This is a genomic window from Hyalangium sp., from assembly GCF_045802625.1.
GTDB lineage: Bacteria > Myxococcota > Myxococcia > Myxococcales > Myxococcaceae > Hyalangium.
Window position 1 is genome coordinate 112,377 of sequence record NZ_JBJMQP010000039.1, and the last position, 56,516, is coordinate 168,892.

Sequence of the window (56,516 nt, forward strand, 5' to 3'; positions counted from 1 at the left end):
GCAGAGCCTGGATCGGATGAGGCAGCGCAACGGAGGCGTGATTCCCGGCGCGGGCGGCGGTGGCTCGCGCGGCGGCGGCGGCAGGTGACGCGGCCATGCTGATCCTCGAGATCCTCTGGGTCGCGCTCGACGCCATCGTCGCCAACAAGCTGCGCTCGCTGCTCACCATGCTGGGCGTGGTGATTGGCATCGCGGCCGTCATCACCATGGTGGCGCTGGGCGCGGGGGCGCAGGCTCAGGTGGAGGCCCGGCTGAAGACGCTGGGCGCCAACGTGCTCACCGTGCGCCCCGGCCAGTCCTTCGCGGGCGGAGTGGGCCGTGGGCAGGCGCTGCTCTCCGTGGACGACGCGGAGGCGCTCCGAGCCAACCCGCAGGACATCCTGGCCGTGGCGCCGGAGATGGAGACCCGCATCCAGGTCGAGTACGGCCCGAGCAACGCCAACATGTCCGTGGTGGGCACGTGGCCCTCGTACTTCGGCATCAACAACTACCAGATCGCCGCCGGGCGGCTCTTCACGGACGCGGAGGACCGGGGGCGGCGCCGGATCGCCGTGCTGGGCGCGCTGGTGGGCGGGCAGCTCGGAAACGCCAAGGCCGAGGCGCTGGTGGGGCAGACGCTCCGCATCGGCGGCGTGCCCTTCGAGGTGATCGGCGTGCTCGCGGAGAAGGGAGCCCAGGGCTTCTCGAACCCGGACGAGAGCATCTACGTCCCGCTGGCCACCGCGCAGTTCCGCATCATGGGCACGGATCGCGTGCGCTCCATCGGAGTGCAGGCCGTGAGCCAGGAGAAGATGGATGACGCCATGGTGGAGATCAACCAGATCCTCCGCCGCGAGCACCGGCTGCGCCCCGGCCAGGAGGCGGACTTCAACATCCGCGATCAGGCCTCGCTGCTGAGCACCGTGCAGGAGACCACGCAGACGTTCACCCTGCTGCTGGCGGGCATCGCGGCGATCTCCCTGGTGGTGGGCGGCATCGGCATCATGAACATCATGCTGGTGTCGGTGACGGAGCGCACGCGGGAGATCGGCCTGCGCAAGGCGCTGGGCGCGCGGCCGAGCGACATCATGATGCAGTTCCTGATCGAGTCGCTGGTGCTGTGTCTGGTCGGCGGAGCGCTGGGGCTGCTGCTGGGGGTGGGGGGCTCGTTCGCGCTCCAGCAGTTCGCGGGGTGGAACACGGACGTGGCGCCCCAGTCCATCCTGGTGGCCTTCGCCTTCTCCGGAGGCGTGGGCGTGTTCTTCGGCATCTGGCCCGCCCGCCGCGCCGCGAGCCTCACACCCATCGAGTCCCTCCGCTACGAGTAGCCGCCGGGCTCCCCGCTACGCCCGCTTGCGGCTCCGGGGGCCCGCGCCGCCGCCCGCCTTCTTCTGGCTCCGGGGGCCTTTCTTCGCGTGGGTCACCTTCTGCTTCGTCCCCTTCTTGGCCTTCTTGGCCGCCTTCTTCCGGGCGCGGGCGGGAGGCTTGGGCGGGGCGAGGATGGTGCCCCGGCAGTTCTTCGCGCCGCAGCGACAGACGTAGAGCTGCTCGGACTCGTCGTCCATGCCCTCGGCGCGCTCGTAGGCGTAGTCGTAGACGAGCTCCTCCCCCGGCTCGATGTCCTTGAGCGCGTAGATGAAGATCTTCTTGCCCTCGATGAGCGCCTGGCAGTTGGGATCGCAGCTGTGGTTGATGAAGCGCGCCTCGTTGCCGTCCACGGCGGCGTCGATCACCGTGTTCTTGTCCAGGGTGAAGAGGAAGGTGTGGTGGCGCGACATGGACTCGTCGTCGTAGCGCTCGTCCGCCTCGTCCTGGGTGATGCGCTCTCCGGTGTACTCGATGATGCGCGAGTCCTTGCGGATGCGGCGCGTGGCGAAGGCGCCCATTCCCTGGATGGAGGATTCGCGCAGCTCGAACGGCAGCGAGCTGTCAGCGCTGGAGGAAGAGGAGGAGGTTCGCTTCTTCGAGGTGGAGTCGGTCATCGAGAGCCAAGGCACAGTCGCGAGGGAGACACCGGGGCGAGACGCCTCGCCCGAGCCGGTGTACCTTGCCGCACTCGGACCTCTGATGAAAGGCGCTCGACGATGCGGCTATGGATTGTGCTGGGCGCGGTGAACGCTTTCCTCTCGGTGGCGGCGGGCGCCTTTGGAGCCCATGCGTTGAAGGCCCGGCTCCCGGAGGACCTGCTGACCATCTTCGAGACGGGCGCGCGCTATCACATGTACCACTCGCTGGGGCTCATCGCGATCGGGCTGGTGGCGCAGCTTCGGCCCTCGCCGCTGCTGTCCGGAGCGGGCTGGGCCATGACGGCGGGCATTGTCCTCTTCTCCGGCAGCCTCTACGCGCTGGCGCTCACGGGCGTGCGGATCCTGGGCGCCATCACCCCGCTGGGGGGCGTGGGCTTCCTGGCCGGCTGGGCGATGCTGGCCGCGGCCGTCTGGCGCCAGGGCGCCTGAGCCTCACTTCACCACCGGGGGGACCGGGTACATCAGGTCCACCTCGGAGTGATCGAACAGGCCCATGGCCTCGCGCTGCACCACGAGGCACCAGCGCTGGTACTCCGCGTCCGAGCGGATCTGCTGGTAGAGGGCGATGCGCTTCTCACGCGGAGGGCCGGTGAGCGTGCGCAGCTCGCGCTCGAGCCCCTTCAGCTCGGCGAGCATGGTCTCCAGTTTTTCCCCCACGCGCCGCAGCGCTCCGACCATCTCCTGGCGGAAGGCCACCTCGACGGCCAGAGGGGAATCGATGGACATGCGGGTCGTCGCCATGGCTGAAAACTAACGGCCTCCCTTGGTGCTGTCGACCGGCCGGGGTTCAGCCGGGGGCGCTGGCTCTTGCGTCCCATCGGACGGACTTATCGCTGCCACCGGCCGAGGGAGCGAGGGCGAGGCTGGCCCCCCGAGCAGGAGCGCAGTCACAACGGGATCCTTCTGCTGCTTGCGCAGCTCCACGTAGTCGTCGATCGCCTTCTGCAGGCCCACATCCTTCTTGGCGCGCTCGGACAGGAACCACTTGTGTTCCAGCACCTGACAGTACAGCTCCGACAGGTCCGCGCCGCCCTTCACCGGATGGAGCTTCTGGATGGTGGGGTTGAAGCGCTCCTCCAGCCACCGGAACGCCGCGGTGCTCAAGGGGGTGCTGCGGTTGAGCTCGCGCGCCAGCGTGGCCTTGAGCTCCTGGATCTCGTTGAGCAGCAGCGTGGCCTGCTTCTCCTCGGCGACGATGCCCGTGAGGTTGTGGAGCTGGTGACGGTGGTAGTTGCGATCCGTGACGATGGTCCGCATGCGCAGGTGATCGCTCTCGCCGCTGGCCACCAGGTCCACCTCTCCCACCGAGAAGCCGAGATCATTCAGGGCGCGGATGCGCTCGTGGATGCGGTAGCTCTCCTGCGGGGCGACGGGGATCTCCTTGTTGATCTCCTCCCAGAGCCGCGCGTAGCGCCTGCGGATGTTGGGGCCCGTCTCGAAGACGTCCTTCAACTCGGGAGGCAGCGGCACCATCGCCGCCAGGTCCGCCAGGCCGCCGGCGATGTTCTCCTCCATGATGTCCAGATCGTGCAGGCGCTTGCCCTCGGAGAGCTTGTCGTGGAGCTCGGACGTCTCCGCGTCCACCGCGTAGGCCTGCAGCTCGCCCGCATCCCGGCGGAACAGCGTGTTGGAGAGGGAGCAGTCCCCCCAGTAGAAACCTCCCAGGTGCAGGCGCACCAGCAGGCTCGCCATGGCGTCCAGGAGCCGCTCGCGGTAGCGCTCCAGGCCCTGGTTCATGAAGAGGGTGCGGTAGGGCAGCGAGCCCTCCAGGAATCGGGTGATGAGGATGCTGCTCTCCTCGCCGCCGGCGGACTCGGCGCCGGTGCGGGCCCTTACCAGCCCCACGGCCACCACCGCGGGCAGCCCGCGCTCCTCCAAGCCGCGCAGCACCTCGTACTCGCGCTGGCCCACGCGCGGCGGCAGCTCCTTGAGCGCATAGATGACCTTGCCGTAGCTGACGAAGAGCACCTCGTGCCGCGACAGGCCCCGAGGCACCTGGACCAGCCGGGGACTCTTGCCCTCCCACTCCGCGAGCGAAAGCTGCCAGGGCAGATCCAGGAAGTCCGGGTGCCCCTGACGGATCTGGATGGCGGTGAGTCCGGTGGGCGGCATGGCGTCTCTTCCCAGAGCACGAGTCGAGCCTCAAGCATATTCTCCCCGGGCTCTATGCGCGCCCTCCTCCCCTCCCTTGCTCTCCTGCTCTGTCTCGTGCCCACGCTCACTCCCGCCCAGCCCCCCGCTTTCCCTGCCGCTCCCGCCACCACGACGCTGCTGCGTCCCGCCCGGGTCTTCGATGGAGTCACCGCGCAGCCACACGAGGGCTGGGTGGTGCTCGTGCGCGGGGACCGCATCGCCGCCGTGGGGCCCGCCGCGAAGGTGACGCCGCCAGAGGGTGCGGAGGTCATCGAGCTGCCGGGCACCACGCTCCTGCCCGGGCTCATCGAGGGCCACTCGCACCTGCTCCTGCACCCGTATGACGAGGCGACGTGGAACGATCAGGTGCTCAAGGAGTCCCTCACGGTGCGGGTGGCCAGGGCGACCAACCACGCACGCGCCACGCTGATGGCCGGCTTCACCACGGTGAGGGATCTCGGCACGGAGGGGGCCGGCGACGCGGACGTGGGGCTCAAGCAGGCGATCGACCAGGGCATCATCCCCGGGCCGCGGATGAAGGTGGTGACGCGCGCCCTGGTGGCCACGGGCAGCTACGGCCCCAAGGGCTTCGCCGCCGAGTGGGACGTGCCCCAGGGCGCGGAGGAGGCGGATGGAGTGGACGGCCTCATCCGCGCTGTGCGAGGGCAGATCGGCAAGGGGGCGGACTGGATCAAGGTCTACGGCGACTACCGCTGGGGCCCCCACGGGGAGGCCCGGCCCACGTACTCGGAGGAGGAGCTGCGGCTGATCGTCGAGACGGCCCGCAGCAGCGGGCGCCCGGTGGTGGTGCACGCGTCCACGGCCGAGGGCATGCGGCGCGCGGTGATGGCGGGCGTGGAGACCATCGAGCACGGGGACGAGGCAACGCCGGAGGTGCTCAAGCTCATGGCGCAGAAGGGCGTGGCGCTCTGCCCCACCCTCGCCGCGAGGGACGCGCTCCTGCGCTACAGCGGCTGGAAGAAGGGCACCAGCCCCGAGCCCGAGTCCCTGCGCAAGAAGCGCGAGTCCTTCCACGCCGCGCTGGCCGCGGGGGTGACGATCTGCAACGGGAGCGACGTGGGCGTCTTCACGCACGGGGACAACGCGCGCGAGTTGGAGCTGATGGTGGAGTACGGCATGGCGCCCGCCCAGGCGCTCCGGGCGGCCACCTCCGTCAACGCGCGCATGCTGCACATGGAGGATCAGCTCGGCCAGGTGAAGGAGGGGCTACTGGCGGATCTCGTCGCGGTGCGGGGCGACCCGACGCACGACATCTCCGCGCTGCGGCAGGTGCGGCTGGTGATGAAGGGCGGCAAGGTGTACCGCCGGGAGCCCTGAGCGGGGCGGGCTGTGGTCGAGGTGCTCCGACGCGCTCTGCGCCGCGCTCCGATGTTGCGTCGTGAGCGAGATGAGGCCGTCCCCGGCTGGCACGAGCCCAACTCATAAGGTAGGGTACCGTGTTCGTAACTGGCTGGGAGGGGTTCATGATCAACAGCGGCCTGGCGCATGCGCAGCCGCATGCCGAGCTGGCGCCAGGCGTCATCATCGGCCCGTGGATGATCCGCGAGCGATGGGACAAGGGCAGCTTCGGTCTGGTGTTCAAGGTGACGCGCGCTGGCCACCCCGAGGCTGGCCTCTTCGCGCTGAAGATCGCTCTTCACGTCGACGACCCCCGCTTCCCCCGCGAGGTATGGCTGCTCCAGCGCACCACCCACCCCAGCATCCCTCGCTTCGAGGACAGGGGCTGGTGGAAGAGCAGCAGCGGGTGGGACTTTCCATACTTCGTGATGGAGTGGGTGGAGGGCCTGCCCCTGTACGAGTGGGCTCAGCAGCAGAAGCCCACGTCCGCCCAGGTGCTCCAGGTCCTCGCGCAGCTCGTCGGCGCCCTGGCTGCCGCGCACGCTGCGGGCGGAGTCCACCGGGACGTGAAGGGAGACAACGTGCTGGTGACGCCCAATCAGCGCGCCATCCTGCTCGACTGGGGGGCGGGAATGTACGAGGGGGCGAAGGGCATCACCGACACGGTGCTGCCTCCGGGCACCTCGTGCTACCGGGCCCCCGAGGCCGTGCGCTGGGCTTGGGCGCATCGGAAGAACGGTAAGTCCTACGAGGCAGGCCCGGCCGATGACGTGTACGCGCTGGGGGCCATGGCATATCGCCTGTGTACGGGAACCTACCCACCCGCGCCCGAGGAAGGTTCCCTGCCCCAGCGCCGGCTCTTCCCACCGCGTGAGCTTGCCACGGTGAGCATGGACCTGGAGAGGCTCATGCTGGCCTGCCTCAGCCAGGAACGGCGAGCGCGCCCGTCCGCCGCAAGTCTGGCCGTCGCCCTCGCTGCCGCTGCAGGTGAGCGAGATGCAGCGGCGCCTATAGCCCCGACACCCGCCGCAGCGGACACGGCCTCGACACCAGGCCCGCGGTTCCGCTGGCACTGGCCGGCGTGGGCCTCAACAGCGGTCGCGGCCCTGGGGGGCGGGCTAATAGCCAGCGCGCTGCTACTCATCGCCATCCATGGCGGCTCCGAGGGGCCCGTTCCGACTCCTGCTCCTGCGAGGGAGCCAGATGTGGCGCTTGAGCAACCTGCTCCCGAGGTTCCGGATGGGGGGGTTGCCGCCGAAGTGCTGGCTTCAGCTGCAAGGATCCCGCGCGACGTGTCCCCCTACACCACCATCAGCGCAACGATGCCCAAGCAGCCATTTCCCGGGCAGAAGAAGCCCCCTTGCGAACCACGCGCGGAGAGGGAAGTGCTTGGGGCCTGCTGGTCGATCTTGAAGATGACGCCCCCATGCGCCGCTGCAGGTTTCGATTACAACGGCGAATGCTTGCGGGCTGTCATGGTCGAGCCCCGCCAGCCCGCCTCGGAGGATCCCCGATGACCCCCAACCGCGCAGCTCGTTGGTGCTAGCGTCCAGCCCTCCCCTCGCGATGGAGACGCCCCGGTGGACCCCTTGGAGAAAGCACTCAAGAGTCTGGAGGCCCGAACCCTCGAGGAGCTGCTCACGCGGCTGGCCGAGATCCAGGCCCTGCGCGCCAAGGGCGAGCCGGTGCGGCTGCCGCAGGTGACGCTCCACATGCGCAGCGGGCGGGAGCTGCAGGGCTTCCTCCTGGAGCAGCGCGATGACCACCGCAGCGGCAAGCTCGTGGTGCTCCACGCGTTGAGCACCGACGCGCGGCGCACCGAGCCAGATGCCATCTTCGTCCGCTCCGAGAGCATCGAATCCCTCACCGTGCATGACCTGCCCTCGCTGGCGAACCCGTCTCGCGGAGGGCCTCCGGCGCCGACCCGGCTCGAGCTGAAGCGCAAGCTGGCCGAGCGTCAGGCCTCGCTGGCCTCCACGCTGGGCACTCCGCTGGAGCTGGAGGTGGACTGGGAGCGGATCTCCCAGGAGCCCGAGGGCCTCGCGGCGCTCGAGACGCTGAGCACCCGGGCCTTCAGTGTGCTGGAGGCGCTGGCGCGGGATGTGATGGGGCTGGAGGCGCTGCGCACGAACGTGCGCAAGCTGCGCCTGGAGGTGGGCTCGTCCGCGCAGGTGCGCCGGGAGGAGCAGACGCTGGTGCTGGCGACGACGGTGTCGGTGATGGGCTGGATGTCCAAGGAGGACCTGCAGACCGCCATCGAGAAGGTGCTCTGAGCGCTTCGACGGTCAGTGGTGGTGGGGGGACGTCTTGGCGAAGTTGCCCGGCCGGTTGCCCCGCGCCTCCGACGCGGGCCGCAGCTCCACCTCCATCTCGACGCTCTTGCCCCCCGGGACCTGGGCGACGAACTGGTTCACTCGCGTCTTGCTGTGGTCGATGCGAATGGCATGGCTGCCGGCGGCAATCGTCACCGCCAGCGGGGTGTTCCCACGCCACACGCCGTCGACTTCCACGGGTGCCGAGACAGCGTGCCCCTGAAACGTCGCGACGAGCTGGAGATTGACGACACCCTTGCCTGCCGACTTCCCGGTGTACGTGCGGACGAGCTTCTTGGGCGCGAGGCCCGGATCGCTCCTGCGCAGCTTGGGGAGCTGTTTCTGCGCCTGCTCATCCTTCTCCGCCGTTCGGATGGCCGCCTCGCGCGCCAGAAGATCCTCTGGAGGCGCCTTGGCCCGTTCGGCAGCAGGGCTTACCAGTGGCGCAGGCGGAGGGGCTCCGCTCGCCAGCTCGGGAAGGTGCACCGGCTCGGGAGGCTGAGGCCCCAGCGACCGATCCGGCCACAGTGCCGCGAGCAGCAGCACCAGTCCGGCGCCCCCCAGGCAGAGCCCCCACACCCACCTAGGAGTGCGCGCGCTCCCTCTGGGATTCACCTGGGCCTCCTCGTCCTGCGGGTTCACTGCCCAGGCTCCTCGGCAGCTGCGCCTGTACCGCCAGAGGGTGGCGTGGAGGAGCGAGGGCCCAGCACGTCCTGCAGCTTCACCACGACCACCACGACCTCTCCGTCCTCGGATGGCTGGGTGGTGACTCGGAGCACGTCCACCCCGCGCTTGAAGACGCCCGGATCCACCTCCCGATAGCCCGCGCTGCCCAGGGTCTGGGCATGGAACTTCAGGACCGCCTCGCGGCTCGCCTTGACCGAGTACTGGAGGACCGACGAGCCCTCGGTGTGCGTCTGCAGCACGGCGCGCGCGCCCGGCATCACCGGAGCGAAGGCGTCTTTTTGCCCGCGGTTCCGCTCCGCCAGGAAGGCCTCCGTGAGGATGACGGTGGTGGTGCCATCGGGGTTCGGCTGGAAGAACACCGTGTAGGCGATATAGGTGTCAGGATCGAGCCCGGTCACCTGGGCCTCGCTCGTCAGCGGCACCACGTGGCCCGGTGGAGGGAGGTACAGGCCCGCCTCCTGGAACTGACGGCGGAAGTGGCTCTCCAGCGCCTCCACCTTCTCCGCCGAGCGGACGGCGTGGATGGACACCGGCAGCCCCAGCGCCTCTGTCCGGCCAGGGACGTCCACGACCTCGAGCGGCTTCGGCACCGCCCACACCCGCGACGTGGGGCGAGCGGGAGGCTCGGCGGCGGCCACCCCGATGGCCGTGAAGAGGCCAAGCACGAGCAGCGCCCTCATCACCAGGCTTCCTTCTCGAAGAAGGACTGGTCGCAGGGAGCCCCCAGGAAGCACTCTCCCCGGCGCTGGTACGCATCCTTATAGGCGTCCGCGTACGGCGTCGTCGCCCACCCGAAGTCGAAGGCCTGGGTGGTGTTCTGCTCGCGCGTCTTGAAGGCAAACGGCTCTTTCCTGCCGTTGATCTCCGAGCCCGCCTCTCCCACGAAGACCATGCGGAAGGCGCGCTCGTCCACGGGCACGTTGGCCAGCTCGGGCACCGCGGGATCCTGCGTGAAGAGGCTTCGGATGAAGAAGGGGATGCTGAAGTCCTGCGTCTCGTAGGTGTTGTACTCGTCGTAGAGCCGCTTCACCGTCAGCCGGTAGGCTTGGTTCCCCTTGCCCTCGAACTGGCAGTCTTCCCGGCACTCCGCCAGTTCCTCTCCGTAGTCCTTGTCGCTGCCGGACAGCCCCCAGTCGTCCAGGGCAATGGACACCGAGCCCAGGCAGCGGCCGCCCCTGGCCCGGCCAAAGGCGCACACCTTGAGCCGTGGCTGCAGGACGTGGTTGACCTGGAAGAACCCCTTGCGGCTGTCCTCCAGGAAGCGCGTGGGCATGCCCCACACCTCGATCCTCGCGTCGGCCGAGCACTGCATGCCGTCCACATCCCTGCCGCCATCTTGAGCGGGCGCATAGGCCGCCCGGAGATGCTTGAACGGACCGCCCGTGGGGATCGGCGAGACCCGCGTGGGACTGCACTGCACGTTGAGCTGCGAGCCCCGCGTCATCACCTGGGTGAAGGTGCTGCGGCCCCCCTCCTCGAGCCCCTCGAAGTCCTTGAAGCGCGCCTCGGCCCGGGGACCGGGCAGGCGGCCGTCCCGGTCACGCACCTCATCCGCGGAGCGGAAGTGCGCGCCTGCATTCGAGGTGCTGGTGAACCGGTGCATCCTCAGCCCCGTGGTGTCCCACAGCGCCGCGGTGGCCGCCTGCTGGACGCGGAGCTTCATCATGCCGAGCTCGGCGAAGTGGATGCCAAACACCAGGATCGTGACGAACACGAGCGCACCGAGCGCCAGCTCGACGGTGGCCTGGCCTCGAGCGGAGGCGTGACTCATGGGATGGCCTCGAAGCCCTTGGCGCGCAGCAGGCGCAGCGCGTTGGCCTGATCGCGCTCGCGCAGCCCCTCGAGCGCGTTGATGATGTCATCCCCCCGGCGGCCATAGGGCTCGTCCACATCCGAGGCCACCAGGGTGGCGCGCCAGAAGGGGTTGAGGAAGTTGGGCGGCTCTTTCGAGTGGTCCTTGCCGCCCGCGGCCGCGCCGCGGTGGTAGTACGTGAGGCCGGAGGCGATGGCGATGCCCCGGTCCATTCCCCCTCGGTTCGAGCGGAGATCGATCTTCTCGCCAGGCTCCGAGCGCGAGAAGCGGAAGCGGAAGTGCAGCTCCCAGGGGTCGCCGGTGCGCGCGGAGTAGTCTCGGACAATGGGGACCAGGCTCTTCGGCTGCCCGTCCGCATTGGCCGCGGCGTTACCGCCCCGGAGCGCCGCCTCGCGGTAGTCCACGAAGACGGGCCAGATGCTGAGGCCCGTGGCATCCTGCGGCACCTCCCTGAAGGAGTGGCGCACCAGGGGAGGATCCGACACGCGCGAGTCGTTCCACTCGCGGTAGTCGCCGAAGTACCGATCCCCGCGGCGCCACATATGGTTGTCACGCGCGTCCCGAGGGCCTGTGGTGACGATGTAGCCGAAGGAGTCCTCGGTGGGCTCCTTGAGCTTGCAGCCCGGGGGCGGGTTGGTCCAGTCGAAGTGGAAGACGCCGACGTCCTGCGCCCACGCACCCAGGTAGGTGAGGTTGCGGCCGTCGTTCTCGAGATCCCTCCAGTGCTGCCACGCCGGGCGCTGGATGGCCTGCCCGTCATAGCCCTCGATCTCCGCGGGGCCGGTGCTGCGCATGGGGCCCTTCTCCCCGAAGTAGGAGGTGCCGAAGTCCGTCACGACGGCGACGAGCGGGCTGGGATCCATCACCCGGTTGAGGCGCTTGGCCACGTAGTCCGCCGCGCTCAGGTCATGCGTCAGCTTCGTCCCCTCGCGGGAGGAGATGAAGTGCTCCAGCCCGCGCGTGGCCATGGTGGCGCGCACCATGTGCTTGGGAGCGCGCTGCAGCGGCACCACCGCATCGTCTCGTTCCTGCTGGGTGACGGACTGGTCCGCGGCATACAGCTCCCGATCATTGTCCCCCCAGGGGCTGCCCTTGCGCGCGTCCGCGGCGATGTCGTCCGCGATCCCCCCCAGGCTCCTCGTCATCTGGCGGTAGATGTCCTTCTGGTCCTCGGCGAGGGTGAGGGCGGTCTTGTAGACGACGTTCCGGATGTAGTTCGCCGAGTCCCTGTCGTAGCCGTAGATGCCCTCATACCCGCCCCCAGGGGGCTCCCAGAGGTCAATGAGCCGCCGGTCCTCCGCCATGATGCGGTCATGCGCATCCTTCAAGGGGCCGGAGCACGCCGCCGGCCCGTTCGCCATCATGTCCGCCAGCAGATCGCGCCCCTGGTTCAGGGTGCCGTGGTAGTAGCCCGCCCAGCTCAACAGCGACTGGGCGGCGGCCACCGCCGACATCTGGGCGATGATCGTCCGGTTGAGCGAGGAGACGACGTTGAACGTCCGGGCGGTGACCACCGCCTGGCTGTAGGCGGCGGCGTCCGCGACGACCTGTTGCTCGGTCCGCTCGTGCAGGCGCACCCCCAGCCCGATGGTCATCAACACCAGCAGCGTCAACAACAGCAGCGTCAGGACGAAAAGGACCAGGGTCTGCCCACGCATGGCGCGCCTCACATACAGTCCTGCTGGTTGAAGAACTCCCGGCGCGCGGGCGTCATCATCCGCATGCCGTAGGTGGCTTGGATGGGGAAGACATACGTGCCCGCCGGTGCGTTGGTCCGCGCCTGGAAGGTGGCCGCCGCCCGGCCCTCCAGGCTCTCGGGAGACCGGCTCTGGGTCCACCGGGCGTTGCGCACGGGCATCAGCGGATTGAACCCCGTGTAGTCCTGCAGGCCCAGGGACGCGAGCGCCATGCGCGCAATGACCCAATTGGCGAAGGGGATGCGCATGGGGTACCAGAAGATGAGGCGCGCCTCGAGCCGCAGGCTGTCGCGATCCGGGTCGTCAAACGCGGAGGCCTCCGCGCCGGTGAAGTCGGAGGCCTGAGGGCTCTGGCGGAGGATCCACACGATGTCGCCGTTGTGGCCCGAGTCGAGGCTGGGGGCGTAGTGATTGTCGATGTGCGCCTCGAAGGCCCTGGCGAGGCGGGTCGCGCTGTCCGTGCGCGTGAAGGTGGGCAGCACGGTGGTCACCGCTGCCTGCAACATCCTGCGGCACGAGCCCTGGCTGAGGCTCCCGGCCCGCACCGCGCGGAAAGCGGCGTGCTCGGCCATCAGGCGAGCCTGCAGCATGAGGAAGAGCTGCAACGCACCCAGGACCAGGAACACGGCCAAGGGCAATGTGAGCGCTGACTCCACCGCGGCTTGGCCGCTCTCGGCTCTCAAGGGTCGAGACTGCATCCACCTACAGTCACGCATGCCTCTCTGGCCCGGCAATCGGTCAGGTGGCCGTTTGGACGCGGACGGATGCATGGCCCATGCTGCGGAACTCGCTCCGGCAATCCCTCTTCCCCCTGATGCGCCTGCTCCCTCGCCTCCGCCTCCTGCTCTTCGTGCTGACGGCGCTAGCCGTGTGCGGGCTCGTGTCCACACAGGCGCTCGCGGAGCCGCCACCCCCGGTTCACCCGCTCCACGTCCTGTTCATCGGCAACAGCTACACCTACGTCAACAACCTCCCCGCCTTGCTGGAGGGACTGGCCGCCTCCGCGAACCCGCCCGTGCCCATCCAGACTCGCGCCATCACCCGCCCGGGAGTCCGGCTGCAGCAGCACTGGGATCGCGGCGAGGCGCTCGCGGCGCTCCGGGAGGGCCACTGGGACTACGTGGTGCTCCAGGAGCAGAGCACGCTGGGCCTGCTGCTCATCGAAGGCCGCCACGAGGTGAATGATCCCGAGCTCGCCTTCCACCCCTACGCCCGGCGCTTCGCCGAGGAGGCACGGAAGGTAGGCGCCCAGCCGCTCTTCCTGCTCACCTGGGCCCGGCGCGACACGCCCGAGTCCCAGGCCCGGCTGACCCAGGCCTATATGTCCGTGGCTCGGGAGCTGGGAGCGCCCATCATCCCCGCGGGGCTCGCCTGGGCGCGCGTGCGGCAGGAGACCCCGGACGTGGTGCTCTACAACCAGGACGGCAGCCATCCCGCTCCCGCGGGCAGCTACCTCACGGCCTCCACCCTGTATGCGACCCTGACGGGGCACTCGCCGATGGGCCTGGCCTCCACCGTCACCGGCCACCCCATGTCCGAGGGCGTGCTCGACCCCACCCGGACGGTGAAGCTGGCCTCCCTCCCGGCAGAGCAGGCCGAGCGCCTCCAGCGCGTGGCCTGGACCACCTTCGAGGAGCTGCGCCAGAGCGGCGGCTATGTGGAGGTCCAGCCCCCCTCCCCCGAGCTGCCCACGCTCCCCGAGGGCCAGCCCCTGGCGCTCCCGGCGCTGCTCGGCACCTGGCAGGGCGAGATGCGCTTCTACGACCAGGAGTCGGGCCAGTCCCCGGCCACGCTCCACCTCACGTTGAAGCAGGAGGGGGAGCACGTGGCAGGCACCGTGCGCATCGTCTTCGCCAACGGCCAGAAGGAAGGCCCCTTCTCCCTCGAAGCGCTCGCGGTGGAGCCCTCGCGGCTGCGCTTCTCCACCCCGCTGCTGAGCCAGGGCCGCGGCAAGGTGGAGCACGAGGCGGTGCTCACCGCGGACGGGCTGGCGGGCCTGGCTCGCTACGAGAACCCGCGCAACCACGATCGCTACGTGGGGACGTGGAAGCTCCACCGCCCGGAGCCTCCTCCCCCTGGGCCCTGAGCCTCACCACCGCAGGCGCGAGCCCACCCCGAACGTCAGGAACTTCTCCGCAGCCTCGAACTCGTCCCTGTCGATGGGAAAGTGGTACCGCACCTCGAGGGCCAGCGGAGGCACGCTCTTGCCCAGATCCAGCTCCACCTCGCCTCCCGCCGAGACTCCGACATGGCTTGACCGGTTGTCGTGCAGGCCCAGCCCCAGCAGCACGGAAGTCCGAGTGGGGCCGATCTCCACCCCACCGCGCACCAGCCCCCCCAGCTGGAACAGGCTGTGCTCCTCCACGAACGGGTGCCCGAAGCCCGCGACCGTCTCGGTGCCGATGTGGCTGTACCAGGCCACCTCCGGGCCGACCGCCAGGTAGGGGCCGATCAGCGCGAGCAGGTGGAGCCGGCCTCCCCATCCCTCCGTGGGCTGGACGATGCCCATGTCTCTCCCATAGCCGAACTGGAGCCCCACTTCGCCCACCGGGCCCCGCCCCGAGAACCAATGCGCGGCCACTTCCTCCGAGGGCTCCGTCAGGTGGAGCGCCAACGGCCCCTGCTCCGCCTTGTCGTACACCGTGGACCAGTGCGGCACCGCCAGCCCCAGCAACGTGCCCACTCCGGCCCCCAACGCGCCGACGACCAGGCCTCCGACGAGTGCACAGCCTCCGGCGCCGGGGGCACTGTCCCCCTCCGAGGCCAGGACACAGAGGAACGCGAAAGACAGGCTCCCCAGCACCACGCCCGTGCCCCCGCCGATCATCGCCCCATACCCGGGCGAGCGCTTGCGTGTCTCCAGCCACTGCACGTCCGTCAGCAGGAAGTTCGCCACCTGATCGGGTGACGCCTGGAGCGAGAGCGCACCCGGCGTCAGGCTCACCAGCTCGCCGGACTGGCGCTCCCCGCGTGCTGTCTCCACACGCACCCGCTCTCCCTGCTCGAGCACGAGCGTGTAGCGGGGGCTGAAGTCCATGACGAGAGGAGGCGGCTCGGGCACGTCAGGGGCCTTGATCAGAGGAGGCGCCAGCTCGGGTGGAGGAGGCACCTGGACCTCCGAGCCGGACTCCTGCGCACGCGCTGTATGGAGCGAGACCAGAAGGAAGAGGATCAACCAGAGGCGCATGAGGCTCCCTCCCAGAGCGACAGCGTGCCGGCTCACGCCAGGCGAACGGGTTGGACCAGGGGAAACAGGCGCTCGGTGTCCGCGCGCCGGCAGAGCTCGGTGCCATGGGACAGCAGCGCCGCGGTGCCCGAGGCAATGCCCCACCGGAAGGCCTCCTCGGGAGCCAGCCCCCGCGCGAGCCCGAGCGTCATGCCCCCCACGAAGCTGTCCCCCGCTCCCACCGAGCTGTGCGTCTCCACGGGAGGAGGCTGCGCCCGGAACTGGCCCTGGCGCGTGGTCAGCAGCGCGCCGTCGGCCCCCAGGGAGACGACGAGCACCTCGGCGTGCTCCCGCTCCAGGAAGGCCCGCGCCAGCCCAGGCAGGGCGGCGAGCTCATCCACCTGAGCGCCCATCATGTCGCGGAACTCCTTGCGGTTGGGCTTGACCATGAAGATGCCCTCCTCCTTGGCGGCCAGCAGCGGCTCGCCGGCGGTGTCGAGCACCAGCCGCGCGTTCTGCTTGCGCGCCACCCGCGCCACCCGCGCATAGAAGTCCACGGGCACGCCCGGAGCCAGGCTGCCGCTGGCGACGATGTACTCGGCATCCGCGGCCACGCTGGACAGCGAGTCCAGCAGGGCCTGCCACTCCTTCTCGGCGAGCGTGGGCCCCGGCATGACGAAGCGGAACTCGCGCTTGCTCTTGCGCTCGGTGACGGTGAAGTTCTCCCGGGTGTGGCCCGAGATGGAGATGGACCAGCGCCGCAGCCCCTTCTGCTCCAGGAGCTGCTCCAGGAGATCCCCCGTGGGACCGCCCCTCGGGTAGAGCGCGAGCGACTCCCCGCCCAGCTCGTGGATGACGCGAGCGACGTTGAGCCCTCCGCCTCCCGGATCGCGGCGCTCCGAATCGCACCGAAGCTTGTGCTCGGGAGTCACCACGTCCACGGTGGTGGACAGATCGATGGTCGGGTTGAGGGTCAGCGTCACGATGGGCTTCATGACTCAGGGTGTAGCCGGATGCGGCCCGGCGTTCCACCCTCACGTCCAAACGCGTCATGTCCAACGGATGATGGAGCTCGTCACTGGGGCGCGTTGACGCGATCGGGTCAGGGCGATAGAGCGGGGAGCCTCGTGCCCCCCCCTCCTCCTCCACCTTCCAGCGCTCCCATCGAGCTGACTCCTCTCGTCTGGGTCGTGGACGACAGCTCTACCGAGGTGGAGGCCATCCGCCGCTCGCTGGCCAGCGACTGCCGGGTGGAGGTGTACTCGAACGGAGAGGCGATGCTCGAGGCGCTCCACCAGCACACGCCTCCCGACGTCCTGGTCCTGGACTGGCAGATGCCGGGCCTGTCCGGCATCGAGGCGTGCCGCTACCTGCGCGGGAACCCCTCCACCGAGACGATCCCCGTCCTCATCCTCACCGGCAACGCCGGCCCCGACAACGTGGAGGAGGCCCTGCTCGCGGGCGCCAATGACTACGTCCTCAAGCCGTTCCACCCGGCGGAGCTGCTGGCGCGGGTGCACGCCCTCTCCCGCTGGGAGCTGCAGCGCAGGCGCACGCTCGCGGATGAGCGCGCCCGGCGGCTGCTCGCGGAGGGCTCGCTCACGGAGGTGCAGGCGGCCGAGGCGCGCGCCCGCAGGAGCGAGCAGCGCTATGAGCTCGCCGCACGGGCCACGCGGGATGTCATCTGGGAGTGGGACCCGCTGACGGGAGAGGTGGAGCGCAGCATCGGGCTCGCCAGCTACCTGGGCTATCCCGAGCAGGGCGCGTCGAGAACCGATCCGTGGCAGGTGCACCTCCACCCCGAGGACCGGGAGCGGGTGCTGAGCAGCTTCCGTGGGGCCATCGACGGCACGGCCCAGGAGTGGCAAGAGGAGTACCGGCTGCGGCGCGCGGATGGGACGTGGGCGCACGTGGTGGATCGCTGCCACATCGTCCGGGATGAGCAGGGCCGGGCCATCCAGGTGGTGGGGGCGCTGCAGGATGTCTCCGAGCGCAAGCGGCTGGAGGCCGAGGCCCTCCAGCGCGCCGAGTTCGAGCGGCAGCTCATCGGCATCGTCAGCCATGATCTGCGCAACCCGTTGAATGCCATCACCCTGGCGGCGACGGCGATCATCCGGAGCGAGGAGCTCGAGGAGCGGCAGCGGCGCAATGCTGTCCGAGTCCTCACGGCGGCCGATCGCGCCACGCGGATGATCCGGGATCTGCTCGACTTCACCCAGGCTCGGCAGGGCGGCGGTATTCCGTTGAGCCGCCAGCCCATGGATCTCCACGAGCTGGTGCAGACGGTGGTGGACGAGCTGCAGGTCACCCACTCGGATCGCACCCTCCTGGTGGAGCGGACCGGGGATGCGAAAGGCGAGTGGGATCCGGATCGCCTGGCCCAGGTGATCAGCAACCTGCTGGGCAACGCGCTCCAGTACAGCCCTCCGAACACGCCGGTGAAGATCACCACTCGGGGCGAGGTGGACACGGTGGTGCTGGAGGTCCACAACCAAGGCGAGCCCATCCCGGCCGAGGTGCTCTCGCGCATCTTCGAGCCGATGGAGCGAGGCACCCACCTGCAGGCGGTCCGGGCGGGGCGGAGCATCGGCCTGGGGCTCTTCATCGTCCGGCACATCGTGCTGGCGCATGGAGGGCGGGTGAGCGCCCGGTCGCTCGTCGACGAGGGCACCACCTTCACCGTGCTGCTGCCCCGGAAGCCTTGAGCAGAGGCCCTCGCCCGGGATGGAGGGTGCGAGACCGGGTGGGTGGGCTACGATCGCCCCGTCATGCACACGCCCCCTCGTCACTCCTGGACCGCTCCGGCCCGCCTCGCCGCTCTCCTCCTCCCGCTGGCCCTGCTGTCACTCGCCTGCCAGGATCCCCCGCCCCCGCCTCCTCCGGTGGAAGAGGACCCGAACGCTGTACAGGGGCAGCGCATCATCCACCGCCGGCTGGAGAGCGGAGACGCCATCACCTCGGACAACACGGGGGTGCGCTCCACCCTGTCGGTGCTCGTGCCCACGGGAGCTGCCTTCGAGGCGCGTCCCTTCGTCGCCACGGGCGATGACACCTTCAAGTTCGAGGACGTCCCGCAGGGGCCGTACTACCTGAAGCGAGGCGCGGACTCGTACCTCATCACCGAGCAACGCCAGCTCAAGCTGGACGAGTACCTGCTGGGCCGCGAGGGCGTCATCACCGTCCCCGCGGCCCTCCCCGTCACCTTGAGTGTGGACGGGCTGGCCCCGATGGACGCCTACCAGGAGTTCGACGTGATCGCTCCCAATGCGGGCGCGGCGGGGGTGATCCACCTGGATCCGGCGCCGCAACCAGGAGCGACTTCGCTCAGTGGGCAGCCGGCGGAGTACCGCTCGGCCTTCGGGCGCCAGGAGATCATTGATGGCAGCAAGGGGGACCAGCTCTATCTGATCCAGAAGCTCCGGCGCTCGGCGGGGGACTTCAACTACTTCGCCGCCGCCCGGGCGATGACACTCACGGGGGTGACGCTCCGCTCGGACGGGCAGGCCACGCCGGTGGGAGGCACGTTCAGCGACATTGCGCCGCGGCCGTTGAGCGTCAACTGGCGGCGCTCGAGCTTCGAGGCCTGGCGGGCGGCGGTGCACCCGCTGGCGGTGTCCCTGCCGGAGACCTCGGTGCGCCACAGCCTCATCGTGGCTCCGGCGGTGGGTGGGCTCTCGGAGGGCATCGTGGGCTACGCGGGGGAGTTGCTCTCCGGCAACATCCCGGCGGGCAACCAGGACGTGAGCCTGACGCTGGAGTACGGCAACCCCTACCCCTCCACGTGGGGCGTGGTGGCGAACGTCGTCCACCGCTACCAGATCCCGGTCCGGCTCTCGGCGCAAGGGCCCGCGGGCTCGGTGGGCGTCTCGCTGAAGGAGCAGCTGGAGGTGGGGGCCTTCGCCTCACAGGCGATCGAGCCGCGCCTCTCTCCGCCCACGCAACTCCAGGTGGATGGGGCCAACGCTCAGGAGGATCGCACGCTCGGCTCGCTCACGCCGGTGTTCACCTGGGAGCCGCCCGCGCTGGGCACGGCGGACGTGTACGAGCTGCGCATCTTCCGGCTCTACACCACGGCGGACGCACCGGACGTGCTGCGCACGGAGACACTGGCCACCTTCCTCACGGCCCAGCGGCAGGTGCGGGTGCCGCCCGGAGTGCTCCAGGCGAAGCAGGCCTACGTGGTGCGCCTGGGCGCCATGCGGACACCGGGAGTGGACCTCACCCAGGCGCCCTACCGGCAGGACTCGGTGGTGGACACCTCGCTGGCCGAGTCCCTCTCCAGCGTCCTGTCCACGCCGTGACCCTCGGATGACAACGCCCCCGGTCGACAACCCCGGGGGCGACGCTTGCCACGGTGTTCCGCCGTGCGGCGGGAGCTACACGATCGGCACGAAGATCTTCAGACCGGAGCGGCTCGCCGCGCCCGCGAGCGTGTTGCGCTCGATGAAGTCGCTCGTGGACGAGTGGCCGTCGCCAGTGGTGATGGCGGTGTGGCCGTAGATGCTGCCCAGGCGCGTCGAGGTCTTCTCCCAGGTGAGGACCAGGCCCGGGATCTTCAGGGCCTCGGAGAGCGGGATGTTGACCTGCTTGAACTTGTTGCGCGGCAGGTTGTTGTCGATCTGGTTGCCGTTGCCATGGACCGAGAGGCCCAGGGCGCTCTGGATGGCCCGGCTCACGCCGGTGGCGCACAGGCCCTGGCTGTTGTAGCCGCCCATGCCCATCGCGGCCGTGTGGCCCGCGGCCGCCAGCTTGCGCATCGCGGGAGTCACCTTGATGCCCCCGGCGCCCGTGGTCGTCCCAACCGAATCGGTGCCCGTCGAACCGCCGGTGCGGCCCGCGCTCGTGCCGCCGCTGCTGTGGGTACCGCCGCCCTTGGCGGGCTCGAAGCTGGAGCTGCCGCTGTGGCCGGGGATGCTCAGGGACTTGCCGGCGTAGATGAGGTTCGGGTTGGCGATGTGGTTGGTGCGCGCCAGCGCCGAGACGCTCGTGTGGAAACGGGAAGCAATGGCCGAGAGGGTGTCGCCAGAGCGGATGCGGTAGGTGGACATGTAAGTCAATCTCCTTGCACCATTCTCGGAGCATCCGCCGCGAAGTTGCGCCGGATTTCTCAGGATCTTTTAATCCGCCCGGCCTCGCCTCCACCCTTTGAGAATCCCCAGCGAATATGGGCACTTGGATGGAGGCGAGGCCTCCCCTCCGCTGCCACTCCGGAGCCTCATTGGCGCACCAGGGGTTCCTCTACTTGCTGTCGAGCGAGAAGACACCATCCCAGTCCTCGGCGGGAGGCGCCGCGAGCAGGGCGTCGCACCGCGCGGCGAACCGCTGCGAGGGCCCGTCCTCCGGGGAGGCGAGAAAGGCGGCGCGGGCCTCGATGAAGCGGCGAGCCCGGTAGAGCGCGAGGCCCTCGGCGAAGCGCGCCAGGTGCGGGGGAGCCGGAGTGCCCGCCACGCCGACGAGCTCGAAGACCCGGACCGGCTGCTGCTTGCCCTTGACGCGCAGCCAGTCGAGCTCCCGCGCCAGCACCCTGCCGTGGGCGGCGGCGAGGGTGTCCTCTGCCACCAGGGTGCGGGTGCCGTAGGCCTTCGCGGCCCCCTCCAGGCGTGAGGCGAGGTTCACCGCATCCCCAATGACGGTGTAGTCCTGAGCTGCCCGGGAGCCGATGTTGCCCGCCACGCACTGGCCGGTGTTGATGCCAATCCGGCAGTCGAGCCGAGGCAGCCCCCGCGCCTCGAAACCGGGAGCCAGCCGATCCACCAACGCCACGAGATCCAACGCCGTGAGGCACGCGCGCACCGCGTGGTCCTCCTGGGGCAGCGGCGCGTTCCAGAAGCACATGATGGCGTCGCCAATGAACTTGTCGAGCGTCGCGCCGTGCCGGGTCAGCACCTCGGTCGCCTGCTCGAAGTAGGCGTTGAGGAGGGCGACGAGCTCCTCCGGGCTCAGCTGCTCACCCATGGAGGTAAAGCCCACCAGATCGCTGAAGAGCACCGTGAGCATCTTCCGATCGCCGCCCGGCGCGGCCTTCTCGGGGTACTTGATGAGCTCGTCCACCACCTGGGGCGAGAGGTAGCGCTTGAACAGGCCCTTGATCTGATCCCTCTGCCGCAGGCCGCTGACCATCTCGTTGAAGGACTGCGCCACCCGGCCCACCTCGTCCGAGCTGTGCACGGGGACCTCGACGGTGAGATCCCCCAGGCGCACGCGGCCCGCGGCCGCCTCGAGCTGCACGAGCGGAGAGGCCATGCTCCGGGCCATGAAGACCGCCGCCGCCAGGGCGAAGAGCGCCACTCCCACCGCGGTGGGCACCAGCCAGCGCTGGAAGCGCTCGAGGATGGGGTTGATCTCCGCGTCGAAGTCGCGAAGGACGAACACCTGCCCGATGCGGGTGCCATCCACTCCGCGCAGCTCCCCCCCGCGCGCCAGGTAGTGCGTGTCCCCGATGTAGAGATCGCGCGCCTGCTCGGCCTGGAAGCCGCGCGCATCGAAGCCGGTGACCGTAGGCAACTGGGTGGCCAGGGCCCCGTCTTCCGCGCGCACCACGAAGCGGGCGCGGGTGTCCACCACCGGGTGCCCAGGGGCCCGCGGCGCCGCCAGATCCTCCAGCAGCACGTCCCCTACCCACTGGCCGGAGAGCACCACCCCCACCTTCTCCCGCCGCGAGCCGAAGGCGGGCTGCGCGTGGACGAGCAGCAGATCCCCGTCGCGGATCTGCGCCGGGGGGACGAAGGTGAAAGGCAAGGCGCGCAGCTGGGCGGGAGACCAGAGCGCGGAGGTGGGGCCTTGCCGCAGCGCCGTGTCGAGCACGGCCAGGGCGACCGGCGCCTCACCCAGCTGCTCCGGCGCCGCGCGGGTGTAGACCAGGCGCCCGTTGGCGTTGAAGAAGGCCCAGAGCAGCGGGCCGCCACGGCTCCAGCCGAAGGCCTCGGTGTCCGCGGAGGCGATGACCTCGCGGGCGCTGAGGATGCCGCTGGTCTCCGAGCTCGCCTCGCCCAGGCCGGCCTCGGCATCCGAGGAGTTCACCGACAGGGACATCTCCTTGAAGGAGCGATCCAGCGTGCGCGCCTCGGCCACGTCGCGGATGCGCTCCTGGCTCGACTTGGCCAGCTGCTGGAAGGACTCCAGCGTCCGCTCGAGATCGCTGGCGATCTTCTGCTTCGCCGCCGCCTTCACCGCGAAGGTGGTGAGCAGCAGCGCAATGATGAGCGACGCGCCAGCGAGCGCCATGAAGGCGAGGATGAGCTTCCGGGCGAGCGTCACCGGCGGCAAGGATAGCCGCCCGAGCAGCGTCCGGCGAGCTTAGTTGCCCTTGCTGCCCTGGCTGGGGTACTCGGGCCTGGGGCCGTACGGCTTGCCGTGCTTGTCGAGGTGGGCGTCGGCGTCGCGCGTCTCCACGAGCTGCAGCGTGACGGTGCTGGCGCGGCCCTCCTCCACGGTGACCTCGGCACGAGCGATGTCGCTCTTCTCGTCGCGCCGGTGCACCGCGAAGAGAGGGTAGCGCCCGGGGGGCACGCCCCGCAGGAGGAAGCGCCCGTCCTTGTCTGTCACCGCGAAGGCGCGGTTGGGCACCACCACCAGCGTCGCCACCATCCCCTCGTGGATGTCGCAGTAGACGTCGATGATGCCCGTCTTGGAGAAGGTCTCGACGTACTTCTCGCCCGGCCGGTTCTTGCCCGCGTCGAACTTGTGGGCCACCGAGCGCGAGAAGACGTTGTGGAGCACCACGTCCTGGTTGGCGAACTCCACCTTCTGCCCGGCGACGATGGGCAGCACCGCGGGGACGAAGCTCTTGTCGCGCTGGCTCATATGCGCCACCTCGGCCGGGGGCGCTTCCGTGTAGCCGGTGAGATAGACCACGACGCCGGAGCGGTCCGCCTTCGGCTGCGGCTTGCCGTCCGGGCCCATGACGGACATCTGTACTTCCCCCTGCACGCTGCCCGGCTCCGCCCTGGCGAGCGGCGCGGCGAGCAGGAGCGCCACGAGAATTGGAGTTAGAGAGCGACTGCCCATATGAGCCTCGGCATGAAGCGGGGGGTCTCGGGGGCCAGCCCCGTCAGGCCCACCAAGGTGCCCACGGTCACCCATGTCCGGCCGAATGTCCACGCCACGCTCGGGCCGACGAAGAGGTGCGGCTTCTGATCCTGCTCCCGCACGCCGAACTCACCGAACGACTCCAGCGACAGCTGCAGCTCGTCCGGGATGAGGGAGTAGGCGAGCCCGGCGGAGTACGTCCCGAGCACGCGGACAGGCCCTTCACTGCCGCGCAGCGCGGGGATGCCCACCTGCGCGCCCAGGTCGAGCGCCGCGTGCAGCCCGCCCGTCAGCTGATACGAGCCGATGAGGTTGAGGTCCACCCGAGACGGATTCGCCGTGTGGATGGCCTGGTGCCAGGCCACGCGCACCAGCGGCTGGAAGGCACTCTCATCACCCCGGGCAAAGAGCCGGTAGCGCAGATCCGCCTCGAAGGACTCGAGCTCGGTTGTGCTCTGCGTGGAGCGCACCTGGAAGGGGAGCGCGAGCTCGAGGTGCTGGCTCAGCCCGAAGACGGGCGCCCACCACACCCAGTACGTCGCGGGCCGCTGAGGAAAGGCGGGAGCGCGGCTCCTGGCCCACAGCCACTGCTCGAGCTCGACGTCGCCTTTGGGAACGATCTCGGTGTCATACGTCCAGATGAAGGGGCGGCGTCCCGCCTGCGCGGGCCCGGCCCATGCCAGTCCCACGATGCAGGCCACCACTGCCGCCCAACGGGCTGCTTGCATTCGAGCTCCCTGCCCCCACCCATGAGGGCACCTGCGCACGTTCGTATCACACCCACCTTCGGCCCGGCTCGGGTGGCATGGTGAACGGTCGCAGAACCTCTCGATTGAATCTCGAGGCGGCGCGTTGTTTGGGAGCTCCTGGAAGCAGCCGAAAGGAGCAACCACATGTCTGCGGCAGGCAAATCACGGCGGTCCTTGCTGGTGGCAACCACGAGCCTGGGGGCTGGATGGATCCTCACAGGTTGCGCTACCTCGTCCTCGGAGCGCGGCAAGGAGTCAGAAGAGAAAGGCCGAAAGGAAGGCAAGGAGGAGGAGGAGATCACTCCGGCCGAGGATCTGATGCGCGAGCACGGAATCCTGCGCCGGGTGCTGCTCGTCTACGAGGAAGCCATCCGCCGGCTCACGGCTCACCAGGAGCTGCCGCCTCAGGTCCTCGCCAGCGGAGCGCAGATCGTCCGCCGCTTCGTCGAGGACTACCACGAGCGCATGGAAGAGGATTACCTGTTCCCCCGCTTCCAGAAGGCCGGCACGCTGGTGGAGCTGGTGACCGTGCTGCGCGAGCAGCATGAAGCCGGCAGGAAGCTCACCGCCGAGGTACTGCGCCTGGCCACGCCCGAGGGCCTGCGCCAACCTGACTCCGTGGCGCAGCTCACGAATTCCCTCCAGCGCTTCATCCGCATGTACCAGCCCCACGCTGCGCGCGAGGACACGGTCCTCTTCCCGGCCCTGCGCAAGGTCGTCTCCCCCAACGAGTACGACTCGCTGGGAGAAGACTTCGAGCGCAAGGAGCACGAGCTGTTTGGAGAGGACGGCTTCGAGAAGTTCGTGGACGAAGTGGCGGGCCTGGAGAAAGCCTTGAATCTCTACGAGCTGTCCTCCTTCACTCCTCGATCATGAAAATGAAACGGGCCCCGTCCCTCGGCGTCACGCTCGAGGGAGGGGCCCGCCGTTCATGCTCGGGACACGCGGCGTCCCGCGCCAGGGCTTACTTGCCCGCGCGGTACGAGGTCCACATGCTGCTCATGCGGCTGTTCTGGCCCGCGGTGAACGTGTTCATGCAGGAGTCGTACGAGTAGTCCATGAAGTTGGTGATGGGGTCCACGCCGGTGCTGGTGCAGGTGTCGCGGCCGGAGGGGCAACCGGAGGCCGGCGAGGCCTCGTACGCCGTGTCGCTCACGCTGTCACCCGGGCTGGTGCAGCCGCCCTGGAACGTGTGGTACAGGCCCAGCCAGTGGCCGATCTCGTGGGTCGCCGTGTCGCCCTGGTTGTAGTTGGTGGCCGAGCCGCCCGGGAACGAGCTCTGGAGGATCACCACGCCGTCCATCTTCGGGCTGCTGGCGTAGCTCCAGGGGAAGGTCGCCCAGCCCAGCAGGCCGCCGCCCATGTTGTTGGTGTAGAGGTTGAGCGCGGTCGCGGTGCCCTTGCGCAGCGTGTTCTTCATCGCCGACTCGGCGCTGGTGCCGTCGGTCGCGGTGTACCAGGTGGAGTTGTTCGTGTAGTCCGTGCCCGCCAGCGCGAAGCTGAAGCCCGCCACCGCGTACGCGTTGTTGAGCACGGTGATCTGGTTGTTGATCTGCGTGGTCGTCACCCCGCCGCCACCGGCCGAGTCGCGGATCACGTGGACGTACACGGGGATGGAGACGGCCATGGCGTGGACTTCGCCCGACATCTCGTGGCGCGCGCGGACCGCCTCGAAGCGGGCCTCGATCTGCGCCACCTCATCCGCGGTGAACTCCTGGCTGCCGCAGATGCGGGGGTCCGTCACAGCCTGGGCGTCCGTGTTGCCGGAAACCTGCTGCTCCGCCTCATCCACGGGACCACAGCCCGCCATCGCAGCAACCGCGCTGAGCGCCACCACCGTCTTTCCAAAGCTACGCATGTGCCTCCACCTTTCCCGATCGGGGGGATCTCGATCGAAGGGGACCCGGCTTTTAAATTAGACAGGATTAATGATCAAATCCTTTGTTATGGCTTAAGCCCGAATTCCTTGACTCGTCGCGGCAGCGCCCAGCGCGAGTCCATGCGCGGAGGAGTCTCGCGTAGCATGCCGGGCGCGGTGCGCTTGAATGTTTGTGTTCATACAAGGAGAAGCAGTGAAGGCACGATTCACACTGATGGCGTTGGCCGTGCTGTGCCTGCTGCCCCTGAGAGCCCACGCCGAGCCCCGGCGGCTGGTGATGATCTTCACCGGAGACAACCGGGGGGAGATCGCCCCCTGTGGCTGCAAGGTGGAGCCGCAGGGCGGGCTGGCCCGAAGGAAGACGGCCCTCGAGGCGGAGCGGGCCCGGGGCCTGCCGGTGGTGTTGATGGACGCGGGCAACGCGCTGTTCCACGAGCCCACGCGCACGCAAGAACCCCTGGCGCTCCAGCGGGCGGAGCTGGTGCTGGATCAGATGGAGGCGCTAGGCACGGTGGCCATGGTGGTGGGCGAGCGAGACTTGTCCCAGGGCCTGGCCTACCTCCAGCAGGCCACGCGGGCGCACAGCAAGAAGATGAAGCTGCTGTCCGCCAACCTGGTGGACAAGGCCGGGAAGGCGCCCTTCGCGCCCTCCCTGGTGGTGGCAGCCGGGGGATTGAAGGTGGGCGTGGTGGGAGTGTCCCCCGAGGGCACGCTGGCGGGAGAGCCGGGGCTGAAGGGCCGGCCGCCCAAGGAAGCCGCGCTGGCCGAGGCGCGCAAGCTGCGCCAGTCCGGCAAGGTGGACGTGGTGGTGGTGCTGGCGGCGGTGCCGTACCAAGAGGCCGTGAAGCTGGCCATCCTGGCCAATGACGCCGTGGACTTCGTGGTGCAGTCCAACGACGCCCGGGGCATTGGCATCGGCGAGCTGGTGGGCAGCAACGCCGCCGTCTTCCCCTCGGGAGAGCTCGGCAAGCAGATCACCCGGCTGGAGCTGAGCGTGGACGGGCCGGGGCCCTCGGTGGACCTGAGCGCGGGCTCACGGGCCCGCCAGGAGCTGCAGGTGGTGGAGGGCAACCTCCTGAAGGCGAACGAGCGGCTGGCCAGCACCCAGGACGAGCCCACCCGCACCGAGCTCACCCGCACCATCGTCGAGCTGGAGGGCCGCCTGCGGCAGCTCGAGTCGCAGTTGGAGGTGAAGGCCCCCAAGGGTGGGCGCGCGCACCAGCTCTCCTACGTCACCCTGGGGCTGGCGGTGGCGGATGATCCGGTGGTGAAGCAACGGGTGGAAGAGCTCCAGCCCCGCGCGGAGTGAGCCCCCGCCTCAGGGGCGCACCTGGCCGTGCGCCTCCGGGAAGCTCGGGGTGAAGCTCAGCGCCCCACCCCGAGTCCCACCGGCTACACCTTCTTGAACACCACGTAGCCCGCGGACGGGATGTTCACCGGCGTGGCGCTGCCGCCGTTCAGCGTGGCGCCGAAGTTGCCGAAGTTGCCGCCGCCGTACGCCCCGGCGTCGCTGTTCAGCACCTCCTTCCAGTTCCCAGGAGGCAGCGGCATCTTGTAGCCCTCCAGGTTCTGGTGATTCAGGCTGCCCACCACCAGGTACTCGTCGTTGCCCGACTTGCGGGTGAACGCCATCACCGCGTCATCATTGTGCGTGTACACCCGGTTCACCTCGGCCGTGGCGCTGAAGGCCGGGCTCGAGTTCCGCAGCGCAATGGCGTCCTTGTAGAACTGGAACTGCTGGCGCTGGGTGATGTTGAGCATCGCCTCCGTCCGGTCCTCCGGCTGCATCGCCGCCAGCGTGCTGAACACCTGCTTGTCCTGGACCGACAGGCTCTTGAACGCCCCGTCCTGCTCGCGCGCCTGCGGAGACATGCCGAAGAGCCGCTCGTACGTGGCCTTCTGCGTGTCGGTGAACGTCACCTTCGTCCAGTCCCAGTTCTTGCCCAGCGACTGCCAACGCCAGTCGTTGTCCCACGTGGAGGGGTTGCCCCAGCGGAAGTCGTTCTGCGCGCCGAACTCGTCGCCCTGGAAGAAGATGGGGATGCCCGGAGACGCGAAGCCGATGCCCGCCGCGAACCGCGCCGCGTCCCGCGACCACTGCGTCGGGAAGTCCGTGGGCTGGTTGCCCTCGGCCGTGTTCATCGTCCGCTGCCCGTTACCCACCTCGTCGTGGTTGGAGATGATCGTCAGCGCGTTCTTCCACCCGTCGATGCCGCGCGGGTTGGTGAGCATGTTCATGAACGCGTCCACGTCCGTCTTCTGCCCACGCGCCGCCGCCTGCACCAGGCCCGGGTTGCCGTTGTCGTTGATCAGCCGGTGCTGGTATTCGGTGTACCACTCGGCGTCGAAGCCGCCGCCGGTGCCGTCCGCGTTCGCCGGCCGCGCCAGCGCCGGGTCGTAGTCGAACTGCTCGGCCACCGTCCAAGCCTTCGGGTTGACGAAGTGCACCTGGCGGTTGATCTCCCGGAGCATGTCCCAACCGGCCTTGCCGCCCACGCCCTTGATGGGCTCGGTGAAGTCGAAGCGCAGGCCGTCGAACTTCAGCTCGGAGATCTGCTGCACCGCGTGGTCCACGAACAGCTGCTTCACCTTGGGGTTGTCGTACGCCGGCACCGAGCCCCACGGCGTGTCCCGCTGCTCGAACTTGCCCGGCTCGTTGGACCAGTTGAAGTAGGGGTTGCTCGGGCCGCCCATGTTCCACAGGCCGTTGTGGTCCCCGTTCACGTGGTTGTAGACCACGTCCGAGATGACGTTGAGCCCCTTGCCGTGCGCCTCGTCGATGAAGCGCTTGAGGGCCTCGTCCCCGCTCACCCACTTGCCGTTCTCGTCCTCGAAGCCCAGCGAGCTCTCCGCCGCCAGGCTGTTGACGCCCAGGTAGCCCCAGTTGCGGCTGCCCTCCACCTCGTTGGTGGGCAACAGCTCCAGCGTGTTGACGCCCAGCTCCTTGAAGTAATCCAGCTTCTTGATCAGGTCCTCGATGGTGGAGCGGTTCTCGTTGCCCGCCTGCCCCAGGAAGCTGCCCACGTGCAGCTGGTACACCGTCCACTTGCTGTGGTCCGTCTCGCGCGGGACGTTGTCGTTCTTGAACTGGAAGCTCGCCGGATCCGTGATGATGGAGCCGCGGAAGGACACGCCGCTCTCCTTGGTGATCAGATCGCTCCACGGATCATTGTAGTTGGAGCCCTGGCGCTCCGCGGCGTTCAACCCCCCGTCCCGGTTCGTGTCGCCGCGCAGCTGCAGCTTGCCGCTGGCGTCCTTGTCGAAGACCTGGAACTCGTAGTGCAGGCCCGTGAGCTTGTCCGGGTTGTTCACCAGCGACGTCCAGGCCCCGCCCTCGTTCGTCATCTTGATGCGGCCGTCGTCCTGGATGTTCTGCGACCACAAGTCGTTGAACTTGCCGCCGTGCAGCTTGTCGATCAGCGAGGAGTCCATCGTGCCGATGCGCTGGAGCAGGTCCGCCTTGCTCAGCTGCTTGCCGTTGTCGTCCTTGAACACCAGGTAGGCGCTGTCGGCGTTCTCCGCCTCGTCCACGTTGAAGCGCATCAGCTCCTGCACGCCGGGGAAGTAGCGGTTCTCCTCGCGGGCCTTCACCGGATCCAGGTAGAGCCGATCAACGCCGCGCTGCTCGCCCATCATCCGCCGGGCGTACGGGTCCGGCCGGTCACTGGTGACGCCCGTGGAGTCCGTCACCTCGTAGGAGTAGGCCTTGCCCTCCAGGTTCTTCCAGCCGCCCTTCACGGTGGTGTTCCAATCACCGTCCGCGTCCTTCTCCAGGGGGATGCGCTGCACGTTGCCCTGCTGATCCGTCACCTTCACGTTGACGGAGCGCGCGTCCGGCGCCCAGAGCTTGAAGGAGATGTCATCCCCGCGCTTCTGCGCGCCCATGTCGTGGTAGGTGGTCGGCGCGTACGAGGCGTTGGGCTTGCTCAGGTCCAGCTTGAGGTTGCCCTCGCCCATCACCGCCCACTGATCATTGCCGGCGGGGCCGTCCACGGTGACGCCCCACTCCCAGTTGCGAGGCATGCCGTCATCCTGCAGCTCGACGGTGGCCTCCCACTTGCCGTTGCCCACCGACTTCATGGGGATGGAGCCCATGTCCCAGCCGGTGCTGAACTTGCCCGAGGTGTCCCAGCTCCCCTTGAGCTTCACATCCGTGAGCTCGCTGTGCGGACCGGCGTCATAGGTGAACGTCACCGTGCGCTTGGCCGGCGCGGCCACCGTGCCCGTGGAGGTGGCCACCGCCGCGGCGGCCCGGGTACCCGCCACGTTCTGGCGAGCGGACGCACCCTTCACCTCGAAGGCATCCTTGTTCCGAGCGCTCACCTGCGTGGAGCCGGAGGCTGGCTTCTTCGCCGAGGCCGCGGGCGCGCTCCCCTTGCGCGGCTCGGCCGCACTGGACGCGGCGCTGCCCTTCGTCGCCGGCGTCGGCACCGGATTCAGGGTCTGGCGGTTGATCTTGCTGTCGCTCACGTTAGCCTCACGAAGATGTGGGATGATGTACGGTGCTCGTATCTTCGCACCTTACCTACCCAAAGTTGCGTCCCCCAGGGGGACAGAGTGTCGAAAAGTCAGTGTGCGTGTGCCGCGATAAACAGGAGGATATCGACGGGTAGGGAGTTGATACCGATACCGATGGAGGCGTGAAGGGGGCTGCCCACCGAGATGCCGCCTCCCAGGTTGAGGTGTCCGTAGGGACCCAGGCACCACTTCACCCCCAGCTCGCCGCCCACGTTGCCGGAGTGGTTCTGGAAGGCCCCGCCGAACAGCAGGGTGGCGTAGGGGACGATCTCGGGCGTGAGGAAGTGCTGGTAGCCCACGGCGAGGTTGAGCTCGTTGGCCCGGTGAAAGCCGCCGACGAAGTGCAGGCCCAGATCAAGGCGGCGGGCCCAGAACACCATGGGCTGGAAGGTGTACGCGATGGCATAGGTGTTCTCCCCCGTGGGAGAGGGGCGCCACCACATGGTGAACTCGCGGTCCGGCTTGTCGATGGCGGGCTCTTCCCAGCGCAGTTGCCGCACCCGCTCCCAGTCTCCGGGCTGGCCGCGGGACTGGTACAGCTCCGCGAGGGCTCGGGTGGCATCCAGGCTCTCGGCCTCGTGGGCTTTTTGGAGGGCGGCCTCGGCACCCGCCAGCTCACCGCGCTCCAGCATGAGCTGGCCTTGGGCGGTGCAGTCATCGAGCACGCCCTTCTCACAGGAGCGAGCGAAGGCGTTCTCGGCCTGTTGCTTCTCGCCTTGCTGGAGGAGCTGCTGGCCCCACTCACTGCACGCGGAGGTGTCCCCCTGCTCGCAGTCAGCGCCCCGGCTGATGGAGGTGGTGGCACACGCGGCCGTCAGCAGCGGGAGCAGCACGGCGAGCCGCCGCACGCCCCATGAGGAACGGGGCGCGGCGCGAGTGCATGGAACCAGGTGGGGGGACACCATCGTCGTTCTCCAGGAGAGGCCTCCTGGAGGATACCGCATCCGCCGCGCTCCTCTGGACGCGCTAGGTCCGCTCGGCGCGGGCCTTGGAGACGGGGGTCTTGTTCCCCCGGTTACGAGCCCGCCTCTCGGCGCGGAAGGTCTCCACCAGCCCGAGGATGGCCAGCACCAGCAGCGCCGCGCCTCCGGCGGCGATGATGTAGTCCGGGATGCCCACCTTGCCGCAGTCGAGACAGGCCACGGAGGGCTCATCCGGCGAGTAGTGGATCGGCACCGTGGCTCCCACCGGGTAGTGGTGCACGTACTCGTTGGCGTCTTCCATATCTCCGGCGGTGACCCCCGCGCCGAAGGCGAGCGTCTCGGAGGTATAGGACTTGCCGCCCACCGAGTAGTCATAGCTGACGTGCGGCATGAAGCTGACCGAGCGGCGAGCCCGCTGCTTGTCCACGGACGAGCGGGTCACCTTGGCTTCGGCGGTCGGCCAGTGCTGGCTCGAGTAGGCGCGGTAGATCGCCCTGCCGCCTCCAAAGGCGAGCGCTCCGCCAAACACCAGCATCCCCAGCCCCAGCAGCAGGCTCTTCACCACGGCGAGACCTCGACGAGCCCTGCCCCGACGGCTCCGCAAGCAAGTGTCGCAGGATCGAGGCTGGGGCAGAGGAGCCTCGGCGCCCCGCAGTTAGCACACTCCAGCCCTGCCGCCACATGCCCCCGGATTCTGGGAGCCCCAACAACGGCCCAGCAGCGGAACACCCGGTTCCTGCGAGGGCCTGCTGGGGCATTCTGCCCCGAGAATCTGATGGACCGTGCTCGCGCTGCGGAGCCGGGCTCGCTAGCCTGGGGCCTCTCTTCTGGAGGGGGCCCGCATGCTCGTTGTCCCATCCGTCCTGGACGCAGTCACCGTCCATGCCGACGGAGCGCTCTGCACCCGTGTGGCCACGCTCTCGTCCGAGAACGGCCGGCTGCCCACGCAGGTGCGCATCAATGGTCTGCCGCTGGGGCTCACCACCGGCTCGCTGCGCGCGTCCATCCTTCAAGGGCCCTCGGGGCTCGCCGTCCGGGACATCCGCCCGAGCTTCGACGTGCAGCTGCCGCCCGAGCCGGACGTTCCCGTGGAGCAGCGCGCGCTCGAGGAGGCCCAGGAGTCGCTCGCGCGAATCACCACCCAGCTCCAGCGGGTGCAGCAGGAGCTCGACGCGCTCCAGCAGCTCACGCCCTCCTTCCCCAAGCCCAAGCTGGGAGAGCCCCCCCGCGAGGCCTCTCCCACCGCGGTCCTCGCCCTCGGCGGATTCGTCGACGAGGAGCTGGCGGCCCTCCACTCGCGGAGGCTGGATCTGGAGCGGCAGAAGCGCGACGCGCAGGCCGAGGTGGAGCTGCGCCAGCGGCGGCTGCAAGAGGGCTCGTCCTCGGTGCGCGGCCAGCGCGCGGTGCTGTACCGGGCCGCCCTCATCACCCTCTCGGAGCTGAGCGCCGTGGAGGGGCAGGCCCAGCTGGCGCTCGAGTACGCGGTGCGCGGGGCGCGCTGGGTGCCGGGGTACGAGCTGCGCATGCCTCGCTCGCTCGATGGAGGGACGCTGCGGATGCGGGCCTCCGTCGTCCAGCGCACCGGCGAGGACTGGAAGAACGTGAAGCTGTCGCTGTCCACCGCCGAGCTGAGCCGGCGCGCGGATGTGCCGGAGTTGAAGGCGCTGCGCATCGGCCGGCGTCAGCCTGCTCCGGCGCGCTCGGGCTGGCGTGAGCCGCCTCCCGGGTTGGATGAGCTCTTCGCGGGCTATGACGCCGCGGGCTCCATTCCCCGTCCGCCGCCCCCCTCCGTGCTCGCCAAGCCCATGCCCGGGCCTCGAGACCGGAGCATCACCACCGAGGTTCCGGCGAGCGGGGGCCTCCCCATGGGGCGAGAGGCCCGAGACAAAACCATCACCGGCGAAGTTCCAACGGGCCAGTACCCCGCCTTGGGGAGTGTTCAGGCCCAGCCGGTCCTGGCCGAGCCAAGCTACGGGCAGGCCGTGGCGCCGATGGCTGAGAGCGCGGACATGCCCATGCACGCCGCGCCCGCGAAGAAGAGGTCCGCCAGCTTCTCAGGGCCACCTGGCTCTCCCCCTCCGCCGCCTGCCGCCCCCGCATCGGCGGCTGCCCCCATGCGGTCCTCCATGCCCATGCCCAAGGGCGGCGGAGGCATGCTGCGAAGCCGAAGATCCGGCGCCCCTCGAAACGAGATGGCCAAGGAGCTGGCACGTTCCGACGAAGCTCCCGGGATGGACATGGATGAAGAGGCGGAGGGAGGGGCCCTGGATGGCTTCGGCGGAGCGGCGCCCATGGAGCCGGAGGCGCCCTCGGGAATCGAGCCCGGCGGCAACCTGCTGGACTATGACTCGCTGGAGCTGGGCTCCGCGAACCAGCCTGGCCAGCGCGGCAAGCTCCAGCCCCGTCCCGCCACGTTCTCGCAGGAGCTGATCGCGCTGACAGCGGTGCACGTGCAGGTAGACATCTTCGCCATGCTCGCCGTGAGCCAGCAGCGCCTGGACTCCGTCCAGTACCTCTCCCCGCCCACCTGGGCGGTGCCGCCGCGCCAGTCCACGCCGTACTTCGACTACCGCTACGACGTGGAGACGCGGATGGAGGTGCCCTCGGATGGCGCATGGCACACGGTGTCGGTGTTCTCGGCGCCGGTGGGCCTCACCGCCGAGTACCTCTGCGTGCCCTCCATGGAGCCGCAGGTGTTCCGCACGGTGAAGGTGGAGAACCGCACGCCGCACGCGCTGCTCGCCGGCCCGGTGGACGTGACGCTCGGGGACGAGTTCCTGATGACCTCTCCCCTGCCCACGCTGGCGCCCGGCGCCACGCAGCGGCTGGGGCTGGGCGTCGAGGAGTCCATCAAGGTGTCGCGCAACACGCGCTTCGATGAGGCCTCGGGCGGAGTGTTCGGCGGAGCCAACGTGCTCACGCACCGGGTCTCGGTGGAGGTGGCCAACCGGCTGGGCCGTCCCGTGACGGTGGAGGTGCGCGAGCGCGTGCCCGTGGCCCCCAAGGAGGAGAAGGACATCAAGGTGGAGGAGGCGGAGATCAAACCCGCCTGGCGTCCCCCGGAGCCGCTGCCCGGAGACACACCGGTGGACGGCGAGCGGGCGTGGCGGGTGACGGTGCAGCCGGGAGAGAAGCAGTCGCTGGATGCGACGTGGATCGTTCGAATTCCCTCGAGCAAGATGCTCCAGGGCGGAAACCGGAGGACGTAAGTGAGCACCACCGTCACACTCCCCGTCATCAAGGTCACCGTCCTGGAGGATCGCGCGCTCGTGGAGCGCCGAGGCGAAGTGACGCTCCCCGCGGGCCCCCAGCGGCTTCGCGTGGAGGGCCTGTCGCCGCTCGCGGTGGATCGCTCGCTCCAGGTGTCGCTCTCGGGAGGAAACATCGTCGGCGCGCGGGTGAGCCGCGCCTGGAAGGAGCAACCCAAGGAGGGCCTGCGCGAGCACCGCACGGAGCTCGGCCGCCGCGTCGAGTCGCTCGAGCAGGCGGTGCGGGTGGCCACCGGCGACGTGCTGCGCCTGGAGTCGAGGCTGAACGTGGCGATGGCCGCGCGGGCGGACGTGCTGCGCTCCATCTCGGAGCTGACGGGCGCGGGGAAGGCCACGCCGGACACCTGGCGCCAGCAGCTGGAGGCGGTGCGGGCGGAGGTGGGCTCCACGGAGGAGTCGCTTCGGCAGGCGCGCAAGCGCGAGGCCCTGACCCAGCAGCGGCTGGCGGAGGCTCGCAGCGCCCTGGTCCACGGTGAGCAGCCCGAGACGAAGCTCGTCACCTCGGCGGAGGTGGAGGTGAACCACCCGAGTGGAGGCGCGGTGACGGTGGGCGTGGCGTACCTGGTGCCCTGCGCGGTGTGGCGCCCCGCGTACCGGGCCACGCTGCGGCCCACGGAGGGCGGCGAGGCAGTGACGCTGGAGTGCGAGGCCGTGGTGTGGCAGCGCACGGAGGAGGACTGGAAGGAGGTGGAGATGGCCTTCTCCACGGCGCGGCCCACGCTGGGAGCCACTCCGCCACGGCTCGTGGAGGACCGGCTCTACCTGAGGGACAAGACGCAGCAGGAGAAGCACACGGTCGAGGTGTCCATCCGCGAGGAGGCCATCCAGACGACGGGCGAAGGCGGCGCGAAGCCCTCTGCGGACATGCCCGGCCTGGACGATGGCGGCGAGGCGCTGACGCTGAAGGCCTCTCACCGCGTCACCCTGCCCTCGGACGGCTCGCCGCACCGGGTGCCGCTGTTCCAGTTCACCGCGCCCGCCACCTCGGAGCTGGTGGGCACGCCGGAGCACTCGTCGCTGGTGCACCGGGTAGCGCGCTTCGAGAACAAGGGGCCGTCGGTGCTGCTGGCGGGCCCGGTGGATCTGGTGCGCACCAGCGGCTACGTGGGGCGGGCGCAGCTCAGCTTCGCGGGCGTAGGCGAGCGGGTGAAGCTGGGCTTCGGCAGCGAGGACGCGCTGCGCATTGCCCGGCAGGTGGAGACGAAGCTGGACACGAACCGGCTCACGGGCCGGAAGATTCGCACGCACTTCGTGAAGCTGTTCCTCTCCAACACGGGCAGCCGGCCGGAGCAGATCGCCATCGAGGAACGGATGCCCGTGTCCGAGGTGGAGGCGGTGGAGATCGAGCTGCTCAAGGACAAGGCGAAGCCGGCTCCGGCGAAGGTGAGCCAGGACGGCATCATCCGCTTCGAGCTGCCCGCCCCCGCGCGCTCCCAGCAAGAGCTGGCGTTTACGTACACGGTGTCCAGCTCGTCCAAGGTCGCCGGCCTCTGAGCGCGAGGCCGGCGGTCCCTATGCCCGCGCCCTGAGACGGCGGACCGTCACGCCGTCAGCAGCTTGTCCAGCGTGAGGGGCAGGTCGCGGATGCGCTTGCCCGTGGCGTGGTAGACGGCGTTGGCGACGGCGGCGGCCACTCCCGTGATACCGATCTCGCCGATGCCCTTCGCGCCGATCTCGTTCACGTAGGGATCGTTCTCGGGCACGAACAGGACGTCGATGTTCGGCACGTCCGGGTTCACCGGCACGTGGTACTCGGCCAGATCCTGCGTGATGAAGCGCCCGGTGCGCACATCCACCACGGACTTCTCCATCAGCGCCATGCCGATACCCATGATGATACCGCCCATCATCTGGCTCTCGGCCGTCTTGGCGTTCAGGATCGTCCCCGCCCCGAACGCGCCCACCCAGCGGCTCACGCGGACCGTGCCCAGCTCCGGATCCACCCGCACCTCGGCGAACTGCGCGCCGAACGAGTGCATCGAGTACTTGCCACTCTCCGGCCCAGGCTGGCCGGTCGCCTCCGCATCGAGCGACGGGAGCTTCTGGCGCTTCATCAGCGCCGCATAGCTCTCCCGCTTCCCGCCCGAGACGAGCTCGCCGCCCGCCACCTGCACCTGCTTCGGATCCGCACCGTGCAGCGGCGAGGCCGCATCCGCCACCGCGAGCGCGATGGCCTTGTCCCGCAGCGCCTGCGCCACGAGCTTCACCGCCGAGCCCACGCTGGACGCCGTCCACGAGCCTCCGGACACAGGCGTCTCGGGCATGTTGGTGTCGCCGAGATCAAACTGCACCTTGGCGGGCGGCAGCCCCAGCACATCCGCCGCGATCTGCGTCATCACCGTGTACGTGCCGGTGCCCAGGTCCTGCGAGCCGGCGAGCACCTTCACCGTGCCATCCGGCAGGAGCGAGGCCTTGGCGGACGCCTTCATGCGGCGAGCCGGGTACGTGGCGGTGGCCATGCCCCAGCCGATGAGGATGTTCCCGTCCTTCATCGAGCCCGGCTTGGGGTTGCGCTTGGCCCAGCCGAACTTCTCGGCGCCCGCGCGGTAGCACTCCTTGAGCGACTTGCTGCTCCAGGGGTTGCCGGACTCGGGATCCTTGTCCGCGTGGTTCTTCACCCGCAGCTCGATCGGATCCATGTTGAGCTTGTAGGCCAGCTCGTCCATGGCGGACTCGAGCGCGAAGGTGCCCGAGGACTCGCCGGGAGCGCGCGTGAACGTGGGCGTGCCCAGGGTCAGCTTCACCAGGCTGTGCGAGGTGATGATCTGCTCGCTCGCGTACAGCATGCGCGTCTGCATCGCGGACGGCTCGGCGAACTCGTCGAACGTGGAGGTGGGATTCATCACCTCGTGGCGGATGAGCAGCAGCTTGCCGTCCTTGCGGGCCTGGAGCTGCACGCGCTGCTCCGTCTCCGGCCGGTAGCCCACCGGGCCGAACATCTGGTCTCGCCGCAGCACCAGCTTCACCGGCCGGGACACGGCCTTGGCCGCCATGGCCGCCAGCACCGTGTGCGCCCACGTGGAGCCCTTGCAGCCGAAGCCACCGCCCACGAACTTGGTGATGACGCGCACGTTCGCCGGTGGAAGGCCGAGCAGCGCCGCCAGGCGTGCGCGCGTGCCGAACACCCCCTGGGTGGAGTCCCATACCGTGAGACGATCGCCCTCCCACATGGCCGTCGTGGCGTGCGGCTCCATGGGGTTATGGTGCTCGTAAGGAGTGGAGTACGTGGCATCCACCTCCGCGTCCGCCTTCTCCCCCGAGGCCTTGCCCTGCTCATGCGCCGCCGGCACCCACAGGATGGTCTGCGGCTTGTACGCCTGGGCCTTGGCCGCCTTGAAGTCCGCGTTGGGCTTGTCCGCCTGGTACTGCACCTTCACCAGCGCGGCGGCGTGGGTGGCGCGCTCGATCGTGTCCGCCACCACCAGCGCCACCGGCTGGTGCTGGTAGTCCACCCGCTTCGTCTGCAGCACGTGCACCACGCGATCCACCGGGCTCTGCTTCTTGCTGGGATCGGTGGCGAGCTGCGGAGGCTTCTCGGGAGACAGCACCGCGAGCACGCCCGGGGCCTTCTCCGCCTCCGCCGAGTCCACCTTCGTAATCGTCCCGTTGGCGATGGTGCTGGTCACCATCACCGCGTACGCCATCCCCTGCTGGGGGAACTCGGCGGAGTACTTCGCCGCGCCTGTCACCTTGAGGCGGCCATCCACCCGGTCCAGCGGCTTTCCCACTGACTTGTCCATGATGAGCTCCGCTCCGTTCAGGCCAGACCCGCAGCCATCGACAGCGCCCGCACCAGGGTGCGCCGCGCGAGTTCAACCTTGAATGTGTTCTCGCCCTGGGGCTTGGCCCCCTTCATCGCCGCGGCCGCCGCGGCCTTGAAGCGCACCTCGTCCGCCGGCTGGCCGATGAGGGCCTTCTCGGCCTCGTGCGAGCGCCACGGCTTGGTGGCCACGCCGCCCAACGCCACACGCGCGTCCTTGATGGTGTGCCCATCCAGCTCCAGCGCCACCGCCGCCGAGGTCAGCGCGAACGCGTACGAGGCCCTGTCGCGTACTTTCAGGTAGTGCGAGCGCGCCGCGAAGCGCGAGGCGGGCAACGTCACATGGGTGATGAGCTCGCCGGGCTGGAGCACCGTCTCCTTCTCGGGGTGCGAGCCGGGCACCAGGTGGAACTCCACGAACGGCACCTTGCGCTCACCCTTGGGCCCGGAGATGTGCACCGTGGCATCCAGCGCCGCCAGCGCCACGTTCATGTCCGAGGGGTTCACGGCGATGCACTTGTCACTGACGCCCAGCACCGCGTGCATGCGGGTGTAGCCACCAATGGCTCCGCAGCCAGAGCCGGGCTCGCGCTTGTTGCAGGGCTGGGAGATGTCTCGGAAGTAGGCACAGCGCGTGCGCTGCATGATGTTGCCGCCCACGGTGGCCATGTTGCGCAGCTGCGGCGAGGCTCCCGCCAACAGCGCCTCGGAGAGCACCGGGTAGCGCTCGCGCACGAGCGGGTGGTTGGCCAGATCGCTGTTGCGCACCAGCGCGCCGATGCGCAGCCCGCCCCCCTCCTCCTGGATCTCCGCGAGCGGCAGCCCGTTGATGTCCACGAGCGTCGCGGGGTTCTGCACGTACAGCTTCATCAGGTCCACCAGGTTGGTGCCTCCGCCAATGGGCACCGAGTCCGCGGGCCGCGCGGACAGCTTCTGGAGGGCTCCCTTCACATCCTGGGCCACGGTGTAGTCGATGGGTCTCATTGCCGTGCCTCCTCAGGCCTTCTTCCCGCGTCCGTCGCGAACGGCGGACACGATATGGGGGTAGGCGCCGCAGCGGCAGATGTTCCCGCACATGCCTTCGCGGATGTCCGCGTCGGTCTGCCCCCAGGGCTCGCTGGAGAAGCCCACGGCGCTCATGATCTGTCCCGGCGTGCAGTAGCCACACTGGAAGCCGTCATGCTCGAGGAAGGCCTGCTGCATCGGGTGGAGCTCGTCGCCATGGGCGAGCCCCTCGATGGTGGTGACCTTCTTGCCCTGCTGCATCACCGCGAGCGTGAGACAGGAGTTCACGCGGCGGCCGTCCACCAGCACGGTGCACGCGCCGCACTGGCCCATGTCACAGCCCTTCTTCGTTCCGGTGAGCGAGAGCTTCTCGCGGAGCGCATCGAGCAGCGTGACGCGCGGCTCCACCTCCAGGGCCACCTCCTTGCCGTTGACCTGGAGCTTGATGGGCACCGGGGCGACCGGCGGCCCCTCGAGGCCCGAGGCCTTCGACGCCGCCTGCGCGGTGCCGGGCTGGGCGAGCAGGCCGGTGGCGAGCAGGGCACCGCCAACTACCGCGGTGCCGACGAACTCGCGCCGGGTGGCCTTTCCATCTTCGAGGAAGCCAGGCGCGTCACTCGGTGCGCCATCATCATGGGGAGGCTGCTTCGGGTCGGACATGCGTACAAACCCTCCAAGGAGGCCATACCGGGGGGAGCAGCGTGGCATGGCCAGGCAGCGACAGCGCAGCGATTTACGACCTTAGTCGGCGGTCCCTGTCAAGTACAACACACCCGACGGGTAGGCCCGAGCGAGCTCACTGCTGGCAAGGGGCGTGCTCAATCGGGATGGGAGGCGTGAGCTGCTGTCCACGAGGGTCCTCCCGCCTCACCCGGAGAGAACGAGGCGCAGACGCGCACACCCACCCGTGAGTCGCGCGCCGTTGGATCTCCCGGCGCCAGGTTGGTGATGACCGCGGCGAAGGCGTCGTAGTACCAGGAGCCTCCCCGGAGGGCGACCTGCCCGAACTCCGGCGTCATCGACCGCGTGAGCTCGTAGGCGTTGCCGGCAATGTCATCCAAGCCAAAGGGGCTCGCCGAGATGGGGTGGGAGCCGACCATGTCCGGCCCGAAGGCCGCGGGCTCCCGGCCGTACGTCTCATCAATGGTGGCATCGTCCGGCTGCAATTCATTGCCGTGAGGGTAGCGGCGGCCATCCGCGCCCCGGGCGGCGTACTCCCACTCGCGCTCGTTGCACAGGCGCGCACCCGGCAGGCGCTTCGTCCGGTCCAGCCAGGAGAAGTAGTCCTCCAGATCCTCTGCGGAGACGCCGGAGAGCGGGAACCTTCGCCAGTCGGCCGTGCGGCGCCGGGTCCTCCCTGGGTAGAAGACCATGTCCTCCCCTTCCCTCGCCGTGCGGACATCCTCGTGCGAGTGATAGAAGGAGAAGACCCAGCCCACACCGGGTTGCCGCCGCAGCGAGACCGCCCCCCCATCTCCAAAGCGCGGCTCCTCGAGCAGGTGCCTCGCGGGCGCCTCCGGGGGCAGGGCGTTGAGGTAGACCAGCCAATCCCCGAACGTCACCTCCCGCTGGCCAATCAGGTAGCCCTGATCGATACAGAACCGGTGCAGTGGCGAGGTGTACTCGAACTTCCGCACCTGTTCGATCTCATCGCTGCCCAGCAGGAAACAACCCGGCGGAATGTAGACATAGCCCTCGGGCACCGCGGTGGGGAGCGTGAGGCTCACCGCCTTGCGAGCGCCATGCGAGAGGAGCAGCGGCAGCGTCACCGGCACCCGGCCCGGCTGCGAGACATGGAGCACATAGGAGCCCTCGGGAAGGCGCACATGGGCCAGGGGCGTGGAGCCCAGCGAATCCACCTCCGGAACGGGCTCCCGGTGGAACGTCCCCGCTCCCTGGATGTAGCGCTCGACCTGGAGGCGGGCGCCGGGGGGCTCCGTCACCAGCTCGAGCTCGGCGGGAGCCAGGGACTCTTGCAACCACTCCGCGCCCTCCTTCGAGGCGTCCACCTGCTGCTCCAGGCGCTGCATCCACTCATCTCGCTCGCGCCGCTGGAGGAAATACTCGGCGAGCAGGACATGCTCATGGGTGGTCTCGGCGAGGAGCCGGCGCGTGGCCGGGTAGAGGCGATCGCGATCCAGCGCCCTCTCGAGCTCTCGGGTGGCGCGAGCGTAGGCCGCCTCGGCCTGACCTCGCAGGGCCAGCGCCTCGGACCATGTCTGCTCGGCGGCATCATGGACGCGCTTGGATTGAGCCAGGGGCTTGAGGCCAGCGGACGCAGGCTCCTCCGGGGGATCGAACAGCCCCAGCGCCTCCTCGCGGCGCACACGGGCCTGCTGGGCGAACTTCCCGCCCGCGGCGAGCGCCTCCCGCGCCGTGCTGAGCTGAGCGGAGATGAAGCGCGTGTCCGCGAGGTATTCCTGCAGGCGAAGGCCGGCGTAGACCGCGGCGACGGCCAGTGCGAGCACGAGCACCGCGAGCCAGCGCCCCCAGCGCTGGCGCGTCACGGCGCGGCGGGAGGCCACGAGGAAGGCCCGCTCGTGCGGCCCCAGAAGAGAGGGCTCCAACGGCCGCGCCTCGTCCAACTGCCGCTGCCCCCAGAGGGCCTCCTGGGCACGCATCAGGCGCTCCCACTCGGCGCTGGCCTCCTCCACCCGCTTGCGCACCACACGAAGGCCAATGCCGTCATCCAGCCAGTCGCGCAGCGTGCCCCAGCTCTGGATCAGCGAGTCATGGGCGATCTCACAGCGCGGCTGGCCGCCCGCGGTGCGCGTGTGCAGGAGGCGGCCTTCGACGAGCGCCCGAAGGGCAGAGCGGGCGGCCCCATCCGAGGCGTCGACGAGCTCGTCTTCGCCGCGCTCGATACGCGTGTCCTCCCCCGTCACCAGTTGGAGCAGGAGGCGCCGCGCCGCCGCGCGCTCGCCGGGGCTCAGGCGCGAGAGCACCCCATCGGCATGCCGGGACAGCGCTCCGGCCACCCCGCCCATTCCGTCCAGCGCCTCCCGCGTGATGCGGCCTTGCGCTGGATCGCGCTGCTCCCACAGCTCGGCGAGCGCGAACTGGAGGAGCGGCAGGCTGCCCGCGCCGTGCGCCGTGGAGTCGACCAGCGTCTGGACGAGTTCGCTGGATTCGAAGGCCACCCCCTGGCTGCGCGCGGGACCGACGATGGCCTCGTGCACCCCTGCTGGCGACATGGGGCGGAGAATATAGAGCCCTCGCTCGGCCTCCTCCCCCAGGCCGGGCAGCGCACACAGGCGCGTCAGGAAGTCGCCGCGCGCCGCCAACAGCACGCGCACCCCCTCCGACGGCAGGGCGAGCTCCCCGAGGAGCCGAGCAAAGTGCGCGGCCTGGACTGGCTCGGAGAGGGTGAGGAGCTCCTCGAGCTGATCAATGAAAAGCAGCAGGCCCCGCCCTCGAGAGTGCGCCTCGCGAAGCGCCGGCCCCAGCCAGCCCGGTGTGTCCGCCAGCGCGGTGACGAGCTCCGCCTCCTTCCTATCCAGATAGGGCGCGAGCGAGGCCGCCAGCGCCTCGAGCGGCCGGTGGCCGGGCCACAGGGTGCTCGTGGCCCACTTCCGGCCATCGCCCAGTGCCCCCGTGGCCACCCGGGGCAGCACGCCGGCGCGGCACAGCGAGGACTTGCCGGCGCCAGAGTCCCCGGCCACGAGGACCAACGGCCGGGAGCGCACGCGCTCGAGCACGGCGCGGATGTCCGCGTCACGTCCAAAGAAGAGCGCCTGGTGCTCGGCCTCGAAGGGAGCAAGCCCCCGATAGGGATTGGGGACCGGCTGATCAATATCCCAGCGGCGCTTGAGGCGTTCCAGGACTTCACAGAGGGCCTCGGCCGAGGGGAAGCGATCCAGGGGATCGGCCTCGAGGCACCGCATGATGGCGGCGGCGAAGGCTGGATCCACATCCGGCCCGAGCTCGGCACGGGGGCGTGCCGCCTCCATCCGGCGGGACGGACGACGCGGCATCTCGCCCGTGCACAGCTCATGGAGGATGAGGCCCAGGGAATAGAGATCGCTTCGCGCGGTCGCCGGAGCGCTGCGCAGCAGCTCGGGCGCCATGTAGGGCACCGTACCGACGATGAGGGACGAGTTGGACTCCAGCTCCTTGCCTGCCTCGAAGCGCTCGGCCAGACCAAAGTCGAGCAGCTTCACCTCGCCCTCCGGGGTGACCAGGACGTTGGAGGGCTTGAGGTCGCGGTGAAGCACCCCCTGCCGATGCGCCGCCGCGAGCCCCCGAGCCAGTCCGACGCCCAGGGACAAGACCTGGAGCCACGGCAGCGGCGGGCGCAGCGCCGCCAGGCTCTTGCCGTCCACGTACTCCGAGACGATGTACGGGTGGCCGTCCACCTCGCCCACGCTGAACACGTTGACGATGTTCGCGTGCTGGACTTGCGCGAGCGCCCGGGCCTCGGTCGCGAAGTATTCTCGAACCCAGGGCTCAGGCTCGCTCGCGGCAATGAACTTCACCGCGACCCGGCGCTCCAGCTGGGTGTCTTGCGCCAGGTAGACAATGCCCATGCCGCCACGGCCAATGAGTCGATCCAGGCGGAAGTGGGCGACCACGTTGGGGGGGGTCCAGGAGAGCCCTGACGAGGACGAGGAGCTGAGCGGCCCGGGAGGCGTCTCCCCCTCTTCCTCCCCGTCCTCGATGCCCGCCGCGACCGTGACGAGCAGGGCCAGGCAGTCGTCGCACCCGGCGGCGTGCCGGTGAAACGCGGCGAGGTCCTGGTCCGATAAGAGCCCATCGAGGAGATCGGCGAAGCTCTCATCGGTCAGGCAACTGGAGATGAGGTGACGCATTGAGTCGGGGGGCTCCAGACTACCTACCGGGCAGACGCCATTCAATGGCACCTGTTGGAAGGCAGGTGAAACGCGTGGTAAAGAATTCGTAATGGAACTGCCTGAACTGGCCGCGATGTTTCTCGCGAATACGGGAGTGCGCTTCGCGCCGCCTACCCCCGCGGAGGTCATCGCGCTGGGAGAGCTGCTGCTGCGCGCCTGGAAAGACGCCCGCGCGCAGTGGCCGACCGTGGAGCTTCCTCTCAAGGATTTCGTGATTTACCTCGCCCGGCGGATACCCGAGCCGGGCTCCAACGAGCCCTTCACGCAATTGCTGGCCAAGCGCTCCCTGGGAGAGCTCTACCTCACCTGCGCGTGTCTCCAGGGCATGGCCTCCGCCCATGAAGCTTTCGAGCGCAACTACCTGGCCAAGCTGCCGGCGAAGCTCAAGCGCCTCAAGCAACCCGACGCGACAATCGAGGACGTCTGCCAGCTCACCCGCGTGAAGCTTCTGGTTCAAACCCCCGAGAGCGCGCCGAAGCTCGGCACATACACGGGGCGAGGGGCGCTGTTGAGCTGGGTGATCGTCACCGCCGGGCGCATCGCCACCAAGCTGCGCGCCGCCGACAAGTCCGGGCCCGATGACGACTGGAAAGCCGACATCCTCCAGGTGCCGGCCTCCGGCAACGGGGAGTGGGACTTCATTCAGCAGCGCTTCCACGCCGACTTCCGCCTGGCGGTGCGCGAAGCCTGCTCCACGCTCGGGGCCGAAGATCGCCACCTGCTCCGCCTCTACTTCGCCCACCGCCTTTCGACGTACCAACTGGCCCCTCTCTTTCGCGTCAATCAAGCGACCATCGTCCGTTGGTTGCAGAGTGCACGGCAGCATGTCTACGAGGAGACCCGGCGCTACCTGCAGGAGCGGCTGGGCCTCTCGACCCAAGACCTCGATAGCCACCTGGTCTACGTCAACAGCAAGCTGGACCTGAGCATCAGCCAGCTGCTCGGGGAGAAGAGCGTCGGGGCCTCCCCCATCACCACGCCCCCGCCCGTCGCCACCACTCCCCCTCCCATCGCCACCACTCCCCCTCCCATCCCTCCCAAGAACGGCTGACGAGAGGGAGTCCCCACGCAAGCCCTACGGGGCCTTGCTGGCGGAGGTAGGGGTGGCAGCGGCAGGGCCTTCCAGGTGGGGGTACGACCTGTTGCGCAGCAGCGGCGCCTCGGGGCTCACGTCCGCGTGCCTCACCATGCAGCGATCCCCCTCGCCCAGCTCGATCGCCGTGCCCGTCTGGAACCGATTGGGGCACTCCTGGAGGATCGTCGCCATCGCCCGGCCATCCCGGGTGCGTGCCAGACACGTGGCCCCGTCGGGCGCCCACGCCGCCTCGAACGCGCCCTTCTTCGGATCCCAATCCTCCGTGACTTCGGTGGCCGGCGGGATCACGCCCAGCCGATCGTACATGTCGATGATGGTGTCCTGGTGCGTGTGGTTGTGGCCATCTCCGCAATAGTCGGCACGCGCCATGCGGGTGCACGCCTGGTGGAGCTCGGCCAGCGACTGCCCGTTGTGGCTGGCCCAGGGCTTGTAGCCCCAGAGAGCGCACTTGGCGACGGCGCCGTTCTGGCAGGCGAAGGTGAGCTTGCCCGGGACATCATGGTGGGCCCCGCTGCCGTCCCACACTCCGCTCATCGCCAGGGCGCGGGGGTTGGGCGAGCGGTCCAGGGCGACGCAAGGGTTCTCCCACTCCTGAGCCATCGTGTTCCAAGCCTCGATACTATAGAGGACCATTCCCGTGTCCTCGGGGGAGGCCTCGGCGCCGCAGATGGCGACCTCCACGGGCTTGCCCTCGCTGTCAGCGCCCTGGAGCACGGTGCCGACAACGCCGCTGGCGGCAACCCCAGCCGCCGGGGCGGGAGAGGCCATCAGGTGCCCGCCCTCGAGCCGCAGGGCCTGCACCCCGGCCCCGGCCTGCCGCAGGGGCGAGAGCTCCGCTGAGACGAGCACGCTGCTGCGCTCCTCGGCCACCTTCTCCGTGTCCCAGCTCCGCTTGGTGCCCCAGAGCATCGTCCCCTGGGGCTTGGTCCAGCGGTGAGCGGCTTGGGACTGGCACCGCCGCGCGTAGCGCTCGGCGTCGGACACCGCGGCCGCGGGCTTGGAGAGGGCGGGCTTGTTGGGGGCTGAGGTCTCGGCGGCCACACTCACGGGCCCGGAGGCTGCGGGCTTCGCGGAGGCGGGGGTGGCGGCGCAGGCCAGCGAGGGGAACTGAAAGAACAGACAGGCAAATAAAAGCTTCTTCATCGAGTTCACGGCCATCCCTCGGGTGAGTTCAGTGGAGCAGGCCTGGTTCCTTGGCCCGCGACCTGAAGAGTCGGCGGCCTGAGGAATGATGCAGAGAATCCTCTGCGGGCTGGCTCCAGGGGTTCCTTCAGATGGGCCGAAAATAGATCTGCATCAGTTCCCGCCTCGCGGGCTCATTCCGATACGACCGGCTATCTGGCGACGGCGCAGGTGCACCACCCGGGCTTGCGCTTCTGGAGCGCTACGCGTCCGGGAGCGTGCGCTTCCAGAGCGCGGCGGCCTCGCCGACGATGCCTCGGCGGAACACCAGCACGCAGAACACGAAGATGCAGCCCATGATGACGGGGACCCACTCGCCCAGCCCGGCGAAGTAGTCCTCGATCATCACCACCAGGAACGAGCCCGTCAGCGGCCCCAGGACCGTCCCCATTCCCCCCAGCAGCGTCATCAGCACCACCTCACCGGACATGTGCCACTGCACGTCGGTGAGGGACTCGAGCTGGAACACCAGGGCCTTGGTCGAGCCCGCCAGCCCCGACAGCGCGGCGGACAGGACGAACGCCAGCAGCTTGTAGCGGTTGACGTCGTAGCCCAGCGAGATGGCCCGAGGCTCGTTCTCCTTGATGGCGCGCAGCACCTGCCCGAAGGGCGAGTGGATGGTCCGGTGGATGAGCAGGAAGCCCAGCAAGAAGATGCCCAGCACCGTGTAATACATGCCGAAGCGCGAGTTGAGATCCACCACTCCGAAGAGCGTGCCCCGAGGGATTCCCTGGATGCCGTCCTCCCCGTGGGTGAAGGGCAACTGCACCGCGGCGAAGTAGACCAGCTGCGAGAGCGCCAGGGTGATCATCGCGAAGTAGATGCCCTGGCGGCGGATGGCCAGCGCGCCGAAGGCGAAGCCCAGCAGCGCCGCGAACCCCGTGCCCGCGAGGATTCCCACCGCCGGAGGCATCCCCAGCTCCTTGACGAGGTGGCCGGTGATGTACCCCGCCGAGCCCAGGAACGCCGCGTGGCCGAACGACAGCAGGCCCGCGTAGCCCAGCAGCAGGTTGAAGGCGCTGGCGAACAGCGCGAAGCACATCACCTTCATCCAGAGGACGGCATCCTCCACGAAGAAGGGCAGCACCAGCGCCAGGCCCAGCAGGACCGCATATCCCCACCGTTGTCTCGTCACGCCCTATGCCTCCTTGCCGAACAGCCCGGCGGGCCGCACCAGCAGCACCAGCGCCATGATGAGGAAGATGACCGCGTTGGAGGCCTCTGGATAGAAGGCCTTGGTGAGCCCCTGGAGCAGGCCCAGCGCCAGCCCCGTCACGATGGAGCCCATGATGGAGCCCATCCCGCCAATCACCACCACGGCGAACACGACGATGATGAGGCTGGAGCCCATCATCGAGCTCACCTGGTAGATGGGGGCCGCGAGCACTCCAGCCAGCGCCGCCATGCCGACGCCATAGGCATACGTCAGCGTCACCAGCAGCGGGACATTCACCCCGAAGGCCTGCAGCAGCCGAGCGTTCTCCGTGCCCGCGCGCAGGTACGCGCCCAGCTTCGTCTTCTCGATGAGGAACCAGGTGGCGAAGCACACGGCCAGCGCCACGACGATGACCCAGGCCCGGTAGTTGGGCAGGAACATGAAGCCCAGGTTGCGGCCTCCCGCCAGCCCGGAGGGGACGCTGTACTGCTGCCCCGACACGCCGTACAGGTGGCGGAAGGTGCCCTCGAAGATGAGCGCCAGCCCGAACGTGAGCAGCAGCCCGTAGAGCGGATCCAGCTTGTACAGGCGCGACAGCAGCAGGCGCTCGACGAGCACCCCCACCGCGCCCACCACCAGCGGCGCCACCAGCAGCGCGGCCCAGTAGTTGATGCCCAGGTACGTCAGCCCCAGCCACGCCACGAAGGCGCCCAGCATGTACTGCGCGCCGTGGGCGAAGTTCACGATGTTGAGCAGGCCGAAGATGATGGCCAGCCCCAGGCTGAGGATGGCGTAGAACGCCCCGTTGATCAGCCCGAGCAACAACTGCCCCAGCAGCACCTGGGATGACATGGCAAGGACCTCGAGAGCAGGGGGAGCACACCCGCGGCGCACCCAAGCGGTGGGCCCGCCGCGGGCAGCCTCCGGAGCCTGACTACTTCTTCACCAGCGGGCACTCGCTCGCGGACAGCGGCTTGGCGGCCTGATCGCCGGGGATGGTCTGCTTCACCGTGTAGTAGTCCCAGGGCTTCTTGGACTCGGAGGGCTTCTTCACCTGGAACAGGTACATGTCATGCGTCAGGCGGCCATCGTCGCGGAGCTTGCCGTTGCGGATGACGGGATCGTTGATGGTGATGGACTTCAGGTACTGGATGACGGCGGCCGAGTCATCCGTGCCAGTGGCCTCCACGGCCTTCAGGTAGTTGTAGATGGACGAGTACACGCCGGCTTGGACCATGGTCGGCTCCTTCTTCTGCTTGTCGAAGAAGCCCTTGGACCAGGCGCGCGACTTGTCGTCGAGATCCCAGTAGAAGCCCTCGGTGAGGTACATGCCCTGGGTGGTGTCCAGGCCCAGGCTGTTGATGTCGGAGATGAACACCAGCAGGCCGGCCAGCTTCATGCCCGAGTCAGTGAGGCCGAACTCCTTGGCCTGCTTCACCGAGTTGATGAGATCTCCGCCAGCGTTGGCCAGACCCAGGATCTTCGCCTTGGAGGACTGGGCCTGCAGCAGGTACGAGGAGAAGTCCGAGGTGTTCAGCGGGTGCCGCGACACGCCCAGCACCTTGCCGCCCTTGGCCTTGATGATGGTGGTGGTGTCCGCCTCCAGGGACTGGCCGAAGGCATAGTCGGCGGTGAGGAAGTACCAGCTGTCGCCGCCCTCCTTCAGCACGGCCGAGCCGGTGCCCGTGGCGAGCGCATAGGTGTCATACATCCAGTGGATGCCGGTGGGAGAGCAGCTCTTGCCGGTCAGCGCCGTGGAGCCCGCGCCGCTGACGACGACAACCTTGTTCATGCTCTTGCCCAGCTCCTGCACGGCGAGCGCCGTGGCGGAGTTGGTGAGATCGAAGATGCCGTCCACCTTCTCCACCTCGAACCAGGTGCGCGCCTTGCTGGAGGCCACGTCCGCCTTGTTCTGGTGGTCCGCGGAGACCAGCTCCACCTTCTTGCCGAGCAGCTTGCCCGTGCCGCCGGTGGCCTCGTCGATGGCCATCTGCGCGGCGACCACGGAGCCCTGGCCGGCCAGGTCCGAGTAGAGACCGGACATGTCGGTGAGCACGCCCACCTTGATGACGTCATCGGAGATCTTCACCGTCTTGGCGGCGGCCGGCGGAGTGGCGGCCGGGGCGGGCGCCGGAGCCGGCTTGGCGGCCGGTGCAGGCGTCGGGGCCGGCTTCGGGGGAGGAGCAGCCAGGGCGCTCCCGGCAAGCAGGGACAGCACGGCTCCGGACAGGATTGCGGGGGGACACTTCAGTTTCATGGGGCGGCTCCTCATGGGAACGGGGAAAGGGGTTGGGGCGGCTCCAGCGCGAGCACCCTAGACGCCAAGCTGCTGGTGGAGCGAGTCCATCTTGGAGGACAGCTCGTCCTTGCGGATCATCTCGCTGATGTGGCCGTGGGCCATGACGTAGTGCCGATCGGCCAGCGGCGCGGCGAACTGGAAGTTCTGCTCCACCAGGACGATGGTGTAGCCACGCTCCTTGAGCTGGGCGATGACCCGGCCGAGCAGCTGGACGATGACGGGCGCCAGGCCTTCCGTAATCTCATCCAGCAGGAGGATCTGCGCCCCCGTCAGCAGGATGCGCGCGAGCGCCAGCATCTGCTGCTCGCCGCCCGAGAGGCGGGTCCCCTGGCTCTTCCTGCGCTCCAGCAGGTTGGGGAACATCTTGTAGACCTCGTCCACCGTCATCCCTCCGCTGCGCACCTTGGGCAGCAGCAGCAGGTTCTCCTCGACGCTGAGGCTGGCGAAGATGCCGCGCTCCTCGGGGCAGTAGCCCACGCCCAGGTGGGCCACCTTGTGCGGAGCCATGCCAATCACTTCGCGCCCATTCACCGAGATGGAGCCGGTGCGCTTGCCCACCAACCCCATGATGGCCTTCAAGGTGGTGGTGCGCCCCGAGCCGTTGCGCCCCAGCAGCGTCACCAGCTCGCCGCGGTTCACGGCCATGTCCACGCCATGGAGGACATGAGACTCCCCATAGAAGGCGTGGAGGTTGGAGATGCGGAGGATCTCGGAGGGCAGGGAATCAGGTGGCAACGGTGGCTCCCAAGTAGGCTTCCCGGACCTGGGGATTCTGGGAGACCTCTTCGTAGGTCCCCTCGGCCAGGATGCTCCCGCGCTGGAGCACGGTGATGGTATGGCACAAGCGGGACACCACGCTCAGGTTGTGCTCCACCATGAGGATGGTGCGCTGGGCGGACACGCGCTGGATGAGCGAGGTGACCAGGGCGATGTCCTCGGCCCCCATGCCGGAGGTGGGCTCGTCCAGCAGCATGAGCTCCGGCTCCAGGGCCAGGGTGGTGGCCAGCTCGAGCGTGCGCTTGCGCCCGTAGGGCAGCTCCACCGCGAGGGTGTTGGCGAAGGAGCGCAGCCCCACCTCCTCCATCAGCGCGAAGGCGCGCTCATTCAGGCTCTGGAGCGTGCGCTCGGTGCGCCAGAAGTGGAAGGAGCTCCCCAGCTTGCGCTGGAGCGCCACGCGGATGTTCTCGAGCACCGTCATATGCGGGAACACCGCGGAGATCTGGAATGAGCGCACCATGCCGCGCCGTGCCACGGCCGCGGGCTTCACCGAGGTGATGTCCTCGCCCTTGTAGAGGATGCGGCCCCGGGTGGGCTGCAGGAACTTGGTCAGGAGGTTGAAGCACGTCGTCTTGCCCGCGCCATTGGGGCCAATGAGCGCGTGGATCGTCCCCCGCCGGACGCGGAGGTTGACGCCATTGACCGCGACAAAGCCCTTGAATTCACGGGTGAGATCTCGGGTCTCGAGGACGAAGTCATTGCTCACGGAGTGGCTCCCGCATCGTGGCGGCCCCCTCGCTGCCGTGCGACCGCGCGCGCAAGGTACTCGCATACCTGGGAGGTGGGCAATATGAACGCTGATTCATTTCTCAATACCCCCGGCTGCCACTATAAGGCGCGCCGGAGGGTAATACTCATGGTCACGACTCGGCAGGTCATATGGATCGCAGCAAGTCTCTGTTTCGGTAGCGCCGCTCTGGCGCAGGGCAATGACGCTTCCCCCAAGGTCGCGCAGGAGAAGGGCACGCCTCCTCCGCCCGCCTCACCGCAGGCGACGGAAGGCGCTCCGACCGCCCCGCCCGCTCCGCCGGCCCCACCCGCTCCGCCGGCCCCTCCGGCTCCTCCCGCGCCTCCGGCCCCGCCAGCGCCGCCGGCTCCGGATGCGAACCGTCAGCGCGGCATCGAGTTCGCCTCGCTCCGAATTCTCCGGGACAAGCAGCTCATCACCGAGGCGGAGTACCAGGCAGCGCTGCGCGATCTGGGCGAGCCGCTGGGCTCGCGAGCGAGCGATGCCAGCGCCTTCGTCTTCGGAAAGTGGTCGACGACGCTGTACGGCTTCGCTGAGGCCGACTTCATGCACAACTCGACCCAGGGCTTCAACGACTTCGCGGGCAACCAACAAGTCCCTCGCCCTGGAACCTTCGCGGCGAGTCACGGGCGCACCACGTTCACGGCGCGCGACTCACGCCTGGGCGTGCGCGTGAAGACGCCTTCGCCGGAGGGCATGTCGTTCACCGCGAACCTGGAGGGAGACTTCCTCGGCTCGGAGCCGGGCATCTACCAGAACACGGGCGGCACGGCGCCCACGCCGGGGTCGACCAACTCCGAGGCGAGCTACTTCGGCAACCCCACCTTCCGCATTCGCCACGCCTTCTTCAAGGCCGAGACGCCGATCGCCGATTTCACGGTGGGGCAGACGTGGAACCTGCTGGGATGGCAGGCCAGCTACGTGCCCGCCATCGTCCAGTGGCCCGGCGTGGTGGGCGAGCTGTACGGGCGCTCGGTCCAGGCGCGCGTCGGCAAGGTGATCAAGACGGACTCGCTCTCGCTCGAATTGGCCGTCGCGGCGATGCGCCCCACGCAGCGTGACTCCGGTGTTCCGAACGGTGAGGCGGGCCTGCGCGCGGCCCTCACGAAGTGGACGGGCGTCCACACGTCCTTCTTGACGTCGACTGCGATTCAGCCGCTGTCCGTGGCCGTCACGGGCGATGTGCGCTCCTTCAAGGTTCCGGAGTTCTCGGCGGATCCGCACAGCGTCAACAGCGCCACGGGCGGCGGCTTCGCGGTGGACGCCTTCATCCCCATCATCCCGGGGACGAAGGAGAAGAAGGACAACGCGCTGGCGCTCACCACGGAGTTCGTGCACGGCTCCGGCATCGCGGACCAGTACACGGCCATGGCGAACGGCATCTCCAACCCGGCCCTGCCTCCGCCGGCCGCGGGCGGGGCTTCTCCGGCGTTCCCGGCGCACATTGATCCGGGGCTGGCCGTCTACGACGCGGACGGCGCGCTGCACCTGGTGAAGACGCAGAGCTGGTTCCTGAGCGGCGAGTACTACCCGCCCGGCCTGGAGGGCAAGCTGGGCCTGTTCGCCGGCTTCTACCGGCTGGATGTGAAGAACCTGGGGGACTTCGCCACCAACCCCGCCGCCGCACGCAACCATGTGACGATGGCCGAGGGTGGCGCGTTCGTGGATGCCACCCAGGCGATCCGGATCGGCGTGGACTACGCGCAGATCCGGGACACGTACCAGGATGGCACCGTGGCCAAGAACTGGGCGCTGCAGAGCAGCATGTTCCTCTTCTTCTAGAGAGTGGCGGTGGCCCTGCGAGGAGCGCGCCTCGCAGGGCCCACCGTGGGTGGGTTCCAGGATCTCGCCGCCAGCGTCAGGCGTTCCCTCCTGGAGCCGTTGGGGTCATTCGCTGATCCATGAGCGTGCCGTGCTCCGCGCCGCCGACAGCGTTGAGAATGGACTGGCCACGCTCGTCGACGAGCCGGGTGAACAGTTGCTGGGCGTAGCCGAAGACGATCGCCCAGGCGATGATCTGTGCCGAGGTATCGAGCGCTGACAGGCCGGGGAGAAACTCTCCGCGCATGAGCAGGAGCCCCAGCACTGCCGTCAACGCTCCGGTGGGCAGCTTGAGCAACGCCAGGGCCAGGGGGATGCTGTACGGCACGGAGGTACCTCGGAGCTGTCGCAGGGCCGCAGCGGAGGCCACCGCAGCTGCGATGAGACCGACCAGCTCGATGACGAAGTAGTCCGCTCGGCCCGCGAGCCTCTTGAACACGGGGTCCGGGGCCAGCTGCGTGGAGGCCAGCGTGCTCTGCGCGGAGCCGGGCTCGCCCGGCGTCACCTTCGGCTCGCTCGCGGTGGGACAGACGAACTGCTTCTCGGGTTCGAAGCAGAGGGGCGCCAGCCGCGGGTTCGCGGCCATGATGGTCCCGAGGGCGACCGCGAGCACCGTGAGACAGACGGTGACGCCGTACACGATGTTGCGAAAGCTGCGAACGCGGACGTACTCCCGCTCCTGGGCCTCCAAGGCGGCATGAACCGCGGTGACCACCGTCTCACGCTTCGACTCGTCGAGGCTCCGTCTCTCCTCGCCGGGCTGTGCTCGCTTCTCCTCGTTCTGGACGCGTTGGAGGATTTCCTCCATCGCCACCCGGCGCGGATCCTGCGGGGGCAGATGCGCCCGGATGACGGTGTTGAACTCGGGCAACCAACCTCGGAGATCCTCGAGGGGCATGTAGCGCAGCATCAGGCAGATCGCCGCGTGGATGTTCGTCTCGATGGTGTCGATGAACGCCCCGAACCAGCCCCAAGGTGGCCGCGTCCGGTCGGCAGCCAGTTTGGCTGTCTTGAGAAAGTCTTGGGCTCGCCCGGCAAGCTGCACGGCCTTGGGATCTCCCGCGCGCTGCGCCATCAGCTCACAGAGCGCGCCCAGCTCGCCGATGCGGGTCAGCGAGCGCTGCCCACACGACCAGGGGGCACTCAGGAAATGAGCGCCCTGCCCCAATGAAGCGGTCGTAGTCCCCATGATTCCCCCGGGCAGGCGTTTGAGCCCTCGTGCATGCGGATGGAGGAGGTGTGCGGCCCTCCCGCTTCAATATGAGCAGTGGGGCCCGGCCTGAGGAGAGCCCCGCCCACCGCCTCACCCGCAGGTCAACGCCCGCTCAACGTCACGAGCGCTCGCGCTGCTCAGGATCGCCTCTGCAGCTCGGGGAACTTGCCCACGGCCTCCTGGACATCCGCGGGGAAGTCCGAGAACTCCTGCACCTGGCGCAGCTCGATCACCTCGTTGTCGGAAGCGGGGCAGCGCGACGCCCACTCGATCGCCTCCTCCTTGGACTTCACCTGGATCATCCAGTAGCCGCCGAGCACCTCCTTGGCCTCGGCGAAGGGCCCGTCGGTCACCTTGGGCTTGCCGCCGGAGAACGAGATCCGCGCGCCCATCGACGGAGGGTGCAGGCCATCGAGCGCCAGCAGCACGCCGGCCTTCTGCAGGGATTCGTTGTACTTCATCATCGCGGCAACGGCCTTGGGGTCCGGCATCGTGCCCGGCTCGGCCTTCTCGTACCCCTTGGGAATCATCAGCATCATGAAGCGCATGGTTTTCTCTCCGTGACTTCGGGTGGGGAGCAGGCGTCCAGGCGGCCTCGACCGTCTGAACTCCGGCTCTACTGGTGCGTCGAACCAGGGTCCGCGAGATCGACACGCCGAATTTCTTTTTTTCCGAGGGCTCCAAGTACCCGAAATCACGGGATTTGGGTCGTGGCGCTCCCGAAGAGCTACCGCAGAAGCAACTCGCGGAAGACGATGTCCTGCTCGTACCCCAGCCGCCGGGAAGTCTCCACGAAGCGTTCGGAGGCGATGATCGCCGTCGGGAATTCATCCAAGCGGAAGACATCCATCTGTTGGGGGAGCGAAGAAACGCTCAGGACGAGCTCCTCCGGCCGCTTCCACCCCTTGCGGCCACACTTCACGCAAGGGGCAGGACTGTTCTCCGGCAGGCAGTCCGGGTGCACCCTCCCCCGAGGTAGCAACTCCAGCTCCAATAACTCCGGCGGGTTCTTCTTTCGGAAGCGCAACTCCGTGCGGCAGCCCTTGAGGCCCTGGACGCCCTCGGCTTGCAGGCGCTCCAGCACCTCGCGTCTCAGCAACAGCGCCCAGGGGTAATGCATCAGGAAGGGGCCAAACTCTCCCTGGGCCGTGCCCGTCAGAGGCCCAAGGGCAGTCCCGGGCCAGAGCGGCACGCCTGGAGGAACCAGCGGGCGCACCTGCTCGCGGAGCCGCTCGAACTCGGCATAGTCCTCCTCCAGCCGTGCAACGTACTTCTCCTGATCAGGCAGTTGCGACAGGTCCGCAGACGGATAGGCATCCGAGAGCCCACCCCAGATGGCGTGACACACGGGGCAGTGCACGCCCGGTAGAGACCACCGCTGCGCGGCACTGTACGAGCCTGAGTAACGTGGCTCCCGGACGTCATCCACCTTGTAGTAGCGCATGACGCCTCAGCCCCCGGTGATGGGCGGCGGTTGGGTCCACCGGCGGTAGTACGGAACGACCGGGCCGGCCAGCCCGGCGCGAGCGTACCGCGCCCAGCGCTCCGCTGGAGGCCCATGCCTCCCTTGATGGGGGCAGCATTCTGTGGTGAGACACCCTGACCGGTAGCTGGTGAACCAGCCCCCTCCGAACCAGGAGCCCTTGCCTGGTGACGCCGCACGACATCCTCCAGCAAATGGAGGTCCCGGGAGAGTCAGGGGTCTTCGTGCTCGGGTGCTTCGAGCGCCGGGTCACCCTGTACTCCCAACAGGTCCGGGCGCTGAACCTCATCCACTCGCTCTTCGTGGAGAACCGGCTGCGGGAGGGGGCCCGTGTCGCCGTGGTGGGCGGTGGCGTGGCGGGGTTGACGGCTGCGGCGGGAGCGGCGGTCCGGGGCTGCAAGGTCACCCTGCTCGAGGCCCAGGCCGACCTGCTCTTCCTGTTCCGGAACAGCCGGCAGCGCTGGCTCCACCCCCACATCTATGACTGGCCCGAGGAGGGCTCCACCCAGGCCCGCGCGGGCCTGCCGGTCCTCGACTGGACGGCGGGGACCGCAGCGGATGTGGCGAAGACCGTGCTCGCGGATTGG

At 68.9% G+C, this 56,516-nt stretch carries 47 protein-coding genes (2 of these 47 cut by a window edge); 16 read left to right on the forward strand and 31 right to left on the reverse strand.

Translation table 11 applies throughout. From position 1 onward, the window contains the following. Both ACJ8AT_RS06615 and ACJ8AT_RS06620 read left to right on the forward strand, forming a co-directional pair. Nucleotides 1-88, forward strand: the 3' portion of a protein-coding gene (locus tag ACJ8AT_RS06615) for an efflux RND transporter periplasmic adaptor subunit (RefSeq protein ID WP_407736765.1). Its footprint begins 1,439 nt before the window's first position; only the last 88 of its 1,527 coding nucleotides appear in the window; its start codon lies beyond the left edge, outside the window; its stop codon occupies nt 86-88. A 7-nt stretch (nt 89-95) separates the two neighbouring features. Next, nucleotides 96-1,307: an ABC transporter permease gene (locus ACJ8AT_RS06620; protein WP_407736766.1), complete on the forward strand. Its 1,212-nt coding sequence runs from the start codon at nt 96-98 to the stop codon at nt 1,305-1,307. A 15-nt stretch (nt 1,308-1,322) separates the two neighbouring features. Here the strand turns inward: ACJ8AT_RS06620 and ACJ8AT_RS06625 are convergent, their stop codons facing one another. Continuing rightward, a complete protein-coding gene (locus tag ACJ8AT_RS06625) occupies nt 1,323-1,961 on the reverse strand; it encodes an SET domain-containing protein (RefSeq protein WP_407736767.1) in 639 nt (212 codons plus the stop codon). 102 nt (nt 1,962-2,063) lie between these two features. On the opposite strand from ACJ8AT_RS06625, the gene ACJ8AT_RS06630 reads away from it, so the two are divergent. After that, nucleotides 2,064-2,435 carry a DUF423 domain-containing protein gene (locus ACJ8AT_RS06630; RefSeq protein ID WP_407736768.1) on the forward strand — a complete coding sequence of 124 codons (372 nt, stop codon included), beginning with the start codon at nt 2,064-2,066 and terminating at the stop codon, nt 2,433-2,435. 3 nt (nt 2,436-2,438) lie between these two features. On the opposite strand, the gene ACJ8AT_RS06635 is transcribed toward ACJ8AT_RS06630, so the two are convergent. Further along, on the reverse strand, nt 2,439-2,747 hold the full coding sequence (locus tag ACJ8AT_RS06635; protein WP_407736769.1) for a hypothetical protein: 309 nt from the start codon (nt 2,745-2,747) through the stop codon (nt 2,439-2,441). Between the two features lie 9 nt (nt 2,748-2,756). Beyond that, entirely contained in the window at nt 2,757-4,118 is a 1,362-nt protein-coding gene (locus ACJ8AT_RS06640) for a DUF4032 domain-containing protein (RefSeq protein ID WP_407736770.1), read from the reverse strand. A 96-nt stretch (nt 4,119-4,214) separates the two neighbouring features. On the opposite strand from ACJ8AT_RS06640, the gene ACJ8AT_RS06645 reads away from it, so the two are divergent. From ACJ8AT_RS06645 to ACJ8AT_RS06655, 3 genes are all read left to right on the forward strand, one after another. Then, the gene (locus tag ACJ8AT_RS06645; RefSeq protein ID WP_407736771.1) at nt 4,215-5,477 is read left to right on the forward strand and encodes an amidohydrolase family protein; all 1,263 of its coding nucleotides are present in this window, start codon (nt 4,215-4,217) and stop codon (nt 5,475-5,477) included. Nucleotides 5,478-5,623: 146 nt separating this feature from the next. Then, complete coding sequence (locus ACJ8AT_RS06650; protein ID WP_407736772.1) at nt 5,624-7,015, forward strand: serine/threonine protein kinase; 1,392 nt, start codon at nt 5,624-5,626, stop codon at nt 7,013-7,015. Between the two features lie 63 nt (nt 7,016-7,078). Further along, a complete protein-coding gene (locus tag ACJ8AT_RS06655; RefSeq protein WP_407736773.1) occupies nt 7,079-7,771 on the forward strand; it encodes a hypothetical protein in 693 nt (230 codons plus the stop codon). A 12-nt stretch (nt 7,772-7,783) separates the two neighbouring features. On the opposite strand, the gene ACJ8AT_RS06660 is transcribed toward ACJ8AT_RS06655, so the two are convergent. From ACJ8AT_RS06660 to ACJ8AT_RS06680, 5 genes are read right to left on the reverse strand one after another with little or no spacing between them, the layout of a single operon-like run. Then, nucleotides 7,784-8,452 (reverse strand): hypothetical protein, encoded by a 669-nt coding sequence (locus ACJ8AT_RS06660; RefSeq protein WP_407736774.1) that lies wholly within the window; start codon nt 8,450-8,452, stop codon nt 7,784-7,786. Then, nucleotides 8,449-9,177, reverse strand: a complete 729-nt coding sequence (locus tag ACJ8AT_RS06665; RefSeq protein WP_407736775.1) for a hypothetical protein — start codon at nt 9,175-9,177, stop codon at nt 8,449-8,451. Before ACJ8AT_RS06665 ends, ACJ8AT_RS06660 begins: the two co-directional genes overlap by 4 nt. Beyond that, nucleotides 9,177-10,268, reverse strand: a complete 1,092-nt coding sequence (locus ACJ8AT_RS06670; protein ID WP_407736776.1) for a TadE family protein — start codon at nt 10,266-10,268, stop codon at nt 9,177-9,179. Before ACJ8AT_RS06670 ends, ACJ8AT_RS06665 begins: the two co-directional genes overlap by 1 nt. Continuing rightward, a complete protein-coding gene (locus ACJ8AT_RS06675) occupies nt 10,265-11,968 on the reverse strand; it encodes a hypothetical protein (RefSeq protein WP_407736777.1) in 1,704 nt (567 codons plus the stop codon). The genes ACJ8AT_RS06670 and ACJ8AT_RS06675 overlap by 4 nt, the downstream gene beginning before the upstream one ends. 8 nt (nt 11,969-11,976) lie before the next feature. Continuing rightward, nucleotides 11,977-12,723: a TadE/TadG family type IV pilus assembly protein gene (locus ACJ8AT_RS06680; protein ID WP_407736778.1), complete on the reverse strand. Its 747-nt coding sequence runs from the start codon at nt 12,721-12,723 to the stop codon at nt 11,977-11,979. 98 nt (nt 12,724-12,821) lie between these two features. On the opposite strand from ACJ8AT_RS06680, the gene ACJ8AT_RS06685 reads away from it, so the two are divergent. Continuing rightward, nucleotides 12,822-14,093, forward strand: a complete 1,272-nt coding sequence (locus ACJ8AT_RS06685) for an SGNH/GDSL hydrolase family protein (RefSeq protein WP_407736779.1) — start codon at nt 12,822-12,824, stop codon at nt 14,091-14,093. Between the two features lie 3 nt (nt 14,094-14,096). Here ACJ8AT_RS06685 and ACJ8AT_RS06690 read toward each other — a convergent pair whose 3' ends face one another. Together ACJ8AT_RS06690 and ACJ8AT_RS06695 are read right to left on the reverse strand one after the other, a co-directional pair. Further along, nucleotides 14,097-15,194 (reverse strand): hypothetical protein, encoded by a 1,098-nt coding sequence (locus tag ACJ8AT_RS06690; protein ID WP_407736780.1) that lies wholly within the window; start codon nt 15,192-15,194, stop codon nt 14,097-14,099. Nucleotides 15,195-15,226: 32 nt separating this feature from the next. Continuing rightward, the gene (locus ACJ8AT_RS06695; protein WP_407736781.1) at nt 15,227-16,168 is read right to left on the reverse strand and encodes a 1-phosphofructokinase family hexose kinase; all 942 of its coding nucleotides are present in this window, start codon (nt 16,166-16,168) and stop codon (nt 15,227-15,229) included. Nucleotides 16,169-16,363: 195 nt separating this feature from the next. Here ACJ8AT_RS06695 and ACJ8AT_RS06700 point away from each other — a divergent pair, with 195 nt between their 5' ends. Then, nucleotides 16,364-17,878, forward strand: a complete 1,515-nt coding sequence (locus ACJ8AT_RS06700) for an ATP-binding protein (protein ID WP_407736782.1) — start codon at nt 16,364-16,366, stop codon at nt 17,876-17,878. A 63-nt stretch (nt 17,879-17,941) separates the two neighbouring features. Further along, nucleotides 17,942-19,474 (forward strand): hypothetical protein, encoded by a 1,533-nt coding sequence (locus ACJ8AT_RS06705; RefSeq protein ID WP_407736783.1) that lies wholly within the window; start codon nt 17,942-17,944, stop codon nt 19,472-19,474. A gap of 75 nt (nt 19,475-19,549) precedes the next feature. Here ACJ8AT_RS06705 and ACJ8AT_RS06710 read toward each other — a convergent pair whose 3' ends face one another. The 4 genes from ACJ8AT_RS06710 to ACJ8AT_RS06725 all read right to left on the reverse strand — a co-directional run bounded on the left by ACJ8AT_RS06710 (nt 19,550) and on the right by ACJ8AT_RS06725 (nt 23,929). Then, complete coding sequence (locus ACJ8AT_RS06710) at nt 19,550-20,221, reverse strand: LysM peptidoglycan-binding domain-containing protein (RefSeq protein ID WP_407736784.1); 672 nt, start codon at nt 20,219-20,221, stop codon at nt 19,550-19,552. A gap of 190 nt (nt 20,222-20,411) precedes the next feature. Next, nucleotides 20,412-22,430 (reverse strand): adenylate/guanylate cyclase domain-containing protein, encoded by a 2,019-nt coding sequence (locus ACJ8AT_RS06715; RefSeq protein ID WP_407736785.1) that lies wholly within the window; start codon nt 22,428-22,430, stop codon nt 20,412-20,414. 39 nt (nt 22,431-22,469) lie between these two features. Then, nucleotides 22,470-23,150, reverse strand: coding sequence for a plastocyanin/azurin family copper-binding protein (locus tag ACJ8AT_RS06720; RefSeq protein WP_407736786.1), 681 nt, complete (start codon nt 23,148-23,150; stop codon nt 22,470-22,472). Nucleotides 23,151-23,161: 11 nt separating this feature from the next. Next, entirely contained in the window at nt 23,162-23,929 is a 768-nt protein-coding gene (locus ACJ8AT_RS06725) for a hypothetical protein (protein ID WP_407736787.1), read from the reverse strand. Between the two features lie 165 nt (nt 23,930-24,094). On the opposite strand from ACJ8AT_RS06725, the gene ACJ8AT_RS06730 reads away from it, so the two are divergent. Next, nucleotides 24,095-24,826: a hemerythrin domain-containing protein gene (locus ACJ8AT_RS06730; protein WP_407736788.1), complete on the forward strand. Its 732-nt coding sequence runs from the start codon at nt 24,095-24,097 to the stop codon at nt 24,824-24,826. 88 nt (nt 24,827-24,914) lie between these two features. Here the strand turns inward: ACJ8AT_RS06730 and ACJ8AT_RS06735 are convergent, their stop codons facing one another. Further along, nucleotides 24,915-25,808: a zinc metalloprotease gene (locus ACJ8AT_RS06735; RefSeq protein WP_407736789.1), complete on the reverse strand. Its 894-nt coding sequence runs from the start codon at nt 25,806-25,808 to the stop codon at nt 24,915-24,917. Nucleotides 25,809-26,022: 214 nt separating this feature from the next. Between ACJ8AT_RS06735 and ACJ8AT_RS06740 the strand changes: the two genes are divergently transcribed. After that, on the forward strand, nt 26,023-27,138 hold the full coding sequence (locus ACJ8AT_RS06740; RefSeq protein ID WP_407736790.1) for a 5'-nucleotidase: 1,116 nt from the start codon (nt 26,023-26,025) through the stop codon (nt 27,136-27,138). Between the two features lie 83 nt (nt 27,139-27,221). On the opposite strand, the gene ACJ8AT_RS06745 is transcribed toward ACJ8AT_RS06740, so the two are convergent. From ACJ8AT_RS06745 to ACJ8AT_RS06755, 3 genes are all read right to left on the reverse strand, one after another. After that, nucleotides 27,222-30,299: an alpha-amylase family glycosyl hydrolase gene (locus ACJ8AT_RS06745; RefSeq protein WP_407736791.1), complete on the reverse strand. Its 3,078-nt coding sequence runs from the start codon at nt 30,297-30,299 to the stop codon at nt 27,222-27,224. A 98-nt stretch (nt 30,300-30,397) separates the two neighbouring features. After that, nucleotides 30,398-31,195 carry a tetratricopeptide repeat protein gene (locus ACJ8AT_RS06750; RefSeq protein ID WP_407736792.1) on the reverse strand — a complete coding sequence of 266 codons (798 nt, stop codon included), beginning with the start codon at nt 31,193-31,195 and terminating at the stop codon, nt 30,398-30,400. Between the two features lie 118 nt (nt 31,196-31,313). Further along, complete coding sequence (locus ACJ8AT_RS06755; RefSeq protein ID WP_407736793.1) at nt 31,314-31,835, reverse strand: DUF3592 domain-containing protein; 522 nt, start codon at nt 31,833-31,835, stop codon at nt 31,314-31,316. Nucleotides 31,836-32,112: 277 nt separating this feature from the next. Between ACJ8AT_RS06755 and ACJ8AT_RS06760 the strand changes: the two genes are divergently transcribed. Then, the gene (locus tag ACJ8AT_RS06760) at nt 32,113-34,479 is read left to right on the forward strand and encodes a DUF4139 domain-containing protein (RefSeq protein WP_407736794.1); all 2,367 of its coding nucleotides are present in this window, start codon (nt 32,113-32,115) and stop codon (nt 34,477-34,479) included. Further along, complete coding sequence (locus ACJ8AT_RS06765; protein ID WP_407736795.1) at nt 34,480-36,033, forward strand: mucoidy inhibitor MuiA family protein; 1,554 nt, start codon at nt 34,480-34,482, stop codon at nt 36,031-36,033. Between the two features lie 47 nt (nt 36,034-36,080). Here the strand turns inward: ACJ8AT_RS06765 and ACJ8AT_RS06770 are convergent, their stop codons facing one another. The 4 genes from ACJ8AT_RS06770 to ACJ8AT_RS06785 form a co-directional block, all read right to left on the reverse strand. Beyond that, complete coding sequence (locus ACJ8AT_RS06770) at nt 36,081-38,279, reverse strand: xanthine dehydrogenase family protein molybdopterin-binding subunit (RefSeq protein WP_407736796.1); 2,199 nt, start codon at nt 38,277-38,279, stop codon at nt 36,081-36,083. A 17-nt stretch (nt 38,280-38,296) separates the two neighbouring features. Continuing rightward, nucleotides 38,297-39,283, reverse strand: coding sequence for an FAD binding domain-containing protein (locus tag ACJ8AT_RS06775; protein ID WP_407736797.1), 987 nt, complete (start codon nt 39,281-39,283; stop codon nt 38,297-38,299). A gap of 12 nt (nt 39,284-39,295) precedes the next feature. After that, a complete protein-coding gene (locus ACJ8AT_RS06780) occupies nt 39,296-39,964 on the reverse strand; it encodes a (2Fe-2S)-binding protein (RefSeq protein WP_407736798.1) in 669 nt (222 codons plus the stop codon). A 158-nt stretch (nt 39,965-40,122) separates the two neighbouring features. Next, nucleotides 40,123-44,112, reverse strand: a complete 3,990-nt coding sequence (locus ACJ8AT_RS06785; protein WP_407736799.1) for a protein kinase domain-containing protein — start codon at nt 44,110-44,112, stop codon at nt 40,123-40,125. A gap of 115 nt (nt 44,113-44,227) precedes the next feature. Here ACJ8AT_RS06785 and ACJ8AT_RS06790 point away from each other — a divergent pair, with 115 nt between their 5' ends. Next, nucleotides 44,228-45,205 carry an RNA polymerase subunit sigma-70 gene (locus ACJ8AT_RS06790; protein ID WP_407736800.1) on the forward strand — a complete coding sequence of 326 codons (978 nt, stop codon included), beginning with the start codon at nt 44,228-44,230 and terminating at the stop codon, nt 45,203-45,205. A 24-nt stretch (nt 45,206-45,229) separates the two neighbouring features. On the opposite strand, the gene ACJ8AT_RS06795 is transcribed toward ACJ8AT_RS06790, so the two are convergent. From ACJ8AT_RS06795 to ACJ8AT_RS06820, 6 genes are all read right to left on the reverse strand, one after another. After that, nucleotides 45,230-46,408, reverse strand: coding sequence for an ADYC domain-containing protein (locus ACJ8AT_RS06795; protein ID WP_407736801.1), 1,179 nt, complete (start codon nt 46,406-46,408; stop codon nt 45,230-45,232). Between the two features lie 226 nt (nt 46,409-46,634). Continuing rightward, nucleotides 46,635-47,567 carry a branched-chain amino acid ABC transporter permease gene (locus ACJ8AT_RS06800; protein WP_407736802.1) on the reverse strand — a complete coding sequence of 311 codons (933 nt, stop codon included), beginning with the start codon at nt 47,565-47,567 and terminating at the stop codon, nt 46,635-46,637. A gap of 3 nt (nt 47,568-47,570) precedes the next feature. Beyond that, on the reverse strand, nt 47,571-48,440 hold the full coding sequence (locus tag ACJ8AT_RS06805) for a branched-chain amino acid ABC transporter permease (protein ID WP_407736803.1): 870 nt from the start codon (nt 48,438-48,440) through the stop codon (nt 47,571-47,573). Nucleotides 48,441-48,522: 82 nt separating this feature from the next. Further along, nucleotides 48,523-49,845, reverse strand: a complete 1,323-nt coding sequence (locus ACJ8AT_RS06810; RefSeq protein WP_407736804.1) for an ABC transporter substrate-binding protein — start codon at nt 49,843-49,845, stop codon at nt 48,523-48,525. Nucleotides 49,846-49,902: 57 nt separating this feature from the next. Further along, the gene (locus ACJ8AT_RS06815; protein ID WP_407736805.1) at nt 49,903-50,622 is read right to left on the reverse strand and encodes an ABC transporter ATP-binding protein; all 720 of its coding nucleotides are present in this window, start codon (nt 50,620-50,622) and stop codon (nt 49,903-49,905) included. Then, nucleotides 50,612-51,370: an ABC transporter ATP-binding protein gene (locus ACJ8AT_RS06820; protein WP_407736806.1), complete on the reverse strand. Its 759-nt coding sequence runs from the start codon at nt 51,368-51,370 to the stop codon at nt 50,612-50,614. The genes ACJ8AT_RS06815 and ACJ8AT_RS06820 overlap by 11 nt, the downstream gene beginning before the upstream one ends. 150 nt (nt 51,371-51,520) lie before the next feature. Between ACJ8AT_RS06820 and ACJ8AT_RS06825 the strand changes: the two genes are divergently transcribed. After that, a complete protein-coding gene (locus tag ACJ8AT_RS06825; RefSeq protein WP_407736807.1) occupies nt 51,521-53,194 on the forward strand; it encodes a hypothetical protein in 1,674 nt (557 codons plus the stop codon). A gap of 76 nt (nt 53,195-53,270) precedes the next feature. On the opposite strand, the gene ACJ8AT_RS06830 is transcribed toward ACJ8AT_RS06825, so the two are convergent. From ACJ8AT_RS06830 to ACJ8AT_RS06840, 3 genes are all read right to left on the reverse strand, one after another. Then, the gene (locus tag ACJ8AT_RS06830; protein ID WP_407736808.1) at nt 53,271-54,422 is read right to left on the reverse strand and encodes a hypothetical protein; all 1,152 of its coding nucleotides are present in this window, start codon (nt 54,420-54,422) and stop codon (nt 53,271-53,273) included. Nucleotides 54,423-54,583: 161 nt separating this feature from the next. Beyond that, on the reverse strand, nt 54,584-54,994 hold the full coding sequence (locus tag ACJ8AT_RS06835) for a YciI family protein (RefSeq protein WP_407736809.1): 411 nt from the start codon (nt 54,992-54,994) through the stop codon (nt 54,584-54,586). A gap of 179 nt (nt 54,995-55,173) precedes the next feature. Beyond that, complete coding sequence (locus ACJ8AT_RS06840; protein ID WP_407736810.1) at nt 55,174-55,890, reverse strand: double-CXXCG motif protein; 717 nt, start codon at nt 55,888-55,890, stop codon at nt 55,174-55,176. Between the two features lie 206 nt (nt 55,891-56,096). On the opposite strand from ACJ8AT_RS06840, the gene ACJ8AT_RS06845 reads away from it, so the two are divergent. Continuing rightward, nucleotides 56,097-56,516, forward strand: partial view of an FAD-dependent oxidoreductase gene (locus tag ACJ8AT_RS06845; protein WP_407736811.1) — the 5' end (the start) only. The gene runs 2,613 nt beyond the window's last position; 420 of the gene's 3,033 nt are visible here — the first part of the coding sequence; the start codon lies at nt 56,097-56,099; its stop codon lies beyond the right edge, outside the window.

What these genes read in the sequence shown, in the direction of transcription:
- ACJ8AT_RS06620 (WP_407736766.1), top strand. Translation starts at nt 96, where the DNA reads ATGCTGATCCTCGAGATCCTCTGGGTCGCGCTCGACGCCATCGTCGCC.
- ACJ8AT_RS06635 (WP_407736769.1), bottom strand. Translation starts at nt 2,747, where the DNA reads ATGGCGACGACCCGCATGTCCATCGATTCCCCTCTGGCCGTCGAGGTG.
- ACJ8AT_RS06695 (WP_407736781.1), bottom strand. Translation starts at nt 16,168, where the DNA reads ATGAAGCCCATCGTGACGCTGACCCTCAACCCGACCATCGATCTGTCC.
- ACJ8AT_RS06685 (WP_407736779.1), top strand. Translation starts at nt 12,822, where the DNA reads ATGCGCCTGCTCCCTCGCCTCCGCCTCCTGCTCTTCGTGCTGACGGCG.
- ACJ8AT_RS06710 (WP_407736784.1), bottom strand. Translation starts at nt 20,221, where the DNA reads ATGTCCACCTACCGCATCCGCTCTGGCGACACCCTCTCGGCCATTGCT.
- ACJ8AT_RS06840 (WP_407736810.1), bottom strand. Translation starts at nt 55,890, where the DNA reads ATGCGCTACTACAAGGTGGATGACGTCCGGGAGCCACGTTACTCAGGC.
- ACJ8AT_RS06640 (WP_407736770.1), bottom strand. Translation starts at nt 4,118, where the DNA reads ATGCCGCCCACCGGACTCACCGCCATCCAGATCCGTCAGGGGCACCCG.
- ACJ8AT_RS06760 (WP_407736794.1), top strand. Translation starts at nt 32,113, where the DNA reads ATGCTCGTTGTCCCATCCGTCCTGGACGCAGTCACCGTCCATGCCGAC.
- ACJ8AT_RS06625 (WP_407736767.1), bottom strand. Translation starts at nt 1,961, where the DNA reads ATGACCGACTCCACCTCGAAGAAGCGAACCTCCTCCTCTTCCTCCAGC.
- ACJ8AT_RS06680 (WP_407736778.1), bottom strand. Translation starts at nt 12,723, where the DNA reads ATGCGTGACTGTAGGTGGATGCAGTCTCGACCCTTGAGAGCCGAGAGC.
- ACJ8AT_RS06630 (WP_407736768.1), top strand. Translation starts at nt 2,064, where the DNA reads ATGCGGCTATGGATTGTGCTGGGCGCGGTGAACGCTTTCCTCTCGGTG.
- ACJ8AT_RS06735 (WP_407736789.1), bottom strand. Translation starts at nt 25,808, where the DNA reads ATGCGTAGCTTTGGAAAGACGGTGGTGGCGCTCAGCGCGGTTGCTGCG.
- ACJ8AT_RS06805 (WP_407736803.1), bottom strand. Translation starts at nt 48,440, where the DNA reads ATGTCATCCCAGGTGCTGCTGGGGCAGTTGTTGCTCGGGCTGATCAAC.
- ACJ8AT_RS06835 (WP_407736809.1), bottom strand. Translation starts at nt 54,994, where the DNA reads ATGCGCTTCATGATGCTGATGATTCCCAAGGGGTACGAGAAGGCCGAG.
- ACJ8AT_RS06705 (WP_407736783.1), top strand. Translation starts at nt 17,942, where the DNA reads ATGCACACGCCCCCTCGTCACTCCTGGACCGCTCCGGCCCGCCTCGCC.
- ACJ8AT_RS06650 (WP_407736772.1), top strand. Translation starts at nt 5,624, where the DNA reads ATGATCAACAGCGGCCTGGCGCATGCGCAGCCGCATGCCGAGCTGGCG.
- ACJ8AT_RS06775 (WP_407736797.1), bottom strand. Translation starts at nt 39,283, where the DNA reads ATGAGACCCATCGACTACACCGTGGCCCAGGATGTGAAGGGAGCCCTC.
- ACJ8AT_RS06690 (WP_407736780.1), bottom strand. Translation starts at nt 15,194, where the DNA reads ATGCGCCTCTGGTTGATCCTCTTCCTTCTGGTCTCGCTCCATACAGCG.
- ACJ8AT_RS06770 (WP_407736796.1), bottom strand. Translation starts at nt 38,279, where the DNA reads ATGGACAAGTCAGTGGGAAAGCCGCTGGACCGGGTGGATGGCCGCCTC.
- ACJ8AT_RS06670 (WP_407736776.1), bottom strand. Translation starts at nt 10,268, where the DNA reads ATGAGTCACGCCTCCGCTCGAGGCCAGGCCACCGTCGAGCTGGCGCTC.
- ACJ8AT_RS06825 (WP_407736807.1), top strand. Translation starts at nt 51,521, where the DNA reads ATGGTCACGACTCGGCAGGTCATATGGATCGCAGCAAGTCTCTGTTTC.
- ACJ8AT_RS06675 (WP_407736777.1), bottom strand. Translation starts at nt 11,968, where the DNA reads ATGCGTGGGCAGACCCTGGTCCTTTTCGTCCTGACGCTGCTGTTGTTG.
- ACJ8AT_RS06725 (WP_407736787.1), bottom strand. Translation starts at nt 23,929, where the DNA reads ATGCAAGCAGCCCGTTGGGCGGCAGTGGTGGCCTGCATCGTGGGACTG.
- ACJ8AT_RS06665 (WP_407736775.1), bottom strand. Translation starts at nt 9,177, where the DNA reads ATGAGGGCGCTGCTCGTGCTTGGCCTCTTCACGGCCATCGGGGTGGCC.
- ACJ8AT_RS06795 (WP_407736801.1), bottom strand. Translation starts at nt 46,408, where the DNA reads ATGGCCGTGAACTCGATGAAGAAGCTTTTATTTGCCTGTCTGTTCTTT.
- ACJ8AT_RS06730 (WP_407736788.1), top strand. Translation starts at nt 24,095, where the DNA reads ATGTCTGCGGCAGGCAAATCACGGCGGTCCTTGCTGGTGGCAACCACG.
- ACJ8AT_RS06790 (WP_407736800.1), top strand. Translation starts at nt 44,228, where the DNA reads ATGTTTCTCGCGAATACGGGAGTGCGCTTCGCGCCGCCTACCCCCGCG.
- ACJ8AT_RS06810 (WP_407736804.1), bottom strand. Translation starts at nt 49,845, where the DNA reads ATGAAACTGAAGTGTCCCCCCGCAATCCTGTCCGGAGCCGTGCTGTCC.
- ACJ8AT_RS06785 (WP_407736799.1), bottom strand. Translation starts at nt 44,112, where the DNA reads ATGCGTCACCTCATCTCCAGTTGCCTGACCGATGAGAGCTTCGCCGAT.
- ACJ8AT_RS06780 (WP_407736798.1), bottom strand. Translation starts at nt 39,964, where the DNA reads ATGTCCGACCCGAAGCAGCCTCCCCATGATGATGGCGCACCGAGTGAC.
- ACJ8AT_RS06830 (WP_407736808.1), bottom strand. Translation starts at nt 54,422, where the DNA reads ATGGGGACTACGACCGCTTCATTGGGGCAGGGCGCTCATTTCCTGAGT.